The sequence below is a fragment of the Marinoscillum sp. genome, from assembly GCF_965229915.1.
Lineage (GTDB): Bacteria > Bacteroidota > Bacteroidia > Cytophagales > Cyclobacteriaceae > Marinoscillum.
Map to the genome: position 1 here is coordinate 3,314,703 of NZ_CBDDJZ010000001.1, position 57,671 is coordinate 3,372,373.

The 57,671-nt window shown below is 45.9% G+C and carries 23 protein-coding genes (2 of these 23 cut by a window edge); 17 read left to right on the top strand and 6 right to left on the bottom strand.

The genetic code is table 11. From position 1 onward, the window contains the following. The 5 genes in view from ACO067_RS14290 to ACO067_RS14310 are tightly spaced (at most 55 nt apart) and all read left to right on the top strand, a layout consistent with a single transcriptional unit that may run on beyond the window. Positions 1-1,085, top strand: the 3' portion of a protein-coding gene (locus ACO067_RS14290; protein WP_421875103.1) for a PQQ-binding-like beta-propeller repeat protein. It extends 778 nt beyond the left edge of the window; only the last 1,085 of its 1,863 coding nucleotides appear in the window; the start codon falls outside the window, past its left edge; it ends in the stop codon at positions 1,083-1,085. 55 nt (positions 1,086-1,140) lie between these two features. Next, complete coding sequence (locus ACO067_RS14295; protein ID WP_421875105.1) at positions 1,141-6,243, top strand: hypothetical protein; 5,103 nt, start codon at positions 1,141-1,143, stop codon at positions 6,241-6,243. 2 nt (positions 6,244-6,245) lie between these two features. Beyond that, complete coding sequence (locus ACO067_RS14300; RefSeq protein WP_421875107.1) at positions 6,246-7,178, top strand: hypothetical protein; 933 nt, start codon at positions 6,246-6,248, stop codon at positions 7,176-7,178. Between the two features lie 5 nt (positions 7,179-7,183). After that, entirely contained in the window at positions 7,184-10,846 is a 3,663-nt protein-coding gene (locus tag ACO067_RS14305; protein ID WP_421875109.1) for an AHH domain-containing protein, read from the top strand. Between the two features lie 6 nt (positions 10,847-10,852). Further along, positions 10,853-11,485 carry an imm11 family protein gene (locus tag ACO067_RS14310; protein WP_421875111.1) on the top strand — a complete coding sequence of 211 codons (633 nt, stop codon included), beginning with the start codon at positions 10,853-10,855 and terminating at the stop codon, positions 11,483-11,485. 2 nt (positions 11,486-11,487) lie between these two features. Here ACO067_RS14310 and ACO067_RS14315 read toward each other — a convergent pair whose 3' ends face one another. From ACO067_RS14315 to ACO067_RS14325, 3 genes are all read right to left on the bottom strand, one after another. Then, on the bottom strand, positions 11,488-12,009 hold the full coding sequence (locus ACO067_RS14315; protein WP_421875113.1) for a hypothetical protein: 522 nt from the start codon (positions 12,007-12,009) through the stop codon (positions 11,488-11,490). Further along, positions 12,006-12,269 (bottom strand): helix-turn-helix domain-containing protein, encoded by a 264-nt coding sequence (locus ACO067_RS14320; protein WP_421878312.1) that lies wholly within the window; start codon positions 12,267-12,269, stop codon positions 12,006-12,008. The genes ACO067_RS14315 and ACO067_RS14320 overlap by 4 nt, the downstream gene beginning before the upstream one ends. A 349-nt stretch (positions 12,270-12,618) precedes the next feature. Next, positions 12,619-13,107, bottom strand: a complete 489-nt coding sequence (locus tag ACO067_RS14325) for an RDD family protein (protein WP_421875115.1) — start codon at positions 13,105-13,107, stop codon at positions 12,619-12,621. A 438-nt stretch (positions 13,108-13,545) separates the two neighbouring features. Here ACO067_RS14325 and ACO067_RS14330 point away from each other — a divergent pair, with 438 nt between their 5' ends. From ACO067_RS14330 to ACO067_RS14385, 12 genes are all read left to right on the top strand, one after another. Then, positions 13,546-15,246: a sodium:solute symporter gene (locus ACO067_RS14330; RefSeq protein ID WP_421875117.1), complete on the top strand. Its 1,701-nt coding sequence runs from the start codon at positions 13,546-13,548 to the stop codon at positions 15,244-15,246. 19 nt (positions 15,247-15,265) lie between these two features. Further along, positions 15,266-16,747: a glycerol kinase GlpK gene (glpK, locus tag ACO067_RS14335; protein WP_421875119.1), complete on the top strand. Its 1,482-nt coding sequence runs from the start codon at positions 15,266-15,268 to the stop codon at positions 16,745-16,747. Then, on the top strand, positions 16,744-18,390 hold the full coding sequence (locus tag ACO067_RS14340; protein WP_421875121.1) for a glycerol-3-phosphate dehydrogenase/oxidase: 1,647 nt from the start codon (positions 16,744-16,746) through the stop codon (positions 18,388-18,390). The genes glpK and ACO067_RS14340 overlap by 4 nt, the downstream gene beginning before the upstream one ends. Further along, complete coding sequence (locus ACO067_RS14345; protein WP_421875123.1) at positions 18,387-20,357, top strand: amylosucrase; 1,971 nt, start codon at positions 18,387-18,389, stop codon at positions 20,355-20,357. Before ACO067_RS14340 ends, ACO067_RS14345 begins: the two co-directional genes overlap by 4 nt. A 3-nt stretch (positions 20,358-20,360) precedes the next feature. Then, on the top strand, positions 20,361-22,025 hold the full coding sequence (locus ACO067_RS14350; RefSeq protein ID WP_421875125.1) for a glycoside hydrolase family 13 protein: 1,665 nt from the start codon (positions 20,361-20,363) through the stop codon (positions 22,023-22,025). 73 nt (positions 22,026-22,098) lie between these two features. Further along, on the top strand, positions 22,099-23,166 hold the full coding sequence (locus ACO067_RS14355; RefSeq protein WP_421875127.1) for a metallophosphoesterase: 1,068 nt from the start codon (positions 22,099-22,101) through the stop codon (positions 23,164-23,166). 65 nt (positions 23,167-23,231) lie between these two features. Further along, positions 23,232-23,441, top strand: a complete 210-nt coding sequence (locus tag ACO067_RS14360) for a hypothetical protein (protein ID WP_421875129.1) — start codon at positions 23,232-23,234, stop codon at positions 23,439-23,441. 46 nt (positions 23,442-23,487) lie between these two features. Beyond that, the gene (locus ACO067_RS14365; protein ID WP_421875131.1) at positions 23,488-24,591 is read left to right on the top strand and encodes a 6-bladed beta-propeller; all 1,104 of its coding nucleotides are present in this window, start codon (positions 23,488-23,490) and stop codon (positions 24,589-24,591) included. A gap of 3 nt (positions 24,592-24,594) precedes the next feature. Then, positions 24,595-25,086, top strand: coding sequence for a hypothetical protein (locus ACO067_RS14370; RefSeq protein WP_421875133.1), 492 nt, complete (start codon positions 24,595-24,597; stop codon positions 25,084-25,086). A 109-nt stretch (positions 25,087-25,195) separates the two neighbouring features. Next, positions 25,196-26,068, top strand: a complete 873-nt coding sequence (locus ACO067_RS14375; protein WP_421875135.1) for a glycerophosphodiester phosphodiesterase family protein — start codon at positions 25,196-25,198, stop codon at positions 26,066-26,068. A 119-nt stretch (positions 26,069-26,187) separates the two neighbouring features. Next, positions 26,188-29,175, top strand: coding sequence for a CHAT domain-containing protein (locus ACO067_RS14380; protein WP_421875137.1), 2,988 nt, complete (start codon positions 26,188-26,190; stop codon positions 29,173-29,175). 2 nt (positions 29,176-29,177) lie between these two features. Continuing rightward, a complete protein-coding gene (locus ACO067_RS14385) occupies positions 29,178-33,371 on the top strand; it encodes a LysM peptidoglycan-binding domain-containing protein (RefSeq protein WP_421875139.1) in 4,194 nt (1,397 codons plus the stop codon). Between the two features lie 6 nt (positions 33,372-33,377). Here ACO067_RS14385 and ACO067_RS14390 read toward each other — a convergent pair whose 3' ends face one another. The 3 genes in view from ACO067_RS14390 to ACO067_RS14400 are tightly spaced (at most 2 nt apart) and all read right to left on the bottom strand, a layout consistent with a single transcriptional unit that may run on beyond the window. Beyond that, positions 33,378-34,415 carry a PorP/SprF family type IX secretion system membrane protein gene (locus ACO067_RS14390; protein ID WP_421875141.1) on the bottom strand — a complete coding sequence of 346 codons (1,038 nt, stop codon included), beginning with the start codon at positions 34,413-34,415 and terminating at the stop codon, positions 33,378-33,380. A gap of 2 nt (positions 34,416-34,417) precedes the next feature. Continuing rightward, entirely contained in the window at positions 34,418-35,713 is a 1,296-nt protein-coding gene (locus ACO067_RS14395; protein WP_421875143.1) for a gliding motility-associated C-terminal domain-containing protein, read from the bottom strand. After that, positions 35,713-57,671, bottom strand: partial view of a hypothetical protein gene (locus ACO067_RS14400; RefSeq protein WP_421875145.1) — the 3' portion only. Its footprint extends 2,560 nt past the window's final position; 21,959 of the gene's 24,519 nt are visible here — the last part of the coding sequence; the start codon falls outside the window, past its right edge; its stop codon occupies positions 35,713-35,715. Before ACO067_RS14400 ends, ACO067_RS14395 begins: the two co-directional genes overlap by 1 nt.

Below are 57,671 nucleotides of genomic sequence, written 5' to 3' on the forward strand. Positions count from 1 at the left end.
GTCAGGAATGGAAAAAGCCGATCGAATATGCTCGCTCTAAATACAGTGGCGTGGCTTTGGGTCTTGAAGATTTCTTTTTACTGCACACCCTTAGTGCCAATCAGTATAGCTATGACAGCCCTGATCCACTCTGGAAAAAAGAGAAACTAGGTACTGGTGGGGATGCCATCGGTGGCATCTTCGAGTCTGAAGAAGGAATGATCTACTTTAGTCCTGATGGTGCGGGAAGGACCTATGCCTATTTCGTAAATGATGAGGGGGATCAACTTTGGAAGAAGAAAAGTATCATCAATGGAGAGTTAATGGTGCTGGAAGATCTTGGTGATGCCTTTTTCTATATCTCTACAGGAGAGGCCAATATCCTCGATAAAGAAGATGGCCAACAGCTCTGGGAAAAGGACAAGTATCTGTCCTCCAACTATCCGGTTGATTTCATTCAAAAATCGGATAATAGTTACGTGGTGTACATTGGAGGGAAGCTCATCAATGTAGATCTGAATGCACGTGATTGGTCTGAGATTGCTTCTGGTTTTGGTTTTAATGGGGAAGTGCCCTCTGGGCTGCAAATCATAGATGAAGGATATGTGATTACCGGCAATCAGAATGTAATGCTGATCGATCCGAATGGGCAAGAAGTGTATCACAAGTTCTATCCAGAGCCCGAGCAGAGCTTTGCAGCTAAGCTGGCATTAGGATCACTAGGAGTAGCTACTGCTGTTGGCTCTATGGCTTATGGCATGTCCTCAGCTGCTTATGGGCTGTCTGGAGCACTTCAGCAGAATGAAGCATACACCAAAAAAGCACAGCAACAGGCAGCGATCTCTAGCTTTACAGCCGATCTTTCAGGAGGTTTTGGTGCGCTGGTCAATCTACGATTTGGAACTGATGTAGGTACTCAAGATTACAAATTGATTCTGACTAAAAAAGATAAGGCCATAGGTTTTGTGAAAGTTGGCTTGAGTGATGGAAAAGAGAAGAGCACCATTGTGACAGAGGATCGTACGCCAACATTTGTGATCGATCATTGGGACGGTAAACTGTATTTAAAATCGGGTAATACTCGCGTCGCTTCCTACAAACTATGATGCAATCTAACGGGTAATGATGGCCAACTGGAAACATATTATTGACTTAACCGGAATGCTCAGGAAAACCCTGATGCTATTCTTTATATTCCTTAGCACCATTCTGCATGCGCAAGTTGATGTCTATCCAGCTAGCGTAATGCCAATGGTGAGTGAGCCAGCCTCTGTATATCTAAGTGATTATATTGAAACCGGTAGTGAGCGGTTTACTGCCAATGTTTTATTCCATGACTTCAATGAGTCCTCCTGGACATTCAAGCTCAAAATGACCATTCAGAGTCCGGATGTAAGCCTGGTGACCAAACCGACATTTACCCCATCCACCCCGATTACCGTGATGCCCGGAGAGCCAGTTCGTCTTTCTGGAGCAGATTGGATCGAATACTTCACCTTCTCTAATCTCAATATTGGTGGAGATGTGCAGTCGATTGTGAATAGTGGACGATTACCAGAGGGGTACTATTCCTTCTGCCTTCAAGTTCTGGATTATGAAACCGGAGATCCTTTATCAGAAGAGATTTGTGCACGGATCTATATCAAACTCCAGGATCCGCCACTAGTGGTCAACCCAACTTGCAATACCATTATTAATCCAGTTACCCAGGTACAATTTCCCATTACCTGGCAGTTGTTCAACACCATTAATCCGAATGGATCCACTCCGGAGTTTCAGGTAACCATTTGGGAGTTGCTGGAGGCAGATGCTGACCCATTAAGTGCCGTGCAGAATGGACAGGCACTTCAGGTATTTCAGTCTGATATACTGACCAACACCACTCTCAATTATGGTCCTTCTCAGCCGTTACTTGATATTGGAAAAACCTATATCTATCGGATTCAGGCAGTAGACCAAAATGGGCGATCCTATTATAAAAACAATGGCTATAGCCAATACTGTTACTTCCATTATGGTTATCCGGTAGGAGGAAGTATAACCATCCGATATCCTGACTATGACGCTGGATTTAGGCGGGGGATGACTCCACGGGTTTCCTGGTCCAGGCCTAGTAACTGGATCCGAAATTACTCCATTAGCTACGAGCTACTGGTGAAGGAAATGCAGGATGCCCAGCAACCTGAAGATGCCATCATAGTCAATGATACCTGGCATTATCGGAAAACAGGTGAAATCATGTCCTCTGGAGATCAGGGAGCCTATCTGGACTCATTGGACATAGAGCAAAAATATGTCTGGCAGGTAAAAGCTTATGCTAGCGAAGTGGAGGTAGCGGCCAGTGAAGTATCCACATTCTTTGGTCCGGCATTGGTGGAGGAATTTTATGCTGGCAATTCAAAAATCATCGTAGACTACATTTCCAATAAGGATTTGAACTCCTTGTCTGGAGGTGGACGAGTGATGCTGTCTGACAGTCAGCAGGACTGGAACGAAATAGAATTTAAGGACTTGCAGGTGAGTGAACAATCCGGTATGTACTTCCTGGAAAGCGGTACAATCACCGGTAGTATTGAGCAGCGGACTTACAAACTACAAGCGCAACTGGAAGACAATGGACCCGCAGAATTCAAGTATGATCAGTTCAGGCTGGATAAAAATGGCATAGAGATCAACGGGTTCTTCGAATGGGATGTTCCATTTGCTGTAGAAGAAGGCAGCCCCACTACACTGACTAGCCAACCCAAATGGCTATCCTTTAATAAATACCGCGTATTCGGCAATGCCAACATGGACGAGCTTTCCTATGAATTGTTCGATCCAAGTGGCTTTACGCTGGAAATCTCCAATACCAGTAAAGTTTTTATCAACCAGGGAAAATTCGAATTTTCTTTAAACGGAAGTATGGTTGCTCCCGAGGAGGTATTATCAGTAAGTCGAGGTGAGGCAGCGTGGGCATTTAGTGATGCCAATCAATTGGGCCTCATTCAGACCCTTCGTACCCAGCCTATCCTGGCTTTTGCTAATGCCGGTATTGAGATCCATCCCACTGAGAGCATCATTGATTTGTCTGACAATGAATCACCTGGCAAGAAATCTGGCGAACCGCTTTGGAAAGGGATCTATTTAAATGAATTAAAAGTCAAACTGCCAAATGGATTTGATGAGGATGATCAGTTGTCGGTAGACCAAACGATCGAATCAGTAGTAACTCACAATCAATCTCAGACCACCAGGAGCTGGATCGGAGTACAAGGTCTGAATTTTGAAGCGGATATGGATTTATCCGGCTCTGAAGCTTATTTCAATACTTTTCCAGCAGAATACACCAGACTCAACCTGGCCATTACCAATGGTTATGTGAGTGATGCCAGTACACTGGAGGGCAACTTGCTAATTCCTTTTGTGGATGATGCTACACCCTTTGATTTTGAAACACAGATGTATGACCAGGGCTTCCGGCCAGGTACTATTGCCAACCTCACTGGAACCTCTTTTACCCACAATGCTGATGGTGGTGACCTGAAGCTGAATGTATCCATTCTTAAGTCGGAGATTGTTGACAAAGAAAGCATCCGTATGACTATGGATCTGGAGTGGCCGTCTTTGGATATTTCCTTTAAGGCTGTTCCCAATTTCATGGTTTGGGGAAATTATTCTGTTGGTTTTTTCACGCCTGAGGGAATTGTAGCCCTTGCTAATCAGATCACAACCAACTTCCGTGATTATCCGGTAACCATCGATGCACTGAGTGCCGGACGAAACAAGGATCAATACGGCATTGCTATTTCCGGTAAGGTGGTCATGGGTGAAGATGTCAGTGGCGATGAAGGAGCTCCAGCGTTTAATCTGTACAGCCTGGTGCAAAATGGAGCACTTGACACGGATTATGAACCGGCCAAAGTTCAGGGAGCAATTGACCTGGGAGCAGCACAGACCAACCTGGATCAGGTAGAAGAAGAACTTGCAGCATTGGAGGAAGACCTCAATGCCAAGCTGGAACAAGAAAGAGTAGCTTTGGAAAGTAGTACCGCAGATGCTTTGTCAGCAGCTGCATCCAACCTGGGAGGTCAAGCCCATGAAGCCAGCGAACTTTTTGACGATCCTGAGACTGCCGACGAACCTGAGTCTTTTGGAAATATCAAAGAAGAGCTCATTGCTTACTTGTCCACCCTGAAAGAGTTTTTGCCACTCATGATTACTGATGATGCGCAGAAGCTGGCTACGCAAGAGCAACAAGTACAGCGACTGATTGACGAGCTGGGCAAGATGGATGATGACACCAATGACATGCAGGATGTCATTGCCCAGCTTAAAAAGTTTGGGGAGGACTTTGCTGTGGACTATGTAGCCTCTCTTGGAGATGGGTTCCTCAATAAAGTAGACAGCATCACCAATAAAATCAATGGTGACATTACCCGAAAATTTGATGATTTAAATGGGGAGGTAGAGCGCCAGGTGGATAATGTCATCGGCCAGGTCATCGATCGGGCTGCCAATCAGGTGATCAATGCACTTGCTGACAAGGCTCCCAATATGGCTGAGATCGTGGCGCCAATTGCGGCTAGCACCAAACGTGCCATCGTCATGGAGATCACCGGAGCTGTAGCCAATTCCACTTACGACAATGTTGTCTTCCCGGTCACCAGCTTTATTACTACCAGTATTCAGGAAAGAGCTCATCGTCTGGTCAGAGAGACTGCTAAGACCGCCGTGATGGGCGCAATGGGCCAGGAAGGGAATCCTTCACAGGTCATGGACGAGCTGGTAGGAAACCTTGGGGGTGAGCTAAGGTCGCTTGGGGATGAAGTAGTGTCCAAGGTGAATCTGGAAAAGGCTCTGGAAACGATCAGGAGTCTCGGGACAGACGCGATCAATAACATTGAGCCCAAAAGAATCACCGATCGAATCATGGCTGGAGCTCTGGAGGCCATAGCTGGGGCTGTGGCCAATGCTGCGGCGGAAAAACTTGGAGAACTAGCCAATAATGCACTGGGTGATGAGATTGGGATCGAAGTACCGGTGGATTTTGGTGTGGCAGGAATTAAAGCTCTGGCTAAAGGGAATCCAAAAGAATTACTGTTTGATCCGATACCTATCAAAGTGCGGTCACCTGCACTGGATATCAATGGGCTGATCCACTTCATGAAGGATCACCCGATCTATGGTGATGGTTTTGCAGGCGACGTAGTGGCTCTAGTCAAAAAGCCCAATACGTTTGAAATAACACTTACTTACATCAATGGTCGCAAAGAAGGACTGAGTTTCTGGATGGCTGAAGTAGGAGGTGCTGCTGCGTCCACACCTTCTGGTAAAGACGAACCCAAATCTGATGTGTCCAATGTCGGTGGCGAAATGGCAGAAACCAATGCAGAGCCACCAAAAGGGTTGAAAATAGGTCCGTTGGAAATCATGGCCATCCGAGGACGTGTATACCACCACATGTCGGCTGAGGGATTGGGCAAACTCACTCCAGATGCTAACCTCAACTACGGAGCGTACCTACACCTGATCATGTTTGGCCCTAAGCAGGGTACGAAGATGCGCCTTGAAGTGGATGCAGCCATGAGCACATTTGCCACTGGAGATTACACTTGGAATTTTGATGGCAATGCACAATTTGTCAGTACCAATCCGAAGGTGAACGGCATTGACGAAAATGCCGTGGTGAAAGCGGAGCTATCGCTAAGCTACAATTCGGCGGAAAAACACTTTTTTGGATTTGCGTCAGCTGAGGTGAAAAAGACTGGTGCGCTCTGTGCCAGTGGTAGCTTGCTCATAGATGTGAAACCAGGAGCCTGGCGGATTGCCATTGGTAGTAAAGAAGAGAAGATCAGGTTTATCATTGGGTGTGCCGGATTTGGACCGACGGGTTGGCTGGATATCAATCAAAGCACCGCTTTCCTTGGTCTTGGTCTTGAGTTTTCCTTCTACACCAGTATCAACCTTGATGTAGGAATCGCTGCAGTCGGACTGATTATCGATGCAGGAGCTGCCGCTGGTATTCAGGCATTGGTGCAGCACAATCCGGAGTTCATGATCATGGAAGCAGGCGTCTGGCTGGAGCTATGGGCCAACATCATCCTATCCTACAAGACACCAATCAAGAAAGGTACGGTCAACCTGGCGGAGATCTATGTGGCTGCTGATGCGCTGATGCGATTTAACCCGCCACCAACCATTCTCTATGGTCAGGTAAAAGGAAAAGTAAAAGTGTTGTTCCTGAACTTTGGATTTGATAAGAAATTTGAAATGAATATGTAGTTATGAAAAGAACGTTTGCCATACTATTCATCCTTGTGGGATTGTCCTTACAAATTTCGGCTCAATCCTTCGAGCGTGCTTATCTGAAGAACGTGGAGGAATCCCGTGAGCAAGCTGCTGGGAGTGTGAACCTGTCCATTCCCTATGATTTGCTGAGAGCGCAGCGTGACGTTACCAGAGCATTGCAAGTCATCGATCAGACACTATCTGATACTTTGATGCCCATTCGTAAACTGGGCTATCAGTCGTTGGATGTGTTGCATGGAGTGGCTACAGAGACGCTGGAACACCAGCAGATCGCTGGGGTGCAGTTTAAAGGACTGGACGATGCATCTGCCGAGATCCGTACCATCACGTTGGACAACCTTAGTGAGTTAGATCCACAATACTACACCACACCTCAGCGACAAGCCTTAACCAATCGGCTAGGTCAGCAATCAGGAAATGTAGAAGTGTTGCTGGAAGTGGTGGGTAAGCTCCAGGAACCAGCTGCAATCGAATCCATCAGACCCTATGCTCAGGCAGGAAACAGTCCCACGGTGCGGTGGAAGGCCTACCTGGCGATGGCCAGACTAGGTGATCAGGCGGCAGTCGCAACGATACTTGGTAAAATGGAAAACCTGGAGGTCAACACCGATGTGGTATATGACATTGTACCGGGTATTATTTATACGCAGCAGAAAGCACTTTATGACTGGCTCGTCAACGAGCTCAACAGTGAGCAGCGGAATTGCCTGCCTGCAGACCCCGATCAGACCAGACCCATCAACTGTGCGTACCGAATCCTGGAATATATCGCGCCGCAGATTGCCGAGTTTCCACTTGCCGTCAGCGAGAGTGGAGACCTGGAGACCAGAAATTACCGACAGGCCTTACAAACCGCGCGTGACTGGTTTGACGCCAATCCTGATTATGAGATTTCCACTAACCAATGAGCCAAGTGACCAGACTTAAATACGTTCTCTTTCTTGCTTTACTGGCAGTGGCTTCCATAGGATGGACCCAGGAAGACGACACCTATGACGGTGGTACTATGAATGAGGTGGTGATCTCTGAGGATCAAGCTCGCAATCTGATGAGGCAGTTGCTGGATGTGGATGCGCTCCTGCATTCCATTGGTGCCCGAACCATCGCCAACGACGACCGACTGGTGGCTTTTGTGGACGGCTTCATGGAGCGCAATGGCATAGGCGTACTCACCATCAGCTATGTGGACAGTGAAGAACTGTGGCCCAGAATACTGAAGAAAGGAAGCCTGAAGAAGATCGAAAAAGCACCGGACAACACACTGGTAGCGGGTATCCTCTTCTTTCCGGAAAGAGATGCAGCAGGTAAACTCACGGGTTACACCGCCAAACTGGTACTGGAAGGAAAAACCAATGAAGTCTATGAGCTGCTGAATATCTCTTCAGAAGATCTGCAAACAATCGCCGATGAGACCAGTACAGAACAGATAGGCGATGCTAGCTATGCCAAACCCAAAGAAGCGCAAAGCAAGGTAGTAGATGCCATGATCGCTGCCTTGCAAAAGGTAGAACAGCAGGCAGACCCTGAAGCCCAAAAAGGCAGCCTGGTTACCTTCCGTGCGGATAGCCAGCAAGATTATGGCTTTGACTTGCAAACCTATGACCAACTGAAGGCGGATTACCCAACGATAGTAGTAGGTGGTCAGTCGTACCCTACCGCCTGGAAATCACTGAAGACGACCGGTTCTGATCAGGTAATAGCACTTGACAGCTCCGGTCAGGAAGTGAGCTTCGAACTGGACGGCATCCCGGTCACAGGCGCATTGTCTGACGGAAAGTACAGCCTCAGCTTACACAGAAGCACTGAGGGTGAAGGCGAGCTACTGGCCAAAGTAGGTGAAACGACGGTCGGCAAACTCAACACGGTCACTTACAGCATTTCCACCATCGACCTGAAGGTGGTGCCGGTGAATGGAGCAGGTAGCGGCATCACTGCCGTAGACTTGAAGCAAACCCTCAATGCGATTTATGCACCTGCAGTAGCAGAGTGGAATGTAGAAGTACTCCCGAACCAGAACCTGGGCAATGCCTGGGATCCAGAAGGAGATGGTCTGGATGATGGGGAAACGGGCACGTTTACCAACTACACCGATGAGATGAACGACCTGATCAAGGAGTTCAAACGGCAGAACGATCGGGACAAGAATGCCTACTACATCTTTCTGGTGGACAAAGCAGAGAACTCCAGCAAGCTGGGCTACATGCCACGCAAAAAGCAGTGGGGCTTTGTCTTCACCAATGGCCAGAGCACGGAGGCACTGAAAAAGACCATCGCCCACGAACTCGGCCATGGCGTGTACCGACTGGAGCATCCGTTCGCAGAGAAAGGCCTGCCCAAAGGCCAGACAGACAACCTGATGGACTACTCCAGCGGCAGGGAGCTTTACAAGTACCAGTGGGACTATGTCCACGATCCAGCTAGTGTGGTGACCTTGTTTGATGATGAGGAAGAAGGGGCGATGACCTCCCAAACCTTGTTTGTAGACTACCTGGGGCACAAAGACGTATTTGTCCACCCGGATATGTTTACAGGTGATGATGTTGTGTTGCTTTCCCCTGCTGGAAAACCGATCCAATTGCCAAAGACCATTATTCCATCCTTTACTGGTTTGGTTAAAAACAAAGACGGGACTGTGTATGACCTAGGAATTCCTAGAGGTGTATTGCTGGCATTCAAAGATGGAGATAAGACCTATATTTCTAATTTTTCCCAGGTAGATGGCCAGTATGTATTCAATGGTTACAAACTCTACGGGAGCGATCCTGCAAGTTTTAAAGTAACCGATGCGCCAGCTCGAACTGAAAGCATGGTGGTGATTGGGGCAGAAGATGAATACTGTTTTTTGGGTATTCATTCCGGCTATTACACACATGCCAACTACAGTTCTCAGGAAGGGGACTATCAAGCGGCCGGTCCGGTACTAACCAGTAGCTCCATTTCATTGAGAGACCAATCCACCCAGGGCTGGATCCGTATAGATGAAGGCTGTACACGGGATATAGAGCTGGCCACATTAGAGCCAAGTTACATGGACATCCTGAAAAATGGGTTCGTTGTGGTTAATCCGGACGATCCGAATGGGATGATGTTTAGCTACACCAAAGAAGTAGAAGGCTATGAAGCAGGAGACGCAACCGGGTACATCTACAGGACATTAGATGATCAGGGAAATGACATCTATTTTAAGTGGACAGGTCAGGTTTGGGAACGGTTTGAGCTCAGTGAAGATAATCAACTGGATATTCCGCCTAACCTGTTGACCCTGGCAGAGATTTGGGAAGCTGTAAAAAATGACCCGATCCACTCTACTCTGGATCTGGCCGGATTTATTCCTGTAATAGGTATGGGTGCTGATGGGCTTAATGCCGTCATTTATCTGGTGGAAGGAGATCAGATGGCAGCCTTGTTATCATCAGCGGCGATTATTTCCAGTGGACTGGTAGTGGGAGCCAAACTGGGGGTTAGGATCGTTAAGAACACCCGAAGGATAGAGGCCATTTTTGCGATATCCGATGATTATGCGGCCGGTATGGAAGCTTTGTTGAAACGGGTAGAATCTGCTTATGGCATGAGTGAAGACTGGATGCGCTGGCAGTCTAACCTGTTGGAGTTGGCAGAGAAATATGGGGATGATGGCATGGATGTCTTGCTGAGTTTGTCCAGAACGATGGACAATGATGTGGACTTCCTTAAACTTGCCGATGAAATCAATGGTCTTGAAAATGGAGCTGACTTCATTGCAGATCTGTCCAAGAGTGATTTCCTGGAGTTTATAGCCAAAGAAGGGGAAGGTGGACTGAGTGCATGGAACTGTTTTAAAAGTGCTGGGCTAGATGACTTGGCCAGGAGTACAGATGACTTAGAGATAGTTTCAGATTACATGAATCGATCCGGCAAGTCTGCCGATGATGTGGCCAGTGAAATCCCTTCCAGTGCAAGTGATGCCAAAAAGTGGCTTGGGGATCGAAAGATTGAGCCATTTCTTGATGGCAGCCCCAATATCAGTAGTGCATCTGCTCCAGATGGATACCAAATTTATGAGGTAAACGGCAGCAAGTACATTAGGAGAATCGATGGTGATAACCCTTACACTCCAAGATTGATGGTGGATGAAAATGGTGTAATTGTAAAATACACCAAGCCAGCTCGAATGAGTGTATCGGCAAAATTCAGCAAGAACCTTGAAGATATTTACGGGGCATTGCCTACCAACCACCAAAGACATCACCTTGTGCCTGATAATGTTGTTAGAAATAGCCCATTGCATCAGGAAGCTGTGAAAAGAGGGCTATACGATTTGGACAGAGGTGGAAACGGAAGATATTTGGCAGAAACAGCAGAAGACTATGTTCATGATGCCAGTAATCTTTCTAAGAATTACCCTACTCACTTGGGTAGTCATCCGAATTATGATGATGCAATCAATTTGGCCATTGACGATGTTTTCATTAATAATGGTATCAATAAGAATGCAATCTCTGAACTAGATGATGTTACTATTGGGAATTTGATTGATGAGATAGAAGATGCAGCTCTTGATATTTTAGAAGACTGGCAACCTTCCAGATTAAATTAATGAAGAATGGATAAAGTATATAAGTTAAGTCACGATTACAATCACTCAGGAGATCCAGAGAGGGATGCTTTTCATGTGCCATTTGAAGGGGATAATAATATCTCGGCATATATGATTGACACTGAGATGTATGGTTCGGATCTTTTACCAGATCGAATATATTTTCAGGCAAATTTTCAACTTATACCGAGCTATGATTATCCGTTAACTGATTTAAATATTCCTGTCATGCACCGTAGGATGTTGGATGTCTTTTTGTCTTTAGGTGAGATCAAATATGAAGGTATCCCTGTAATTATGATTGACGATACTTATCTGGACAAAAGGTTTGATGACTCAGGTAATTTGGATCCATTGGTACCCAAAAACGAAGATTATCTCGCTGTTCGTTTGACAGATGGATTATATGATTTTTTAGATTTGGATAATTCAGAATATCGACCATCCCGAGTAAATCCAAATATTCCGTCACGAATAAGGAAGGCTGTTTTAAAGAAAGCCGATCAAGGTTTCCCTCCATTGTTTAGAGTGAAATTTACCCCGTCCACATTGTTTATCTCTCAGGCGGCTAAGGAAGCATTAGAAGTCAATAATATTAAGGGCTGCGTCTTTGAGGAAGTAGAGGTGTCCAAAACTTAGTATCACATCCAGAAGATCATTTTGAGTTTAAAATCTTTGTAGGAGTTAATAATGCCTAAGGCTCTGTATTGAGTGATTTTGAAAGCTGCCAGTAGTACGGTAACTGTTGAGAATAGCTGAAATATTTTTGAGAAGTTGTGGGCTGTAAGCATATCCAGTATATGTAATCCGTCTTCATCGGGAATGAGTATAGTGAACGATTTTAATACAGCTACCGTGAATAGCAGCAGTCCCATGAAGAAGAGGAGTCCTTTAAGGAAGACTTTTATGTCTTTGTCCTGACTTAAATGATCAAAGTATTTTTTAGGAGCTTTTTGAAGTTTAGACCAGTGGTATTTTTTTCGTTTATCAGAAAACAGCACCTGAAGACACTTTCCAAAAATGAACATGGGGAGAGCTACTTTTAAGAATGAGCCAAAAGCTATCAATCCTTTGGAAAAACCAAGTCCCAAATTAAAAACCACCCATGCAAACCAATCAGTTACTGGATAGATGACCACTTCCATAATTAGATCACCGATCATACAGCAAACGCCTTTCGTCCCTTAGACTCCCGGATAAAGGTGTCTATCACATCAAAAAGAGTGTGTTTTTTATCCTCATCAAGTAGCTGTATCTCTTCAATACGCTTTAGGGTAAGTTTATCAAACTTGCTGTTTACGCCTTCGCCTACCAGGTAATCCAGGGACACTTCAAGCGCATCCGCTATTTTTTTAGCTACCTCTATAGAGGGGCTGGCATCACCTCTTAAGCCCTTGTTGGTGTTGTCACCAACAAGCGTTATGTCGCTAGCTAATCAGGAAATAAATAGGTTAAATTTTCTCGTGCATCATTTCGGCTAGCTGTATCATATCTGTTGGTGGACAACACCAACAGAGGCGGGGATTAGATTATTTTTACAGGATCATTATCCTGATTTATTGGAGGAACTGAAAGTAAATCTGAAAGATCGAAAATATCAGATATGGCAAAGAAATTCTCTGAATGTTCCTTTATATTCTCAGTCTGTATTTCAGCAGAAACTTGATTATATTCATCAAAATCCGCTTAAGGCTGGTTTGTGTGGATATTGTAAGCTTCCCCAAAAATAGGACTGTTTGAAAGGCGACAGAAATGAAAGACTACCTACCAACCTAAACCTCTCCCACCTCTGCACCAACCACCCGATCGTACAAGCTCAGCCTTCCACCAGACAGCAGCACACTAAGTCCATAAATCAGCACCAGCAATTCGGAAGTGCCCACCACCATCCATACCCACAGTGGAGCATCCATATCCTGATTGGCATAATCATACATCCAGTGCACCCCAAGGTGAGCTAGCTCCCAGGGTAGAAACTTGAGCACATTGCGCATCCAGCTCGCGTTGCTCACCCGGAGTTTCATCAACCTTTTGCCTGGGGTTTGTCCGTTGCGGAGTTCCATCCAGGTGAAGGCCACCACTATCGGGATGGTCAGAGTGAATAAGCCAATCAATTGTCCTTCAATAGGGCCGCGTTGGATAGAAGAAACGCTACCTAGCGATACCAGCCCCATAGTAACTCCAAATAGCACAAGGGCATATAAGAGAATGACTGCATTGTCTATCAGGTAAGCACATAGTCTTTTGAAACTCAAACGCATAGACGGGATTTTTTTAGAAGACTTATTTCTCTAAGGAAAGTTACATAAAAGTGCAATTAGACTGAATGAGGCCTCCTAGTCTAAATGACTTTCTATCACCATCCTTTCCTCCATTTCTATGGCAGACAACATTGTCATATGAAGCCCCAAATTCAGGGAGGGTTGGAAATAAAATCACACTCCTGATGTTATCTATTTAATGTCTTAAAATCAGCGAGCGTTGGGAGTCTAACAGCCCAGGTTTGAGCTTTACGAAAAAGATTTCTCCCTGATTCTCAAACCAGCTAAAAAACACCAACCCAACGCCGTTAAAAAATTATTTTCAATATTCAATCGTTTTCATTTTCATATTACCAAAAGAGACTTGCCTAAACCGGGTTTAATTGTCGATTTCTTACTATTATAGGGATTCGATACAGCAACTAAACCTTAACCTGAATGGAAAGTGTACAGCTCGGTTTTATAGATATCACCATCATCGTGGTGTATATCCTGGGGATCATCTGGTATGGGATCTCCAAAGGAAAACAACAGTCCTCAGAGGAATACTTCCTCGCAGGTCGGGACATGACCTGGCCAGTAGTGGGCATCTCGCTCTTTGCCGCCAACATCGGTAGCAATACCCTCATCGGTCTCACCTCAGATGCCTACCAGACCAACACAGCCGTCTACAACTACGAGTGGATGGCAGCCGTCGTGCTGGTGTTCTTCTCCATCTTCTTCTTACCGTTTTACCTCCGGTCCAAGGTCTATACCATGCCGGAGTTTCTGGAAAGAAGATACGATGTGCGTTCACGCTATTACTTCTCCTTCATTACCATCATCGGTAATGTGATCATCGATACTGCTTCTGGTCTGTACGCCGGTAACCTCATACTGAAAATCATTTTTCCGGAAGTCTCTTCCACCTTTATCATCATCGGTCTGGCACTGGCCGCTGCGGCTTACACCATCCCGGGTGGACTCTCCTCCGTGGTGCATACCGAGGTGATCCAGGCAGTATTGCTTATTCTGGGTTCGGTGATCATCACCTATTTCTGCATTGTGGAAGTGGGCGGCTGGTCAGGAATGATGGCTGGTCTGGACCAACTCAATGGATCAGGCTATTTGGATAAGCCTGCTAAAGATGTATTTGACATGGCTGGGCCCGCCTCCAATGACTCCTACATGCCATGGACGGGTTTGCTCTTTGGTGTACCATTATTAGGGTTTTATTTCTGGGCCAACAATCAGTTCATGGTGCAGCGCGTGCTTTCCGCAAAGGATTTGAACCACGGACGTTGGGGAGCATTATTTGCCGGGCTCATGAAAGTGCCGGTGATCTTCATCATGATTTTGCCAGGTGTGATGGCCATCGTGCTCTTTTCCGATCTGGATATTAGCGGTTTGAATTATGCCATCACCAACGAGGCTGGTCAGTCAGAGATTTGTGAAAATCTGGCCGACTGCCCAAACATGACCTATCCGGTGATGTTGTATCAACTATTGCCAACAGGCATTTTGGGATTGGTGATTGCTGGTTTGCTTGCCGCAATGAGTAGTAGCATCTCCGCTACGCTCAACTCTGCTTCTACCTTGATCACCATGGACTTTGTGACGAAGATCAATCCAAACCTAACGAGCAAACAATTGGTAAGAGCAGGACAAATTGCAACGGTGGTGTTGGTGCTTCTGGCAGCTTTCTGGACACAGTACATCGAGCAGATTTCGGATTCACTTTGGGAATACCTGCAGCTAGTACTTGGCTTCATTGCTCCACCGGTAGTAGCTGTATTCCTGATAGGCCTCTTCTGGAAGCGTGGCAATGGCCATGGCGCTTTCTGGGCACTGATGGCCGGTTTGGGATTCTCGGTTTTTGTGATCCTTGCCGGAATGTACGATTGGGCACCTGGACTCACAGGGCTGCATTACTTGCACAAGGCACCATTGCTCATGGTATTCTGCATGGTGGTTCATGTGATCGTCAGTAGTATGACACCAGCACCGAGTGAAGAAGTAGTGAACTCTCTGACCTGGAACGTTGGTTTGTACAAAGCAGAAACGAAAGAACTAGTCGGCCTGCCGTGGTATCAAAACTATCGGGTACTGGCCGTTATCTTATTGATCATCACGGCGATCGTGGTGGGAATGTTCTGGTAATCAAAAAACACAAAGAATTATGGCTTACATAGTCGCACTAGATCAGGGAACGACGAGCTCGAGAGCCATTCTTTTTAACGAAAAGGGTGAGATTCTTGGAGTACGTCAAAAAGAATTCACCCAGTATTTCCCCAAGTCGGGATGGGTAGAGCATGATGCCGAAGAGATTTGGGCCACACAGTCGGAGGTCATGCGCGCTTTGCTAAATGACCTGTCCGTGAATCCAGAGCAGATCACGGCCATTGGGATTACCAACCAACGGGAAACAACTGTGGTTTGGGACCGCAAAACAGGTGAGCCAGTCCATCGAGCCATTGTCTGGCAGGACAAGCGCACATCAGAGTTTTGTGATGAATTAAAATCAAAAGGACTCGAAGAAAACGTGAAATCGAAAACTGGACTGGTGATCGATTCTTACTTCTCTGGCACCAAAGTCAAATGGATCCTGGATCATGTAGATGGTGCGCGGGAAGATGCTGAAAAAGGTAATTTGTGTTTCGGTACGATCGACTCCTGGCTGGTGTGGAAGCTCACCAAAGGAGCCGTGCACGCCACGGATTATACCAATGCCTCCCGGACCATGCTCTACAACATTGTGGACAACAAATGGGACGAAGAGCTGATGGAAATGTTGGATGTTCCGGCTTCCATGCTTCCTGAAGCCCATCCGTCAGCCTATCATTTTGGGGATTTTGAATACAAAGGCACTAAGATCCCAATTATGGGAATCGCTGGAGATCAGCAGTCCGCATTATTTGGTCAGGCGTGTTTTGCACCTGGTGAAGCGAAGAATACCTACGGCACTGGTTGCTTCATGCTGATGAATACGGGTACCAAATGCCAGCATTCCAAAAATGGACTACTCACCACCATGGCCTGTAGTACTACTGGCGAATTGACTTATGCACTTGAGGGGAGTATTTTCATTGCTGGAGCGGCCATACAGTGGTTGAGAGATGGTTTGCGCGTCATTGATCATGCCTCGGATTCAGAATATTTTGCCAGCAAAGTGGAGACGAATGACGTCTTTTTAGTACCTGCTTTCGCGGGGCTTGGAGCCCCTTATTGGGACCAGTATTCCCGTGGAGCCATTTTTGGGTTGACCCGGGATACGGGAAAGGATCACATCATCAAAGCAGCCCTAGAGTCCATTGCTTACCAAACACGTGATGTGAAGACGGCCATGGAGCAGGATTCAGGAATCAAAATTTCCAGCCTGATGGTGGATGGAGGCGCTACTAACAATAACTACCTGATGCAGTTTCAGGCTGACATTCTTGGAGTGGAGGTAGATCGTCCAGCCATTACGGAATCCACCGCACTCGGGGCAGCATATCTTGCGGGACTGACAGCTGGGGTTTGGACCCTGGAGGAAATCAAAAAAGTGCGGCAAACAGAAAAGAAATTCAAACCTTCGATAGACGAAAGTACCCGCGAGCGGTTGTACAGAGGATGGCAGGAAGCTGTGAAACGAACGTTTAACTGGACGAAGGAGATATGAATGCATTCAATGCCAACGAACGAAACCAATTAATCCAACAACTCAACCAGACCGCCTACGATTTGGTCATTATTGGTGGTGGGATCACCGGTGCGGGTATCGCGCTGGATGCGGCTTCCAGAGGTATAAAAACGGCCCTGGTGGAGAAGAATGACTATGCCTCAGGAACGAGCAGCAAGTCTACTAAACTGATTCATGGTGGGTTGAGATATCTCAAGCAGTTTGAAATAGCGTTGGTCCGTGAAGTAGGACAGGAAAGAGCCGTAGTGCATCACCTGGCACCGCATCTCGTGAAATCCGAAAAAATGCTGTTGCCACTGATCAAGGATGGCACGTATGGAAAGATACTAACGTCCGTTGGCCTGATGGTCTATGATGTACTGGCTGGAGTGGAAAAAGTAGATCAGCGCAAGATGATGACCCAGGAGGAAACCATCGAAAAGGAACCTTTACTTGATCCGGATAAGCTGGAAGGAGGTGGTATCTATGCCGAATACCGCACAGATGATGCTCGTCTGACAGTGGAGATTTTGAAGACAGCCACTCGAATGGGTGCAGACATCATCAACTATGCGGAGGCGACCGATTTCATTTATAAAGATGGTCAGGTCAAAGGGATTACCTGGAGGGATAATCTGTCTGGAAAAGAACATGCACTGAACAGTACCTATACCATCAGTGCAGCAGGACCCTGGGTGGATGAAATTCGTCAGAAGAACCGCTCACTGCAGGGAAAGAAACTACATCCCACCAAGGGAGTCCACATTGTGGTGCCACACGAAAAGTTTCCGGTTAAACAGTCGGTGTATTTCGATGTGCCGGACGGACGCATGATTTTTGCTATCCCACGTGACAGGGTCACTTATATTGGTACCACGGACACGGACTATCATGGTGATATCAACGATGTGCGCACGGAGAAAGTAGACGTGGAGTACCTAATCAAGGGGGTATCGCACATTTTCCCAACCATCAACTTATCGATTGATGATGTAGAATCCAGTTGGGCAGGTCTGAGGCCCTTGATCGAGGAGGAAGGCAAGTCAGCTTCTCAACTTTCCAGAAAGGATGAAATATTCGAATCAGATAGCGGACTCTTGTCCATTGCCGGAGGCAAGCTCACTGGCTACCGCAAAATGGCCGAGCGCATAGTGGATCGGTTGGGTAATCGAATGGAGGATGAGACAGGAAGAAAGATTCCTGCTTGCAATACGGATAAAATTCTGCTTGCTGGAGCGGGTTTCAAGGATGGTCAGGAGGTAAAAAACTATGAAGCGTATATCCGTGGCAGAGTGACCGAGATGGGGCTGGATCCTTATTATGCAGAATACCTGGTGGGTAACTATGGAAAGCAAGTAGAAGACATCTTCAAGATTTATAAGTCCCGAAACGAAAATGATCCGGAAGTACGACTGGCACTTTCTGAGCTGGAGTTTACGGTCAACGAAGAGGCAGTTCATTCCATCATGGATTTCTTTGAGCGACGTACTGGTAGGCTCTATTTCAATATCAACACAATTCCGAAGTTGATCGAGCCCGTCTTTGATTATTTGAGTAAGAATTTTAACTGGTCGGTCGACCGACGTAGACTCGAACAAGCATGGCTGGAAAAGAGCTTGAAGGTAGCTAGCCAGTTTGTTTGATAGGTAATTGTAGTAGTATAGAAGAAGTGAACAACCCTGAGTCAAACAGATTGCTCCAGGACATATTGGATCGTTCTGGCAAGAAAACAAAGCTCGATAAAGCTTTTGCGAATAGGCTTTCCATGCATTTCCCAGACATTTTCAATTACTTCCACACGCTCTATCCGATGAGAGATGATGTATGGGATCATTTGGAGAAGCTGGTCAATGTACTGATTAACCAATACCTGGCGAGGGATGCTGATCTTAAAAAGCTGGATAAGAAGCGTGCCAGTCATCCTAAGTGGTTTTTAAGCGAGCAGCTCATTGGCATGATGCTCTATGTGGACCGTTTTGCTGGTGATCTAAAAGGGCTACAGGATCGGTTGGGTTATTTGGAAGAATTGGGGATCAACCTGGTTCACCTGATGCCGATTTTGAAATGTCCGGAAAAGAACAATGATGGAGGTTATGCCGTCTCTGATTACCGGAGCATTAATCCTGCCATTGGTACCATGGAGCAGGTGCGGGAGCTGGCTAAAGAATTCAAAAAGAAGGAGATAGTGCTTATGATGGATCTGGTATTGAACCATACCTCTAATCAGCACGAATGGGCGCAAAAGGCTCGGTCTGGAGATCCAAAATACCAGAGCTATTACTATTTCTTCAATGACCGAACGGTCCCCGATCAATTTGAGCAGTCTTTGCCACAGGTCTTTCCTGAGTCTGCACCTGGCAACTTTACCCACATTGAAGAGGTTAACAAGTGGGTGATGACGGTGTTCCATGATTACCAGTGGGATCTCAATTATTCTAACCCTGATGTATTCATTGAAATGCTCGATATCATTCTGTACTTGTCCAATCAAGGGATTGATATTTTGCGCCTGGATGCGCTGGCTTTTATGTGGAAAAAAGTAGGCACCACCAGTCAAAATCTTTGGGAGGCGCATTTACTAATTAAGACATTCAAGAGTTGTATTCGCATTGCCGCGCCGGGCACTTTATTTTTGGCTGAAGCGATTGTCTCACCAGATGAAATCATCAAGTACTTTGGAGAAGTGGACACGGTCAGCAATGAATGCGACATGGCTTATAACGCCACCTTGATGACTTTGCTCTGGGATACGGTGGCTACTAAAAACAATCGCCTGCTCTGGACCACCATGCACAATGTACCTGATAAGCCATCTGGAACTACCTGGCTAAACTATGTGCGGTGCCACGATGATATTGGGCTGGGTTATGAAGATCAGCATGCTGACTGGGCGGGCTATTCTCCATGGCATCACCGGCAGTTTTTGATCAACTTCCTGACCGGAAACATCGAATGGTCATTTGCCAGAGGACGCAAGTTCATGGAAGACAAGGTGAAAGGGGATGCGCGAATTTCAGGTAGTTTGGCTTCTTTGGCCGGACTGGAACGAGCCTTGGTTGAGAAAGATAGAGCCGCTCGGGAGCTAGCCATTCAGCGAATCATGATGCTCCACAGTGTCATTATGACTTACGGAGGTATACCTTTGATCTATGCTGGAGATGAGTTGGCCCGACTCAATGATTATTCTTTTGAGAACGATCCGCATTTCAGTTATGACAATCGGTGGATGCATCGGCCTGTGATGGATTGGAAGCAAGCTGAAAAGCGGAAGAAGAAAACTACAATAGAAGGAAAAGTTTTTGGCCAACTGCAGAAACTCATTTCCATCCGCAAGGATCAACCAGCCCTGGCAGATGATCAGGTTCGTCACCTGGTGGACTGCCACAATCAGCATCTGCTGGCTTACGTAAGAGGTGAAGGTAAGAGACGAGTTTTTGTAGTCCACAACCTAAACGACCATCCCGAAGAACTCATGATGGACATGATGTTTTACATGGGATTTGATATGAAGAAGGGAGTGAAAGACCTGCTGACTGGCACTAAGCTGGATTTCAGCGGATATAAATTGACATTACAGCCACACGAATTTGTGTGGATAGCACAACGATAGCTTATGAATAAAATCTGGTGGAAGGAAGCCGTGGTGTATCAGATTTACCCGCGCAGCTACAAGGACAGTAACGGTGATGGCATAGGTGATTTGAGGGGAATCATTGAGAAGCTGGACTACATCAAAAGTCTTGGGATTGATGTAATCTGGCTGTGTCCTGTGTACAAATCACCTAATGATGATAATGGGTATGACATCAGTGACTACTATGGCATCATGGATGAGTTTGGCACCATGGCTGATTATGATGAACTACTGAAAGGGGCGCATGCAAGAGGCATGAAACTCATCATGGATCTGGTGGTCAATCACACCTCTGATGAGCATGCCTGGTTCATCGAATCCAGATCATCCAAAGAGAGTCCTAAGCGTGACTACTATATTTGGAAACCGGGTAAAAATGGCGGTCCTCCGAATAATTGGCAATCCTTTTTCGGTGGAGATGCCTGGCTCTACGATGAGCTAACCGATGAGTATTTCCTGCACTTATTCACCAAAAAACAACCCGATCTCAACTGGGAAAATCCACAAGTACGCACTGAGGTGTACAACCTAATGAAGTTTTGGCTGGATAAAGGTGTGGACGGATTCAGAATGGATGTGATTTCACTGCTGTCCAAACGGCACTATGAAGACACTCCCTATCGGGAGTTTCGTGAGACGATCCAAAAACTCTATGCCAATGGCCCAAGAATTCACGAGTTCCTACAGGAAATGAATCGGGAGGTGATGAACAAGTATGATGTGATGACCGTAGGAGAGGGCCCTGGAATAGACATGGAAAACGGCATCAAATACGTGGCGGAGGATCGCAAGGAGCTAAATATGATCTTCCATTTTGATCACATGTTTATCGACTGGGGTGAGGAAGGCAAATTCACTCCGGTGCCTTACAGCCTGGTCACCTTCAAAAAAATCTTTGCTGACTGGGACCGAAAACTAGCCAATGTCGGCTGGGGCAGTATTTTTCTGGGCAATCATGACTTTCCCAGAATCACCTCCAGGTATGCCAATGATCAGGAATACCGGGTGGAAGCGGCCAAGCTACTCTGCCTGATGATGATGTCGATGCGAGGGACACCTTATGTTTATCAGGGTGAAGAAATAGGTATGACAAATGTCGCTTTCGATAGCATCGATGATTATGATGATATTGAGACTAAAAATGTCTACCACGAATGGAAAGAAAAAGGTCGGGATTTGGAGCAGTTGATGAAGGCAATTCATGAGCAAGGCCGTGACAATGCCCGAACACCCGTACAGTGGAGCGATCAGTCACAGGCCGGGTTTACCTCAGGTACACCATGGATTAGGGTCAATCCAAATTACAAGGAGATCAATGTGCTTTCGCAAGAGGGTGATCCTGACTCAGTGCTTCATTTCTATCGAAAAATGATCCAGGTGAGAAAACAAAATCCATCATTGGTATATGGCGAGTTTGAAGATATGGACCCTCAAAGTGAGCAGGTGTATGTTTTTAAACGCTGGGATGATGATGTGGAATTTCTCGTGGTACTCAACTTCTCGTCAGAGCAACTCACATATAACCTCGATTGTGATGGATATAAACGACTCATTGGCAATTACAACCATGAATTGCGGTATCGAAACGGTCAGTTGACTTTGGACCCCTGGGAAGCCGTTTTGTTAAGGAAAAATCAGGCTTAATAATTCGTTAAACTACATGCGATAAACCAAGTGGAATCTTCTCCTTTATTTAGTGTTTTGCTAACTTGATATTGTGAAGATTACCAACAAGGTTGTTTACCAGAATCTGGATAAACTTTTTGAAGCCTCTCCCAAGCTGGAACTCAAGGATGAGGATAAGTGGGTCATATTTAGTGACCTGCACATGGGCGATGGTGGGTCCACTGATGACTTCAAAACCAATTCAGACCTGTTTAAAACCGCACTCGATCAGTACTATCTCAAGCACCAGTATAGTATGGTGCTGAATGGTGATGTGGAAGAAATGCAGCGCTTTCGGCTCAAGAAGATCGTGAAGCAATGGGAGAGTGTTTACAAGCTCTTTGATCGGTTCAAGGCTGAGACACGCTTGATCAAAACCATCGGAAACCATGACCTGGAGCTGGATCTTTTGCAAGAGTTACCCTTCAACTATGAGATGCTCGAGAGTTTCATATTTGATTACAAAGGAGACCATTTGTTTCTTTTTCATGGGCATCAGGCCTCCAAGAAATTTCAGAAACACAACGAACTAATCGGGTTTACGCTGAAGTATTTTGCCAATCCATTGGGGATCAAGAATTACTCCGTAGCCCACAGTAGCAAAAAGCAGTACACCATAGAAAAGCGGGCCTATCACTACTCAGCATATCGAAAAGTGGTCTCCATCATAGGCCATACGCACCGACCGCTGTTTGAGTCGCTGCATAAAGTAGAACGGCTGAAGTTCAAAATAGAGCAGCTTATCCGAGAATATGCTACTGATTTGAAGAGCCGAACGGACGAGGTGATTTCCTCCATCAAGTCATTGAAAAAAGACCTGAAAAAGTATTACAAGCAAAATCAGGATACCAATTACCAGAACTATGTCTACAACACGATTTTTCACATTCCGTGCCTATTCAACTCTGGTTGTGTGATTGGGAAGCGAGGAATCACCTGCCTGGAGATAGAAGACGGAAAGATCCGGTTGGTACATTGGTTTGATGCCAGCATCAATAAAAAGTACCTGCATAAAAGTGGCTATAAACCGGAAAAACTGGAAGGGACCGAATATCACCGCATGGTACTCAATGAGGAGACCCTCGATTATATTTTTACAAGGATCAAGTTTTTGGCATAGATAATTTGGTAAATAACGATATATATATATATATTGGCGTTATGTTTAATTAAAACCAATTTAATATGAAAAAGACTCTTAGATTACTCTGTCTTGGAATGATTCTATCCATGTTTTCTATTGCTGGTAATAGTCAAGTAATAGGTGGGCCTGGTTCCGACTGTAAGCAGGAATTAGCCTATTGCTCATGGAATTCAGGAATCACCTGGAAATGTAGTCCCGATGCATATTCTGCTGGAGGTGCATGTAGAAGATATGCCTGTACAGATTGTTGAGAAGTAAGTTTAGGTCATGTTTTGTTGGCATGACCTATTTATTGTTATGAAGAAACTACTTTTTTTATTCCTGTTAACTACTGCCGTTTTCTTAAGGTGTTCTCCAGATAAAGATCTCGAAGTTCAGGTTCAGCTCTACGAGTCTTTGCGTAATAATGAACTCAGTTTAATCCCAAAGAATTTGACCAACGTTTCTCTTCCAGATTCCATAGACTTATCAGGGCAAATTATAATAAAGCATTTTGATTCAACAATTTACGTTTTTGATTTAGATCAGCAATTTCTTGTTCGTTTAAAGCCGACTGGTGAATTTCTAAATATTATTGGCAAAGCTGGAGAAGGTCCTCAAGAGCTTACAAGGGTAAGAGATTTCTACGTTTTCCGAGAAAGAATATCGTTTCTTCGTCCTTCAGGTGATGTGTCTATTCTGAAAACATACAGTACAAATGGAGATTTCATTGAAGCTCAAAATATTCCAGTGGGTACTTCCTCCTTTCTACAGCTAGGAGAAGATGATTTTATTTTTTTTACAGGATTTAATAATAAAGAATTTGAATATCAGACTTACAGGTATCAACCTAATCGTGACAACTTAACGGGAGTTTATAAGCATACTACCGACCAACCTAAAATGCCTCTGGAAGATTATCCCTTGATTCCCTATTTAGATGGCTTTTGTTACTGGCCAACATATAGTTCTTCTATCCATTTTTATGATGATTCTTTGAATATTGACCAATTCATTTCTATGGATTATGGCCCTTTACAACTAAAAGAGGAATTCATGGAGAAAGCTCCTATGGAAGCAGCAAATTATGCATTCGACAATGGGTTTTACGAATCTAGGTTTTATTTGATGAATCAATCCAAGCTTTTATTTTCGGGTACATGGGTAAAATCAATGAATGAGCAATACCCTACACTCACAGTTGTTGATTTAGAAAATAAAAGATGTTCCACATTACTTATGAAACCTGGGACAAAAGATGAAGCTTATGCACATTTCTATCAAATAGATGAGCGTTATGTTTATTCATTTGTTGATGGTTATGCTCTCACTGATAATTTGAAGGAAAGTTTATTAGGTTCCAGCGATGATTTAGAATCAAAGTCCAGCTACTATCTTGTTAAATCCGAATACTCACTTTAAAAAATGTATATCAAAATTGGTTTATCCATATTGGTCGTCGCTTTAGTCTGGTACTTTTTTTGGAGGATGGGACATCAATCAGAGGTAAAGGTGGTTACTGGTCTTCCTATTTTGCATCTTCAGGATAGTTTACCAGATAGTGTCATTGATTACGAAGCAGACTGCAAAGTTATTGCTTATTTAAAGGAAAGGCCATCAGGTAATTACTTTACATTGCAGAACTGGACAAAGTACTACTCGGAATTCCAAGAAGTATCATTTCTTTTTTATTTTCATGGCAGAGACACTACTTTGTTACGAGCAGCCATGGATAATTATAACTTTCATCATCCAATAATATGGGATCCCGAAGGTGAGTTTGTCAAAGCAAACCCAAATTGTTGTGATGATATTACCTTCATCTCTGGTGTGCTGGATAGTAATGGCAATATCCAGTTGTCAAATCCAACTTTAGGTAATCTCACCCGATTGTTGAGTAACTGTTCCAATGATTAACCTCTAGTATTGTCTGGAATGAGTAGAGGCTTAAATTAATCAATATCAATTCAAAAGTCTATCATGTTAGAATGTAGTTGGGTCTCAATTAATTAGTAGATTTATTTCTATGAGACTCTTTCTTGTTTTAGTTACATGTTCGGTGATGTTGCAGTGTAGAGAAGCTTCCAATCATAGTAAATTTGACCTTCAAGGCCACAGAGGCTGTCGTGGTTTGTATCCTGAAAACACCATCCCCGCTTTTCTGAAGGCAGTAGACCTGGGGGTCAATACCCTGGAGATGGACCTGGCGGTAACAGCCGATAGTCAATTGTTGGTGTCACACGAGCCCTACATGTCAGCCGAGATTTGTTTGGATTCAACTGGTACCGAGATAGCCGATAGTGCACAGTACCAGTACAACATTTACCAGATGACGTATGAGGAAATCGAACAATTCGATTGTGGCTCTAAACCTCATCCAAGGTTTCCAGATCAGGTAAAAATGACGGTAAGCAAACCCTTATTTCTAAGTGTGATAGATGTAATTCAAACCCAACGACCAGATGCTAGAGTCAACTACAACATTGAAATCAAGAGCCGGCCTGATGGAGATGAAGTGTATCACCCATCGCCACAAGCTTTCGGTGATCTGGTCTATCAGACCATAGAGGGTGTGATCGATTGGAAATACGTCACCATCCAATCCTTTGATTTTCGAGTACTTCAGTATTTCCATGAGACCTATCCTGATGTCCGTCTGGCGCTTCTGATTGAGAACGAATTGCCGATTCAAACTAATCTGGATTCGCTTGGCTTTAAGCCCAACATCTACAGCTGCTGGTACAAACTATTGGATGAAAAGGCTATTGGTGAGCTGCAGGCTCAGGATATAGCCGTGATTCCCTGGACGGTTAATGAGCCAGAAGATATGAAGCAATTGGTTGATTGGGGAGTGGATGGTTTGATCACGGATTATCCAGATAGATTTAACGTCTATTAAATTGTATTATACCAATATTTACCAGCGTTGGTCGATAGAAATGAGCTAATCATATATAAAAATTTTGACTTTGTATGCTGTGTGCTTAACTTCTGCTAACAAATCAACCAAGTTAGGCGATGCTAAGAATTTCCGCCATAATATTCTTCATAATAGCATCCTTCTTTTCGGCAGCACAATCCATTGATCAGATTCAAGATCAGATTGAGGAGCAAATGTCCAATGAAGAGTGGGAGGCAGCAGCAGAGAGGATTGAATACTGTCTGAGCCATTTCGATTTGGATGGGACCACGCGCGCAGCTCTCACACACAATCTTGGTTATTGTTTGTTAGAATCTCAGGATTTTATCGGTGCTAAATACTACCTGCAAAATGCCCTTCAGCTAAAGTTCAGTTTCTATAAGGAAAAGAACGCTGACTATGCGTTGACAGCTAAGCTGCTTGGTGATCTATCCTTGCAGATCGGTGAGTTTGATAAAGCAGAGCGGTATTTTTTAGAGTCACAATTCCTATTTGTCAATGATCTCGGGTTATATACCGATGAAAATGTGGAGGCATTGGTCGCACTGGGACAGTATGCTGAGGTTGTCGGAGATTTTGAAGGAGCTCACTTATACTTTGATTCTGCATTAACACTGAGTAGTCAGATTCACCCGGGAAACAGTCCAGAGTTTGCCAACGTCAACAATCACATAGGTCGTGTTTTTGTGAAAAACGGCGATCTGCAAAATGCAGAGACTTTCTTGCTTCGGGCCAATACCATCTATCATGATCTGGGAGACGATTATTCCATCGAGTTTATTGAGTCACTGGAGAACCTGGCCATCCTCTATCAGCACAAGGGGGATTTTAGTCAATCGGAAAAACTGCTATTGCGAATAGAAGGAGAAAAAAGACAGCTATCTAACATCTCTGAAGAGCTACTTTTAGAAACCCTCAATGATCTGGGCATTCTTTACCATGAGCTCAAGGATTTTGTGAAGTCCAAGCGATACTTCGAAGAAGTCTATAAAATCAGCAAAAAACAACTTGGTAAGGATCATCGATATTATGCCACCGCCATTAATAACCTGGCAGCTATAGCCAAAGAAGAAGGTGAGTATGCAGCAGCCGAACGTCTCCTGCTGGAAGCTACTGACATTTTTGAGAAAATCTATGGGATGGATCACCCTAAATACGCCAACGCACTGAACAACCTGGCCAGTGTAGAGCGAGTGATGGGTGCATATCTTGCAGCAGAAAGTCACTACCAGGAGGTACTGAAAATAGATAAGATCATCTATGGTGAGAATCACCCCGAGTATGCCACAGCATTGACTAACCTGGGCATCCTCTACTCTGCCATGGAGCGCAATTCCACCGCGGGTGTCTGTTACACGCAGGCATTGGAAATCCGACGTAAAACACTGGGTATTAATCATCCCTCTTACGGAAAGTCTTTAGAAAATCTGGGCATGTACTATTATGCCCTTAATCAGCTCCCTAAAGCCGAACGTTACCTCCGAGAAGCCATTGACATTCAATTAGATCAGCTGAAGTCCATTTTCCCAAGCTTCACACAGCAGGAACGTGCACGATTTTATGGAAATATGAAAGCCGACATGGAACGCTACACTTTTGTGGCGAGCCGGATGCTTGGCGAGCGACCGGATTTGATCCAGAATATTTTGAACTATCAGATCATCACTAAGGGCATCCTATTCTCGTCCTCTGAGAAGGTGCATAATATGATACTTAATAGCACTAATCAGGAACTGATCCGGGACTATAATCGCTGGACAGATGCCACCTTGCGATTGGCAGGATTGTACCAACTGGGTGAAGATCGACTCAGAAGATACGGTATTGACCTGAAGGAAGAGGAGGCCAAAGTGGAACAAATGGAAAAATCACTGATGTTCCAATCCAGAGAGTTTGCGAGTCTTTTTGTGCCAGAACAGGTGGACTGGCGGGCTATCCGGAGGTCGCTAAAGGAAGGTCAAACACTTGTAGAAATAGTCCGCTTTAGAGAGTTTGCCAGTCAGCAAACGGATGAATCGGAGATATTCGGATTCACTGATAAGATTCATTACCTCTACATCGTGCTGAAGCCAGATACGTTTGTCAATCCTGAGTACGTGATAGTGGACAATGGAGCTGCACTAGAGGTAAAAGGCTTTTCACTGTATAGCAATTCGGTGCAGTATGAATATGAGCTGCGATCTTCCTATATGAACTACTGGAAAGCAGTAGATGAAATCCTGGGTAAACCGAAAAATGTATTGGTGTCTCCAGATGGTATTTACTTTAAAATGAACCTCAACCTGCTAAAGGTCTCTAAAAAAGAATTTCTCATAGATAAGTACTATGTGTCAAACCTGACCAGCTCCCGAGATTTATATGTAAACCGGAATGACCTGCAGACAGAGGATCACAATGCATTACTCATGGGTAACCCTTCTTATGGTGATGATAAGCGTTCCAGAATGGAACTGCCAAACCTACCAGGTGCTGAAATGGAGGTGCAGGAAATAGGCACTCAGCTAAGTTCTTGTGGATGGAAAGTCAATGTGATTAAAAATGCAGACGCCACAGAATCCAAGCTTAAGGCTACCTTAAACCCATCTATCCTGCACATCGCCACACACGGGTATTTCTCAGATTCAGATCCGGTGCTTTCAAAAGTCACACCGGGAAACAACCCGATGTTCAAGTCAGGTCTGTTTCTTTCTGGAGCGCTTAACTCCTACGCTCATTACCGTCTGGGAGAATTTCAGGACTCCAACAATGATGGGATCTTGTCGGCTTATGAAGCATCCAATCTTCATTTGCAGAAAACACGACTAGTGGTACTGTCAGCATGCGAGACTTCACTGGGGGATTTAGAAACTGGTGAGGGAGTTTATGGATTGCAGAGAGCCATGATGGTGGCCGGTGCCAGAAATCTAATCACCAGTATGACTAAAGTGGAGGATCGGGCCACTCAGTACCTGATGACTGCTTTTTACGAAGAATTTCTCAAAACAGATGATGTAGCCCTATCGCTGGAACGGGCGCAACTCAAATTACGTGAAAAATACCCGGACCCAAGGATCTGGGGAGCATTTTTACTTACAGGAACAGGTTAGTTATGAATATCAGGTCATCCATTATTATACTCATTTTGGGGTTGCCATTATTTGGTCATTCCCAGGATTTAATCAAGTCATTAGTTTTTAAAGAAGGCGACAAGCTCTTTGCAAGCAATCAGTATGTAAAGGCGATGCGCTATTATAAAGATGTCCTGGACCAGGAGCCAGGACACCTGGGGGCCCTCTATCAAATGGGTGAGTGCTACCGACTCACATTTGATTACGAGAGTGCGCTCTATTACTACGAGCGCGTAGCAAAAGAAGCTGACAGCCGGTTTCCATTAGCCAAGTTCTACTATGCTGAGATGCTCAAACATGAAGGTGAGTTTAATCTCGCATTACAGGCTTTTGAGGAGTTTATGGATCATTTGAAGGAAATTAATCTCCATGAGGATGAGCGCTACCGGAGGTATTACAAACAAGGCCGCGTAGAAAAAGAAGGATGCCTGCTAGCACTGAATGACCTAACTAACCCAAAGCCTGATCATGAGTTTCGTCGTTGCAGTGATGACATCAATACAGAATACATGGATTTTGCAGCATCGGTCTATGGTGACAATGACGAGTACCTGTGCTTGACCTCTTCCAGATCTAATGGTCGCGGAAACCTGATCGATTATCGATTTGGGGAGTCATTTGCAGATATCTACCGATATAAGAAGACGGCTGACGGGTGGGAATCCTATTCTGGATCAGATAAACTTGAAAAAGTAGTGAACACCAAGTGGGGAGATGGTTCAGGGTCCTTCAGTAGGGACGGTAGTAAGTTCTATTACACCAATTGCAAAGACGATCTGGGCTCCATATGTCACATCTATGTCACTACCAAAGAAGGCGGCTCCTGGAGTGAGCCGGTTCCTCTGGGTGAGTCGATTAATATGCCTGGTTATGACTCCAGACACCCCAATGTCAGTCCTTCTGGAGATACTTTGTTTTTTGCTTCCAATCGGCCGGGAGGCTATGGCGAGTATGATATCTGGATGTCGCTCAATGCCGGCGGAAACAACTGGAGCACCCCTGAAAATTTGGGAAACCAGGTGAACACACCATTTTTCGAGATCTCACCGTTTTACGATTCCAACCAAAAGGCACTATTCTTTTCGTCTGATGGTCATCGCGGGTATGGTGGTTTTGATGTCTTTATGGCCAAAGGAATATCCTTTCTCGATCCAGAGATTTTCAATCCAGGATCGCCATTCAATACCAACCGTGATGAAGTGTTTATGTTTCTGAGCAAAGACAAAGGATATCTCTCTTCCAATAGGGAAGGGGGAGCCGGAAGGTTAGATATCTACGAGTTTGATATCAGAAATGAAAACGAAATCATCACAGAGATCTCTAGTGATGAGGGCATAGCCGGACGAGGGTCTTTGTTTTCCGATGATTATGATTTTGACTCGGATAGAGAAGCCGATATCAGAGAGATTATCTCTAATATGCTCGCCGCTAAAATCATCGATGTGAACTTGATGATGACCGACGAGTTGGCTGAGTTATACAAAAGTCTTAGCCTTGATGACAAGGAGCGGATCAACCGAATCATTTATGCACGTGTAAGAAAACTCAATGAGAATGACATCCGAGCGCTGAGGATAGAGGATGAGTTTTACTATCAAGACCTGGCTAGCTCAGATAAACACCACATGGACAACCTGGTGATGCGGTATATCGAAGAGGATGAGTTGGCACTTAGCGTTGGTCTTGATGGTGACGAGCGAAGGTTCTATGATGGGTTGACTATTGAGAAGCGAGAAAGAGTGGATCATTTACTTGCCACGCGTGTAAAGCAAGCTTCGTCCATCCAGTTTGAACCACGCACGTATCAGGGACTGGCTACTGCCGATCAGAAGAGAGTAGACCAGCTAGCCTACAGTTATTTTGAGAACAAAGCTGAAATTGATCAACTGGCCTTGAGTCCGACTATGGCTTATTATCTGCGCGAGATTGATGATGATAAAAAGTCCAGTATCTATCAGTCCGTAAAAGAGAAGGTGATGATACTTGCCAATGATTCGAAGTATCAATTACGAGAAGATGATCGCATTTTTTATCAAAACATGTCCACAGAACATCTCGAAGCTCTTCGGAGAATTGCTTCTGCATTCATCGTATCTCAGGTGAATAATATCTCTGTGAACCTCACCAAGAAGGATTTGAGTTTTTATCAGCTCTACAGTTCATCACAAAGGGAACGTCTTAATCGGATACTGGCAAAACTGATCAATAATACCATTAAGGCAGATATGTATTTTGCTGAGCTGAACCTAAGCACTGAGCAAAAACAACAGGTAAAGGAAATTAGTGCTGATGAGGTGTCTACTTTCATCAGCAAAGGGGGAACCATAAATGACGAAGCTGATCAGTTGAGGATCAAACGATTTGTGACTGTGTCAGCACCTGTATGGACTCCAAGTAATCCGAAATACACCTCTCCAGACATTACAAGCCCAGAAGTGGTTGAAGTAATGAACCCAGATCCAGAGCCGAAAGAATCACTAACTAAAGCAGATGATCCGCCTGTGGACAAAGCTGCTGGTGTGGAACTGGACAATTCGACACTGGTAGCAGTGGAGGAACCAATCACTGAAGAGGTGACCTCACAGGCAGAAGACCAGTCTGAAGTTGATTCAGAGGTCACTGTAGCTACGGAGATAGATCCCACGGTGGAGGCGGAGCAGAAAATTAATGTAGTTTCAAATGAGGATGTGCAGTTCTACACAGAACTGGACTCAGCCACCCAAAAGACAGTGGATCGAATTATAGCCATGGAGTATCTCAACGAGCAGTATAAAGATCCAAAGGTTCGTGAAGATGATGATAGCTACTTGAAATCGCTGGGAGCAGCACAAAAAACCTATCTCACACTTTTAACGGCTGCTTTGAGCGGTGGAGTGGTAAGTCCTGAGGAGGCTTCATTGACCAATGAAGCGTTTGCTTTTTATTCTGGTTTGGCACCAACACAGAAAAGTAAGTGGAATCGGTTAGTAGCAAGGGAGACGCTGGTCAAAGACGGGGCCAAGTACAAAATATCCGCTACAGATGCTCGATTCAGAGTGAGTTTGACGGACCAGCAAAGATTATCTCTCGACAAGCTAAAAGCTCAGCGATTTGAGAATCAACGGATCCTCAGTGAAAATGTGCTGGTGGAACGTAACGATGATATGACAAGTGGGGTGAATTTTGCCGTAGCCAAGTTCGAAAACCCGGAATACAACTACATTTCTGCTAATGGAAATTTGATAGACAACACCACAGGTAAACCCAGGTCCAATATTCCTGTAGAAGTAGTGGATGAAGATGGCAAGACTATAGCCAAAACTATCACCAATCAGGAGGGAAAGTTTGCTTTTGAAGATATTCCTAAAGGAGAGTACAAAATCGTATCTGGAGATAGAGAAAACAAGAGCAACTCGAGTGGAATTGGAGCATCTTTTTTTGTGAAAGATTTAGAAGTAAAGGGATATGAGTCAGGAAGATATAAGTATGCGGTGAATACCAATATTTACTTTGATTTTGATTCTTACAAGCTACGTCCGGAAGCATTGATTACACTAAAGGAAATAGCTGATTACTACAAGAGAGACAATGTCTACATCGCCTTGAAATCTCATGCCGATAACGTGGGAGCGGAGGATTACAACCTAAACTTAAGTAAGATGAGAAATGATCAGGCACTGGAGATCCTGAAAGGTCTGGGAGTGAAGGTGGAAGACATGGAGTGGCTGGCAATGGGTCAGTCTAATCCTGTAGCGTCTAATGATACTCCGTTTGGCAGACAGTTTAACCGACGCATCGAGATCCAACTGAAATCAGATCAACCCATCTCATATGTGCCGGTAAAAGTGTACCTGATTCGTCCTGAGGGAACAATGTATAGCATCAGTAAAAACTTCCATGTTCCTATAGAGGTGATTCAAAAACTAAATGGGTTGCCAAATGCTGATTTGGAAGCTTATCGCCCCTTACGTATTCCGAATCCTGATGGAGTGAAACCAAACCTAGACATGCTGGTGGAGCTCAATGAGTCTGTCGCACTATCTGACAATGTCTATGTGGTCAAAGCAGGAGAGAGTGTAATTACCATTGCAGAAAAGTACAATATCCCAGAGGAGCTGATCATGGAGATGAATGGTTTGAAATCTACTGAGCTAAAAACAGGCCAGCGAATACAGCTTTACATTCGGGGTAACTAGTGAATGCTAGAAGAGTGGATTAGAAATTTTTCTAACTCGCGATTCTTTTCTCAGGACGTACTGCAGCGATAGCTCAAAGGTATTTCTGGAATAGTCGACTTCATAGTCGTAAAACAGATTGCTGTTCAGGTCATAGCTAGCCTTGACACTTAGTGAGTTGTAGTTGATTCCGGCCAGGAAGATAAACGAATCTCTCAATCTGTACCACGCACCTCCTACCAGTTTGATGTCTTGTCCCGTACCGAAAGTATTCTCATGAAAGCTATACCAGGTGTAAATTCCTCCATCTGCTGTGAAGTTTTGTGATTGATACTGTACAAGGATGTTGGGAAGGATGTTGAATTTCCGCACCTTAAACTCAAAACCACCGTGATACTTGAATAGCATTGGAGCTTGTGCCTTTCCATCTTTTACAAACGTCTTATCAGGTCTATTGAGGTTGGTAATGGCAAATCCTGAGAACGCACTATAGTTGTACAAAGTGAAGTTGCGCTGACGGTTGTAATAGTACATAATTCCAGCATTCACGATGGGATGATTGGTTTCATCATCAAACTCGCTGGTAGGAGTAGTGATGGAGTCATCGTAACCATAATAGGGATTATAGCTACTTCCCCAGCGCAAGTCACTAAAATTAACTCGATAGTTTTCATATCCAAACTGCACGCCAAGAGCAATTACCTCAGTACTCAATCGTCCGATGGAGAAGTTATGTCCATAATTGAGGAATATGCCTGAGATCTTGAAAATACCTTCATACCCAGATTGGTTGTTATAGGCCATTATCCCAACACCACCTCTGGGGAGATTTTCTGCTTCATTCATAAGCACAGGAAGAGACATGCTGATTTGGCTGGTTTCATTGTAGATGATCCCATTGTCCAGTGGTCGACGATAGTTCACGAATAGCGACGGTTCCACATAAATAGCCGAAAATGCCGGATTCAGATAAAGTGATGACGAAAAGAACTGCGAAAACTGCAGTTCCTGCCCAAAGCTTTGAAGAGCTCCGACTATTGCAATTAGCGATATGATTCTTTTCAACTTCATCTTTTTAATAAAATAGAGCCGGAGTATTCACGAATGATTTCAGGTTCGTATTGATAGGCATATTGCACAAACACGTAAAACACACCTGTTTCTTCTTCCTTGCCAGCTTTATTAATTCCATTCCAGCCTATCTGATTGGCTTCTTCAAACGTGTCAGCTTCATAGACCAGAATACTAAAGCGATTGTAAATCTTAATTTGAAAAGGACTATTGGCAATCAACTCCCCAAACACCCTATAGGATTGGTTCCTCTCGTCAGAAGCGCCTGGCGCGAATACGTTGGGGAAATAAATTTCTCCTTTGGGATCGATAGTCGGAGCAAGGCCTACCCCAAAGTATTTGGATTGACCAGACTCCTGCATGGCAATGGATTCACTACTGGAAATGATACCAAAAGTGATAGAATCAGTATCAAAGATGGATTCGATACCAAGTGAATGATAAACCCCCTGTATGGAATCAGCCACCGCAATCACCGGCGAATCATATTTCCTTCTAATGTTATTCTCATTATTGAACTGTTCCAGATCTTCTGCGGTGAAATCGATTTGCATGATGGCATGGTCTACAGCACCTTGGTTTAGCTGCACCTTCCATCTATTTTGATCAGATACACCTACCAAATCTTCCCCTGGAGCTCCTGTTGCTGGTTCGTGAATCATACTTACTTCCAGCTCGGTAGACCTACCGGTTCCTTGCATTTCCAGAAATGAGAAAGTGCCATAATAGCCACCATCGCCCACAGGAAAAATTCTGTAGCCAGTTCCGCGTGAGACAATTGCTCCATCGAAATAGGATTCGGACCCTGATGCATGGTTTATTTCTGCACTACTTTCTACAATCAATCTCGAGCCGTCGCTTACCGATAGTACTCCTTCCTCAAAATTCAACTCATCTGTTATTTTGATCGAATCAGCTGACAACTGGACATTGCCAAGTTTGCTAATAGTAAGCTTGGAAATGGGTAAGTACGTATTGGCAAATTGCTGAAATTCGCTTCCAGAAAAGATCAATTCCCCTTCTGTAGTGTTGAAGGTCCCTGCGTTCACCCAGTTTTTGAATAATTCGAGCGATCCATTATTGATAAAGAAACCCAGATTAGTGATGTTGCCTAAGGCCACAAAACTCCCCTCACTATTGACGTCCACACGGCCTTCATTATACAGATTGGTTCCCGAAGTGACAATAGCATTTGGCGCAATGGTCATCTCTGCATTGGATTGCAGGTACATATCCTGAGCCATTGCAACAGATGTAGACAAAAGGGACGCTATGACAAGACTCCTTTTCATTAATTGATTGATCTGTTTAGTTCTACCCAGTCACCTAAGGCATTATTCCACATGAGAGTGATTGTCGAGCCTATTTCACCGAATGTCGGAGCCCAATCTCCGTTGAGTCTTGTATTGACATTGTCAGATAAAACCAGACAAGGATCACCTCCTGAATTTTGACCACTCACAAATACGATTATGAGCATCTGTCCATCATTTACTCCATCCGTTAATGTGAAGCCTGTGCTTGACCCAGCATCAGCATCGGTGATATTGATTAAGGTTCTTGAGCCTACGGTCACCGAATTGCTAGCAGCTGTTAGTGACTCGGTATTTGGTGTAATGGTCACAGATGCCATCGTTTTGTTAGAAAGCGTCTGAGTCGCATTGTCCACAACCATCACACCATTGTTACCCGCCAAATCCGGCATTGCAATGGTAGACGATCCATTGGTAGGTGTGCCTGGGTCAAGGACCACTACATCTCCACCCATTCCAGCTGAACCTTCAAAAGTGATACTACCAACTATTTCTCCATTCATGACTATATCATCAGTAGAATCATCTCCAAGGTTAATTGGACCTGTAACGTTCAAGAAATCTGCAACCTCTAAAGTATCAGCCGTGATTATGCGAGCATCAATACTATCTGCATCAAGTGTATTGATGTTATTGATGGAGTTTGCATTTGCATCTTGATCATTTGATAAAATATCAGTTAAGGTCAGTGATTCAAAATCTGTACGGATGGCTGAAGCAGAATCAAGCAGCGCACTTCTCACATTAGCAGTTGAATCATTAATAGCAGAGATCAGATCAGCTCTCACATTGGTAGCTGTATCACCCAAAGAACTACGTATCGCAATGACCGAATCAGCAAGTGACAACCTGACCACATCAGCGGTATCGGAGATGGCATTGTAGAGATCCCCTTCGATGTTACCTAAGTCGGTTCGGATGGCCGAAGCAGAATCTAACAAAGCACTTCTGACATTAGCAGTAGAATCATTGATCGCAGAGATCAGGTCTGTTCTAATGGAAGCTGCTGTATCAAGTACTACCTGATCGTAATGTGTTCTGATGTCAGAAGCGGAATCCACCAAAGCCGAACGAACTGCAATGACCGAATCCGCCAGTGACAACCTGACCACATCAGCGGTATCGGAGATAGCATTGTAGAGATCCCCTTCGATGTTACCTAAGTCGGTACGGATGGCCGAAGCAGAATCGAGCAGCGCATCGCGAACGTTGGCAGTAGAATCATTGATCGCAGAGATCAGGTCTGTTCTAATAGAAGCAGCTGTATCAAGTACTACCTGATCGTAATGAGTTCTGATATCCGAGGCAGTGTCCACCAAAGCCGAACGAACTGCAATGACCGAATCGGCCAGCGACAACCTGACCACATCAGCGGTATCGGAGATGGCATTGTAGAGATCCCCTTCGATGTTACCTAAGTCGGTTCGGATGGCCGAAGCAGAATCTAACAAAGCACTTCTGACATTAGCAGTAGAATCATTGATCGCAGAGATCAGGTCTGTTCTAATGGAAGCTGCTGTATCAAGTACTACCTGATCGTAATGTGTTCTGATGTCAGAAGCGGAATCCACCAAAGCCGAACGAACTGCAATGACCGAATCCGCCAGTGACAACCTGACCACATCAGCGGTATCGGAGATAGCATTGTAAAGATCCCCTTCGATGTTACCTAAGTCGGTACGGATGGCCGAAGCAGAATCGAGCAGCGCATCGCGAACGTTGGCAGTAGAATCATTGATCGCAGAGATCAGGTCTGTTCTAATAGAAGCAGCTGTATCAAGTACTACCTGATCGTAATGAGTTCTGATATCCGAGGCAGTGTCCACCAAAGCCGAACGAACTGCAATGACCGAATCGGCCAGCGACAACCTGACCACATCAGCGGTATCGGAGATGGCATTGTAGAGATCCCCTTCGATGTTACCTAAGTCGGTACGGATGGCCGAAGCAGAATCGAGCAGCGCATCGCGAACGTTGGCAGTAGAATCATTGATCGCAGAGATCAGGTCTGTTCTAATAGAAGCAGCTGTATCAAGTACTACCTGATCGTAATGAGTTCTGATATCCGAGGCAGTGTCCACCAAAGCCGAACGAACTGCAATGACCGAATCGGCCAGCGACAACCTGACCACATCAGCGGTATCGGAGATGGCATTGTAGAGATCCCCTTCGATGTTACCTAAGTCGGTACGGATGGCCGAAGCAGAATCGAGCAGCGCATCGCGAACGTTGGCAGTAGAATCATTGATCGCAGAGATCAGGTCTGTTCTAATAGAAGCAGCTGTATCAAGTACTACCTGATCGTAATGAGTTCTGATATCCGAGGCAGTGTCCACCAAAGCCGAACGAACTGCAATGACCGAATCGGCCAGCGACAACCTGACCACATCAGCGGTATCGGAGATGGCATTGTAGAGATCCCCTTCGATGTTACCTAAGTCGGTACGGATGGCCGAAGCAGAATCGAGCAGCGCATCGCGAACGTTGGCAGTAGAATCATTGATCGCAGAGATCAGGTCTGTTCTAATGGAAGCTGCTGTATCAAGTACTACCTGATCGTAATGTGTTCTGATGTCAGAAGCGGAATCCACCAAAGCCGAACGAACTGCAATGACCGAATCCGCCAGTGACAACCTGACCACATCAGCGGTATCGGAGATAGCATTGTAAAGATCCCCTTCGATGTTACCTAAGTCGGTACGGATGGCCGAAGCAGAATCGAGCAGCGCATCGCGAACGTTGGCAGTAGAATCATTGATCGCAGAGATCAGGTCTGTTCTAATAGAAGCAGCTGTATCAAGTACTACCTGATCGTAATGAGTTCTGATATCCGAGGCAGTGTCCACCAAAGCCGAACGAACTGCAATGACCGAATCGGCCAGCGACAACCTGACCACATCAGCGGTATCGGAGATGGCATTGTAGAGATCCCCTTCGATGTTACCTAAGTCGGTACGGATGGCCGAAGCAGAATCGAGCAGCGCATCGCGAACGTTGGCAGTAGAATCATTGATCGCAGAGATCAGGTCTGTTCTAATAGAAGCAGCTGTATCAAGTACTACCTGATCGTAATGAGTTCTGATATCCGAGGCAGTGTCCACCAAAGCCGAACGAACTGCAATGACCGAATCGGCCAGCGACAACCTGACCACATCAGCGGTATCGGAGATGGCATTGTAGAGATCCCCTTCGATGTTACCTAAGTCGGTACGGATGGCCGAAGCAGAATCGAGCAGCGCATCGCGAACGTTGGCAGTAGAATCATTGATCGCAGAGATCAGGTCTGTTCTAATAGAAGCAGCTGTATCAAGTACTACCTGATCGTAATGAGTTCTGATATCCGAGGCAGTGTCCACCAAAGCCGAACGAACTGCAATGACCGAATCGGCCAGCGACAACCTGACCACATCAGCGGTATCGGAGATGGCATTGTAGAGATCCCATTCGATGTTACCTAAGTCGGTACGGATGGCCGAAGCAGAATCGAGCAGCGCATCGCGAACGTTGGCAGTAGAATCATTGATCGCAGAGATCAGGTCTGTTCTAATGGAAGCTGCTGTATCAAGTACTACCTGATCGTAATGTGTTCTGATGTCAGAAGCGGAATCCACCAAAGCCGAACGAACTGCAATGACCGAATCCGCCAGTGACAACCTGACCACATCAGCGGTATCGGAGATAGCATTGTAAAGATCCCCTTCGATGTTACCTAAGTCGGTACGGATGGCCGAAGCAGAATCGAGCAGCGCATCGCGAACGTTGGCAGTAGAATCATTGATCGCAGAGATCAGGTCTGTTCTAATAGAAGCAGCTGTATCAAGTACTACCTGATCGTAATGAGTTCTGATATCCGAGGCAGTGTCCACCAAAGCCGAACGAACTGCAATGACCGAATCGGCCAGCGACAACCTGACCACATCAGCGGTATCGGAGATGGCATTGTAGAGATCCCCTTCGATGTTACCTAAGTCGGTACGGATGGCCGAAGCAGAATCTAACAAAGCACTTCTGACATTAGCAGTAGAATCATTAATCGCAGAGATCAGATCAGCTCTTACATTGGTAGCTGTATCACCCAAAGAACTACGTATCGCAATCACCGAATCGGCCAGCGACAACCTGACCACATCAGCGGTATCGGAGATAGCGTTGTAGAGATCCCCTTCGATGTTACCTAAGTCGGTACGGATGGCCGAAGCAGAATCAAGCAAGGCATCTCGAACGTTGGCAGTTGAGTCGTTGATCGCAGAGATCAGGTCTGTTCTAATAGAAGCAGCTGTATCAAGTACTACCTGATCGTAATGAGTTCTGATATCCGAGGCAGTGTCCACCAAAGCCGAACGAACTGCAATGACCGAATCAGCCAGTGACAACCTGACCACATCAGCGGTATCGGAGATAGCGTTGTAGAGATTCCCTTCGATGTTACCTAAGTCGGTACGGATGGCCGAAGCAGAGTCTAACAAAGCACTTCTGACATTAGCAGTAGAATCATTGATCGCAGAGATCAGGTCTGTTCTAATGGAAGCTGCTGTATCAAGTACTACCTGATCGTAATGTGTTCTGATGTCAGAAGCGGAATCCACCAAAGCCGAACGAACTGCAATGACCGAATCGGCCAGCGACAACCTGACCACATCAGCGGTATCGGAGATGGCATTGTAGAGATCCCCTTCGATGTTACCTAAGTCGGTACGGATGGCCGAAGCAGAATCAAGCAAGGCATCTCGAACGTTGGCAGTTGAGTCGTTGATCGCAGAAATCAGGTCTGTTCTAATGGAAGCTGCCGTGTCTAGTACTACCTGATCGTAATGTGTTCTGATGTCAGAAGCGGAATCTACCAAAGCCGAACGAACTGCAATCACCGAATCAGCAAGCGACAACCTGACCACATCAGCGGTATCGGAGATGGCATTGTAGAGATCCCCTTCGATGTTACCTAAGTCGGTTCGGATGGCCGAAGCAGAATCTAACAAAGCACTTCTGACATTAGCAGTAGAATCATTAATCGCAGAGATCAGATCAGCTCTTACATTGGTAGCTGTATCACCCAAAGAACTACGTATCGCAATCACCGAATCGGCCAGCGACAACCTGACCACATCAGCGGTATCGGAGATAGCGTTGTAGAGATCCCCTTCGATGTTACCTAAGTCGGTACGGATGGCCGAAGCAGAATCAAGCAAGGCATCTCGAACGTTGGCAGTTGAGTCGTTGATCGCAGAGATCAGGTCTGTTCTAATGGAAGCTGCTGTATCAAGTACTACCTGATCGTAATGTGTTCTGATGTCAGAAGCGGAATCCACCAAAGCCGAACGAACTGCAATGACCGAATCGGCCAGCGACAACCTGACCACATCAGCGGTATCGGAGATGGCATTGTAGAGATCCCCTTCGATGTTACCTAAGTCGGTACGGATGGCCGAAGCAGAATCAAGCAAGGCATCTCGAACGTTGGCAGTTGAGTCGTTGATCGCAGAAATCAGGTCTGTTCTAATGGAAGCTGCCGTGTCTAGTACTACCTGATCGTAATGTGTTCTGATGTCAGAAGCGGAATCTACCAAAGCCGAACGAACTGCAATCACCGAATCAGCAAGCGACAACCTGACCACATCAGCGGTATCGGAGATGGCATTGTAGAGATCCCCTTCGATGTTACCTAAGTCGGTTCGGATGGCCGAAGCAGAATCTAACAAAGCACTTCTGACATTAGCAGTAGAATCATTAATCGCAGAGATCAGATCAGCTCTTACATTGGTAGCTGTATCACCCAAAGAACTACGTATCGCAATCACCGAATCGGCCAGCGACAACCTGACCACATCAGCGGTATCGGAGATAGCGTTGTAGAGATCCCCTTCGATGTTACCTAAGTCGGTACGGATGGCCGAAGCAGAATCAAGCAAGGCATCTCGAACGTTGGCAGTTGAGTCGTTGATCGCAGAGATCAGGTCTGTTCTAATGGAAGCTGCTGTATCGAGTACTACCTGATCGTAATGTGTTCTGATGTCAGAAGCGGAATCTACCAAAGCCGAACGAACTGCAATGACCGAATCAGCCAGTGACAACCTGACCACATCAGCGGTATCGGAGATGGCGTTGTAGAGATCCCCTTCGATGTTACCTAAATCGGTACGGATGGCCGAAGCAGAATCAAGCAGCGCATCGCGAATGTTAGCAGTTGAGTCGTTGATCGCAGAAATCAGGTCTGTTCTAATGGAAGCTGCCGTGTCTAGCACTACCTGATCGTAATGAGTTCTGATATCGGAAGCGGAATCTACTAGAGCACTTCTTACAGCAATGACCGAATCGGCCAGTGACAACCTGACCACATCAGCGGTATCGGAGATAGCGTTGTAGAGATCCCCTTCGATGTTGCCTAAGTCGGTTCGGATGGCCGAAGCAGAATCTAACAAAGCACTTCTGACATTAGCAGTAGAATCATTAATCGCAGAGATCAGATCAGCTCTTACATTGGTAGCTGTATCACCCAAAGAACTACGTATCGCAATCACCGAATCGGCCAGCGACAACCTGACCACATCAGCGGTATCGGAGATGGCATTGTAGAGATCCCCTTCGATGTTACCTAAGTCGGTACGGATGGCCGAAGCAGAGTCGAGCAGTGCATCTCGAACGTTGGCAGTCGAATCGTTGATCGCAGAAATCAGGTCTGTTCTAATGGAAGCTGCCGTGTCTAGTACTACCTGATTGTAATGAGTTCTGATGTCAGAAGCGGAATCTACCAAAGCCGAACGAACTGCAATGACCGAATCGGCCAGCGACAACCTGACCACATCAGCGGTATCGGAGATGGCATTGTAGAGATCCCCTTCGATGTTACCTAAGTCGGTACGGATGGCCGAAGCAGAATCAAGCAAGGCATCTCGAACGTTGGCAGTTGAGTCGTTGATCGCAGAAATCAGGTCTGTTCTAATGGAAGCTGCCGTGTCTAGTACTACCTGATCGTAATGTGTTCTGATGTCAGAAGCGGAATCTACCAAAGCCGAACGAACTGCAATCACCGAATCAGCAAGCGACAACCTGACCACATCAGCGGTATCGGAGATGGCATTGTAGAGATCCCCTTCGATGTTACCTAAGTCGGTTCGGATGGCCGAAGCAGAATCTAACAAAGCACTTCTGACATTAGCAGTAGAATCATTAATCGCAGAGATCAAATCTGTTCTAATGGAAGCTGCCGTGTCTAGCACTACCTGATCGTAATGAGTTCTGATATCGGAAGCGGAATCCACCAAAGCCGAACGAACTGCAATGACCGAATCTCGAAGTGCATTATAGATTGCAGTTGAGTCTTGCGTCGATTCATCTGCTAAGAAATTTGTAATAGCTAAAGCAGTAGCTAGCTGGTTGTCTGTTGGGCTAACTGTTAGATCTGTTGATATTTCATTTACATTAGTCCCTGAACTTAATTGAATTGCACCTCCTACAGACAGATCACCACCGGTAGAGATATCATCAGTTACGATGAGATCCGCACCGATTCGGGTATTGTTGGCTACAACAAGCGAATCTTCGATAGATACTCGTTGCGTGTTGATGGAATCGGAAACGATTGTTTCCTGCGCTGTTAGCACTCTTGTTCCGATCGAGTCAGCAGAGATGTCTTCGAGATCAAGATTACCAGTCAGGTTGATGTCACCACCTACGGTTAGGTCTTCAGTGATGTTGGCTGCCCGAATGTTGATAGAGTCAGCTTGTACATCATCCCCAACATACAGATCGGTTCCAACAGCCAGTCCATTAGCCGTACGAATGGAATCAGCGAGTACATCATCAGTTACGATGAGGTCAGCACCGATTCGGGTATTATTCGCAACGACCAGCGAATCAGTCACGTCAACCCGAGCTACATTCAAGCTATCGGCCACCACATTTTCAGTAGCAGTGATGACACGAGTACCGATCGAGTCAGCAGAGATGTCTTCCAGGTCGAGGTTACCAGTGAGGTTGATGTCACCACCTACGGTCAGATCTTCAGCGATGTTAGCTGCTCTGATGTTGATGGAGTCAGCTTGTACATCATCCCCAACATACAGGTCTGTACCGACAGCAAGACCGTTCAAAGTTCTAAGAGAATCAGCCAGCACATCATCAGTTACGATGAGGTCAGCACCGATTCGGGTGTTGTTGGCTACAACCAGCGAATCTTCGATGGAAACTCGTTGTGCATTGATAGAATCGGAAACGACATTTTCAGTAGCAGTGATGACACGAGTGCCGATCGAGTCAGCAGAGATGTCTTCGAGATCAAGATTACCAGTCAGGTTGATGTTGCCAGCCACAGAAAGATCACCACCGACATTGACATCATTGGTTACTTCAAGAGAATCTCCGATAGCCACTGCACCGGAAATGTTAGCTGCTCTGATGTTGATGGAGTCAGCTTGTACATCATCCCCAACATACAGGTCTGTACCGACAGCAAGACCGTTCAAAGTTCTAAGAGAATCAGCCAGCACATCATCAGTTACGATGAGGTCAGCACCGATTCGGGTATTATTCGCAACGACCAGCGAATCAGTCACGTCAACCCGAGCTACATTCAAGCTATCGGCCACCACATTTTCAGTAGCAGTGATGACACGAGTACCGATCGAGTCAGCAGAGATGTCTTCCAGATCGAGGTTACCAGTGAGGTTGATGTCACCACCAACTGTCAAGTCTTCAGTGATGTTGGCAGCTCTGATGTTGATGGAGTCGGCTTGTAAATCATCCCCAACGTACAGGTCTGTACCAACAGCAAGACCGTTCAAAGTTCTAAGAGAATCAGCCAGCACATCATCAGTTACGATGAGGTCAGCACCGATTCGGGTGTTGTTGGCTACAACCAGCGAATCTTCGATGGAAACTCGTTGTGCATTGATAGAATCGGAAACGACATTTTCAGTAGCAGTGATGACACGAGTGCCGATCGAGTCAGCAGAGATGTCTTCGAGATCAAGATTACCAGTCAGGTTGATGTTGCCAGCCACAGAAAGATCACCACCGACATTGACATCATTGGTTACTTCAAGAGAATCTCCGATAGCCACTGCACCGGAAATGTTAGCTGCTCTGATGTTGATGGAGTCAGCTTGTACATCATCCCCAACATACAGGTCGGTTCCAACAGCTAGTCCATTAGCCGTACGAATGGAATCAGCGAGTACATCATCAGTTACGATGAGGTCAGCACCGATTCGGGTATTGTTGGTAACGACCAGTGAATCAGTCACATCAACCCGAGCTACATTCAAGCTATCGGCCACCACATTTTCAGTAGCTGTAATGACACGAGTGCCGATCGAGTCGGCGGAGATGTCTTCGAGATCAAGATTACCAGTCAGGTTGATGTCACCACCAACTGTCAAGTCTTCAGCGATGTTAGCTGCCCGGATGTTGATGGAGTCAGCTTGTACATCATCGCCAACATACAGGTCTGTTCCTACAGCCAGTCCACTCAAGGTTCTAAGAGAATCAGCGAGTACATTATCAGTTACGATAAGATCCGCACCGATTCGGGTGTTGTTCGCAACGACCAGCGAATCTTCGATAGAGACTCTTTGTGCATTAATAGAATCCGAAACGATTGTTTCCTGCGCTGTTAGCACTCTTGTTCCGATCGAGTCAGCAGAGATGTCTTCGAGATCAAGATTACCAGTCAGGTTGATGTTGCCACCAACTGTCAAGTCTTCAGCGATGTTAGCTGCCCGGATGTTGATGGAGTCAGCTTGTACATCATCGCCAACATACAGGTCTGTACCGATAGCAAGACCGTTCAAAGTTCTAAGAGAATCAGCCAGTACATCATCGGTTACAATCAGATCCGCACCGATTCGGGTGTTATTCGCAACGACCAGCGAATCTTCGATAGAGACTCTTTGTGCATTAATAGAATCCGAAACGATTGTTTCCTGCGCTGTTAGCACTCTTGTTCCGATCGAGTCAGCAGAGATGTCTTCAAGATCCAGGTTTCCAGTGAGGTTGATGTCACCACCTACGGTTAGGTCTTCAGCGATGTTAGCTGCCCGGATGTTGATGGAGTCGGCTTGTACATCATCCCCAACATACAGGTCTGTTCCTACAGCCAGTCCACTCAAGGTTCTAAGTGAATCAGCCAGCACATCATCAGTTACGATGAGGTCAGCACCGATTCGGGTGTTGTTGGCTACAACCAGCGAATCTTCGATGGAAACTCGTTGTGCATTGATAGAATCGGAAACGACATTTTCAGTAGCAGTGATGACACGAGTGCCGATCGAGTCAGCAGAGATGTCTTCGAGATCAAGATTACCAGTCAGGTTGATGTTGCCAGCCACAGAAAGATCACCACCGACATTGACATCATTGGTTACTTCAAGAGAATCTCCGATAGCCACTGCACCGGAAATGTTAGCTGCTCTGATGTTGATGGAGTCAGCTTGTACATCATCCCCAACATACAGGTCTGTACCGACAGCAAGACCGTTCAAAGTTCTAAGAGAATCAGCCAGCACATCATCAGTTACGATGAGGTCAGCACCGATTCGGGTATTATTCGCAACGACCAGCGAATCAGTCACGTCAACCCGAGCTACATTCAAGCTATCGGCCACCACATTTTCAGTAGCAGTGATGACACGAGTACCGATCGAGTCAGCAGAGATGTCTTCCAGGTCGAGGTTACCAGTGAGGTTGATGTTGCCAGCCACAGAAAGATCACCACCGACATTGACATCATTGGTTACTTCAAGAGAATCTCCGATAGCCACTGCACCGGAAATGTTAGCTGCTCTGATGTTGATGGAGTCAGCTTGTACATCATCCCCAACATACAGGTCTGTACCGACAGCAAGACCGTTCAAAGTTCTAAGAGAATCAGCCAGCACATCATCAGTTACGATGAGGTCAGCACCGATTCGGGTGTTGTTGGCTACAACCAGCGAATCTTCGATGGAAACTCGTTGTGCATTGATAGAATCGGAAACGACATTTTCAGTAGCAGTGATGACACGAGTGCCGATCGAGTCAGCGGAAATGTCTTCCAGGTCGAGGTTTCCAGTGAGGTTGATGTCACCACCTACGGTCAGATCTTCAGCGATGTTAGCTGCTCTGATGTTGATGGAGTCAGCTTGTACATCATCCCCAACATACAGGTCTGTACCGACAGCAAGACCGTTCAAAGTTCTAAGAGAATCAGCCAGCACATCATCAGTTACGATGAGGTCAGCACCGATTCGGGTATTGTTGGCTACAACAAGCGAATCAGTCACATCAACCCGAGCTACATTCAAGCTATCGGCCACCACATTTTCAGTAGCTGTGATCACCCGTGTTCCGATGGAGTCAGCGGAAATGTCTTCCAGATCCAGGTTACCAGTTAGGTTGATGTCACCACCTACGGTCAAGTCTTCAGTGATGTTGGCTGCCCGAATGTTGATAGAGTCAGCTTGTACATCATCGCCAACATACAGGTCGGTTCCAACAGCTAGTCCATTAGCCGTACGAATGGAATCAGCGAGTACATCATCAGTTACGATGAGGTCAGCACCGATTCGGGTATTGTTCGCAACGACCAGCGAATCTTCGATGGAAACTCGTTGTGCATTGATAGAATCGGAAACTACATTTTCAGAAGCAGTGATGACACGAGTACCGATTGAGTCGGCTGAAATGTCTTCAAGATCCAGGTTACCAGTTAGGTTGATGTCACCACCTACGGTCAAGTCTTCAGTGATGTTGGCTGCCCGAATGTTGATAGAGTCAGCTTGTACATCATCGCCAACATACAGGTCGGTTCCAACAGCTAGTCCATTAGCCGTACGAATGGAATCAGCGAGTACATCATCAGTTACGATGAGGTCAGCACCGATTCGGGTATTATTCGCAACGACCAGCGAATCAGTCACGTCAACCCGAGCTACATTCAAGCTATCGGCCACCACATTTTCAGTAGCAGTGATGACACGAGTACCGATCGAGTCAGCAGAGATGTCTTCCAGGTCGAGGTTACCAGTGAGGTTGATGTCACCACCTACGGTCAGATCTTCAGCGATGTTAGCTGCCCGGATGTTGATGGAGTCGGCTTGTACATCATCCCCAACATACAGGTCTGTACCGACAGCAAGACCGTTCAAAGTTCTAAGAGAATCCGCCAGTACATCATCAGTTACGATAAGATCCGCACCGATTCGGGTATTGTTGGCTACAACTAAGGAATCTTCGATAGAGACTCTTTGCGCATTGATGGAATCGGCCACCACATTTTCAGTAGCAGTGATGACACGAGTACCGATCGAGTCAGCAGAGATGTCTTCCAGGTCGAGGTTACCAGTTAGGTTGATGTTGCCAGCCACAGAAAGATCACCACCGACATTGACATCATTGGTTACTTCAAGAGAATCTCCGATAGCCACTGCACCGGAAATGTTGGCTGCTCTGATGTTAATGGAGTCAGCTTGTACATCATCGCCAACATACAGGTCGGTTCCAACAGCTAGTCCATTAGCCGTACGAATGGAATCAGCGAGTACATCATCAGTTACGATGAGGTCAGCACCGATTCGGGTATTATTCGCAACGACCAGCGAATCAGTCACGTCAACCCGAGCTACATTCAAGCTATCGGCCACCACATTTTCAGTAGCAGTGATGACACGAGTACCGATCGAGTCAGCAGAGATGTCTTCCAGGTCGAGGTTACCAGTGAGGTTGATGTCACCACCTACGGTCAGATCTTCAGCGATGTTAGCTGCCCGGATGTTGATGGAGTCGGCTTGTACATCATCCCCAACATACAGGTCTGTACCGACAGCAAGACCGTTCAAAGTTCTAAGAGAATCCGCCAGTACATCATCAGTTACGATAAGATCCGCACCGATTCGGGTATTGTTGGCTACAACTAAGGAATCTTCGATAGAGACTCTTTGCGCATTGATGGAATCGGCCACCACATTTTCAGTAGCAGTGATGACACGAGTACCGATCGAGTCAGCAGAGATGTCTTCCAGGTCGAGGTTACCAGTTAGGTTGATGTTGCCAGCCACAGAAAGATCACCACCGACATTGACATCATTGGTTACTTCAAGAGAATCTCCGATAGCCACTGCACCGGAAATGTTGGCTGCTCTGATGTTAATGGAGTCAGCTTGTACATCATCCCCAACATACAGGTCTGTACCGACAGCAAGACCGTTCAAAGTTCTAAGAGAATCAGCCAGCACATCATCAGTTACGATAAGATCCGCACCGATTCGGGTATTATTCGCAACGACCAGCGAATCAGTCACGTCAACCCGAGCTACATTCAAGCTATCGGCCACCACATTTTCAGTAGCAGTGATGACACGAGTACCGATCGAGTCAGCAGAGATGTCTTCCAGGTCGAGGTTACCAGTTAGGTTGATGTTGCCAGCCACAGAAAGATCACCACCGACATTGACATCATTGGTTACTTCAAGAGAATCTCCGATAGCCACTGCACCGGAAATGTTAGCTGCCCGGATGTTAATGGAGTCGGCTTGCACATCATCCCCAACATACAGGTCGGTTCCTACAGCCAGACCACTCAAAGTTCTAAGAGAATCAGCGAGTACATCATCAGTTACGATGAGGTCAGCACCGATTCGGGTATTGTTCGCAACGACAAGCGAATCTTCGATGGAAACTCGTTGTGCATTGATAGAATCGGAAACTACATTTTCAGAAGCAGTGATGACACGAGTACCGATTGAGTCGGCTGAAATGTCTTCAAGATCCAGGTTACCAGTTAGGTTGATGTCACCACCTACGGTCAAGTCTTCAGTGATGTTGGCTGCCCGAATGTTGATAGAGTCAGCTTGTACATCATCGCCAACATACAGGTCGGTTCCAACAGCTAGTCCATTAGCCGTACGAATGGAATCAGCGAGTACATCATCAGTTACGATGAGGTCAGCACCGATTCGGGTATTGTTCGCAACGACCAGCGAATCAGTCACGTCAACCCGAGCTACATTCAAGCTATCGGCCACCACATTTTCAGTAGCAGTGATCACCCGTGTTCCGATCGAGTCAGCGGAAATATCTTCGAGATCCAGGTTTCCAGTGAGGTTGATGTCACCACCAACTGTCAAGTCTTCAGCGATGTTGGCTGCTCTAATGTTAATGGAGTCGGCTTGCACATCATCCCCAACATACAGGTCGGTTCCTACAGCCAGACCACTCAAAGTTCTAAGAGAATCAGCCAGCACATCATCAGTTACGATAAGATCCGCACCGATTCGGGTATTATTCGCAACGACCAGCGAATCAGTCACGTCAACCCGAGCTACATTCAAGCTATCAGCCACCACATTTTCAGTAGCAGTGATCACCCGTGTTCCAATCGAGTCGGCGGAAATATCTTCGAGATCCAGGTTACCAGTGAGGTTGATGTCACCACCTACGGTCAGATCTTCAGCGATGTTAGCTGCTCTGATGTTGATGGAGTCAGCTTGTACATCATCCCCAACATACAGGTCTGTACCGACAGCAAGACCGTTCAAAGTTCTAAGAGAATCAGCCAGCACATCATCAGTTACGATGAGGTCAGCACCGATTCGGGTGTTGTTGGCTACAACCAGCGAATCTTCGATGGAAACTCGTTGTGCATTGATAGAATCGGAAACGACATTTTCAGTAGCAGTGATGACACGAGTGCCGATCGAGTCAGCAGAGATGTCTTCGAGATCAAGATTACCAGTCAGGTTGATGTTGCCAGCCACAGAAAGATCACCACCGACATTGACATCATTGGTTACTTCAAGAGAATCTCCGATAGCCACTGCACCGGAAATGTTAGCTGCTCTGATGTTGATGGAGTCAGCTTGTACATCATCCCCAACATACAGGTCTGTACCGACAGCAAGACCGTTCAAAGTTCTAAGAGAATCAGCCAGCACATCATCAGTTACGATGAGATCCGCACCGATTCGGGTATTGTTGGCTACAACAAGCGAATCTTCGATAGATACTCGTTGCGTGTTGATGGAATCGGAAACGATTGTTTCCTGCGCTGTTAGCACTCTTGTTCCGATCGAGTCAGCAGAGATGTCTTCGAGATCAAGATTACCAGTCAGGTTGATGTCACCACCTACGGTTAGGTCTTCAGTGATGTTGGCTGCCCGAATGTTGATAGAGTCAGCTTGTACATCATCCCCAACATACAGATCGGTTCCAACAGCCAGTCCATTAGCCGTACGAATGGAATCAGCGAGTACATCATCAGTTACGATGAGGTCAGCACCGATTCGGGTATTATTCGCAACGACCAGCGAATCAGTCACGTCAACCCGAGCTACATTCAAGCTATCGGCCACCACATTTTCAGTAGCAGTGATGACACGAGTACCGATCGAGTCAGCAGAGATGTCTTCCAGGTCGAGGTTACCAGTGAGGTTGATGTCACCACCTACGGTCAGATCTTCAGCGATGTTAGCTGCTCTGATGTTGATGGAGTCAGCTTGTACATCATCCCCAACATACAGGTCTGTACCGACAGCAAGACCGTTCAAAGTTCTAAGAGAATCAGCCAGCACATCATCAGTTACGATGAGGTCAGCACCGATTCGGGTGTTGTTGGCTACAACCAGCGAATCTTCGATGGAAACTCGTTGTGCATTGATAGAATCGGAAACGACATTTTCAGTAGCAGTGATGACACGAGTGCCGATCGAGTCAGCAGAGATGTCTTCGAGATCAAGATTACCAGTCAGGTTGATGTTGCCAGCCACAGAAAGATCACCACCGACATTGACATCATTGGTTACTTCAAGAGAATCTCCGATAGCCACTGCACCGGAAATGTTAGCTGCTCTGATGTTGATGGAGTCAGCTTGTACATCATCCCCAACATACAGGTCTGTACCGACAGCAAGACCGTTCAAAGTTCTAAGAGAATCAGCCAGCACATCATCAGTTACGATGAGGTCAGCACCGATTCGGGTATTATTCGCAACGACCAGCGAATCAGTCACGTCAACCCGAGCTACATTCAAGCTATCGGCCACCACATTTTCAGTAGCAGTGATGACACGAGTACCGATCGAGTCAGCAGAGATGTCTTCCAGGTCGAGGTTACCAGTGAGGTTGATGTCACCACCTACGGTCAGATCTTCAGCGATGTTAGCTGCTCTGATGTTGATGGAGTCAGCTTGTACATCATCCCCAACATACAGGTCTGTACCGACAGCAAGACCGTTCAAAGTTCTAAGAGAATCAGCCAGCACATCATCAGTTACGATGAGGTCAGCACCGATTCGGGTGTTGTTGGCTACAACCAGCGAATCTTCGATGGAAACTCGTTGTGCATTGATAGAATCGGAAACGACATTTTCAGTAGCAGTGATGACACGAGTGCCGATCGAGTCAGCAGAGATGTCTTCGAGATCAAGATTACCAGTCAGGTTGATGTTGCCAGCCACAGAAAGATCACCACCGACATTGACATCATTGGTTACTTCAAGAGAATCTCCGATAGCCACTGCACCGGAAATGTTAGCTGCTCTGATGTTGATGGAGTCAGCTTGTACATCATCCCCAACATACAGGTCTGTACCGACAGCAAGACCGTTCAAAGTTCTAAGAGAATCAGCCAGCACATCATCAGTTACGATGAGGTCAGCACCGATTCGGGTATTATTCGCAACGACCAGCGAATCAGTCACGTCAACCCGAGCTACATTCAAGCTATCGGCCACCACATTTTCAGTAGCAGTGATGACACGAGTACCGATCGAGTCAGCAGAGATGTCTTCCAGGTCGAGGTTACCAGTGAGGTTGATGTCACCACCTACGGTCAGATCTTCAGCGATGTTAGCTGCTCTGATGTTGATGGAGTCAGCTTGTACATCATCCCCAACATACAGGTCTGTACCGACAGCAAGACCGTTCAAAGTTCTAAGAGAATCAGCCAGCACATCATCAGTTACGATGAGGTCAGCACCGATTCGGGTGTTGTTGGCTACAACCAGCGAATCTTCGATGGAAACTCGTTGTGCATTGATAGAATCGGAAACGACATTTTCAGTAGCAGTGATGACACGAGTGCCGATCGAGTCAGCAGAGATGTCTTCGAGATCAAGATTACCAGTCAGGTTGATGTTGCCAGCCACAGAAAGATCACCACCGACATTGACATCATTGGTTACTTCAAGAGAATCTCCGATAGCCACTGCACCGGAAATGTTAGCTGCTCTGATGTTGATGGAGTCAGCTTGTACATCATCCCCAACATACAGGTCTGTACCGACAGCAAGACCGTTCAAAGTTCTAAGAGAATCAGCCAGCACATCATCAGTTACGATGAGGTCAGCACCGATTCGGGTGTTGTTGGCTACAACCAGCGAATCTTCGATGGAAACTCGTTGTGCATTGATAGAATCGGAAACGACATTTTCAGTAGCAGTGATGACACGAGTGCCGATCGAGTCAGCGGAAATGTCTTCCAGGTCGAGGTTTCCAGTGAGGTTGATGTCACCACCTACGGTCAGATCTTCAGCGATGTTAGCTGCTCTGATGTTGATGGAGTCAGCTTGTACATCATCCCCAACATACAGGTCTGTACCGACAGCAAGACCGTTCAAAGTTCTAAGAGAATCAGCCAGCACATCATCAGTTACGATGAGGTCAGCACCGATTCGGGTATTGTTGGCTACAACAAGCGAATCAGTCACATCAACCCGAGCTACATTCAAGCTATCGGCCACCACATTTTCAGTAGCTGTGATCACCCGTGTTCCGATGGAGTCAGCGGAAATGTCTTCCAGATCCAGGTTACCAGTTAGGTTGATGTCACCACCTACGGTCAAGTCTTCAGTGATGTTGGCTGCCCGAATGTTGATAGAGTCAGCTTGTACATCATCGCCAACATACAGGTCGGTTCCAACAGCTAGTCCATTAGCCGTACGAATGGAATCAGCGAGTACATCATCAGTTACGATGAGGTCAGCACCGATTCGGGTATTGTTCGCAACGACCAGCGAATCTTCGATGGAAACTCGTTGTGCATTGATAGAATCGGAAACTACATTTTCAGAAGCAGTGATGACACGAGTACCGATTGAGTCGGCTGAAATGTCTTCAAGATCCAGGTTACCAGTTAGGTTGATGTCACCACCTACGGTCAAGTCTTCAGTGATGTTGGCTGCCCGAATGTTGATAGAGTCAGCTTGTACATCATCGCCAACATACAGGTCGGTTCCAACAGCTAGTCCATTAGCCGTACGAATGGAATCAGCGAGTACATCATCAGTTACGATGAGGTCAGCACCGATTCGGGTATTATTCGCAACGACCAGCGAATCAGTCACGTCAACCCGAGCTACATTCAAGCTATCGGCCACCACATTTTCAGTAGCAGTGATGACACGAGTACCGATCGAGTCAGCAGAGATGTCTTCCAGGTCGAGGTTACCAGTGAGGTTGATGTCACCACCTACGGTCAGATCTTCAGCGATGTTAGCTGCCCGGATGTTGATGGAGTCGGCTTGTACATCATCCCCAACATACAGGTCTGTACCGACAGCAAGACCGTTCAAAGTTCTAAGAGAATCCGCCAGTACATCATCAGTTACGATAAGATCCGCACCGATTCGGGTATTGTTGGCTACAACTAAGGAATCTTCGATAGAGACTCTTTGCGCATTGATGGAATCGGCCACCACATTTTCAGTAGCAGTGATGACACGAGTACCGATCGAGTCAGCAGAGATGTCTTCCAGGTCGAGGTTACCAGTTAGGTTGATGTTGCCAGCCACAGAAAGATCACCACCGACATTGACATCATTGGTTACTTCAAGAGAATCTCCGATAGCCACTGCACCGGAAATGTTGGCTGCTCTGATGTTAATGGAGTCAGCTTGTACATCATCGCCAACATACAGGTCGGTTCCAACAGCTAGTCCATTAGCCGTACGAATGGAATCAGCGAGTACATCATCAGTTACGATGAGGTCAGCACCGATTCGGGTATTATTCGCAACGACCAGCGAATCAGTCACGTCAACCCGAGCTACATTCAAGCTATCGGCCACCACATTTTCAGTAGCAGTGATGACACGAGTACCGATCGAGTCAGCAGAGATGTCTTCCAGGTCGAGGTTACCAGTGAGGTTGATGTCACCACCTACGGTCAGATCTTCAGCGATGTTAGCTGCCCGGATGTTGATGGAGTCGGCTTGTACATCATCCCCAACATACAGGTCTGTACCGACAGCAAGACCGTTCAAAGTTCTAAGAGAATCCGCCAGTACATCATCAGTTACGATAAGATCCGCACCGATTCGGGTATTGTTGGCTACAACTAAGGAATCTTCGATAGAGACTCTTTGCGCATTGATGGAATCGGCCACCACATTTTCAGTAGCAGTGATGACACGAGTACCGATCGAGTCAGCAGAGATGTCTTCCAGGTCGAGGTTACCAGTTAGGTTGATGTTGCCAGCCACAGAAAGATCACCACCGACATTGACATCATTGGTTACTTCAAGAGAATCTCCGATAGCCACTGCACCGGAAATGTTGGCTGCTCTGATGTTAATGGAGTCAGCTTGTACATCATCCCCAACATACAGGTCTGTACCGACAGCAAGACCGTTCAAAGTTCTAAGAGAATCAGCCAGCACATCATCAGTTACGATAAGATCCGCACCGATTCGGGTATTATTCGCAACGACCAGCGAATCAGTCACGTCAACCCGAGCTACATTCAAGCTATCGGCCACCACATTTTCAGTAGCAGTGATGACACGAGTACCGATCGAGTCAGCAGAGATGTCTTCCAGGTCGAGGTTACCAGTTAGGTTGATGTTGCCAGCCACAGAAAGATCACCACCGACATTGACATCATTGGTTACTTCAAGAGAATCTCCGATAGCCACTGCACCGGAAATGTTAGCTGCCCGGATGTTAATGGAGTCGGCTTGCACATCATCCCCAACATACAGGTCGGTTCCTACAGCCAGACCACTCAAAGTTCTAAGAGAATCAGCGAGTACATCATCAGTTACGATGAGGTCAGCACCGATTCGGGTATTGTTCGCAACGACAAGCGAATCTTCGATGGAAACTCGTTGTGCATTGATAGAATCGGAAACTACATTTTCAGAAGCAGTGATGACACGAGTACCGATTGAGTCGGCTGAAATGTCTTCAAGATCCAGGTTACCAGTTAGGTTGATGTCACCACCTACGGTCAAGTCTTCAGTGATGTTGGCTGCCCGAATGTTGATAGAGTCAGCTTGTACATCATCGCCAACATACAGGTCGGTTCCAACAGCTAGTCCATTAGCCGTACGAATGGAATCAGCGAGTACATCATCAGTTACGATGAGGTCAGCACCGATTCGGGTATTGTTCGCAACGACCAGCGAATCAGTCACGTCAACCCGAGCTACATTCAAGCTATCGGCCACCACATTTTCAGTAGCAGTGATCACCCGTGTTCCGATCGAGTCAGCGGAAATATCTTCGAGATCCAGGTTTCCAGTGAGGTTGATGTCACCACCAACTGTCAAGTCTTCAGCGATGTTGGCTGCTCTAATGTTAATGGAGTCGGCTTGCACATCATCCCCAACATACAGGTCGGTTCCTACAGCCAGACCACTCAAAGTTCTAAGAGAATCAGCCAGCACATCATCAGTTACGATAAGATCCGCACCGATTCGGGTATTATTCGCAACGACCAGCGAATCAGTCACGTCAACCCGAGCTACATTCAAGCTATCAGCCACCACATTTTCAGTAGCAGTGATCACCCGTGTTCCAATCGAGTCGGCGGAAATATCTTCGAGATCCAGGTTACCAGTGAGGTTGATGTCACCACCTACGGTCAGATCTTCAGCGATGTTAGCTGCTCTGATGTTGATGGAGTCAGCTTGTACATCATCCCCAACATACAGGTCTGTACCAACAGCAAGACCGTTCAAAGTTCTAAGAGAATCAGCGAGTACATCATCAGTTACGATGAGATCCGCACCGATTCGGGTGTTGTTGGCTACAACAAGCGAATCTTCGATAGATACTCTTTGCGCATTGATGGAATCGGAAACGACATTTTCAGTAGCAGTGATGACACGAGTGCCGATCGAGTCAGCAGAGATGTCTTCCAGATCCAGGTTACCAGTGAGGTTGATGTCACCACCTACGGTCAAGTCTTCAGAAATGTTAGCAGCTCTGATGTTGATAGAGTCAGCTTGTACATCATCGCCAACATACAGGTCTGTACCGACAGTCAGACCATTCAAAGTTCTAAGAGAATCCGCCAGTACATCATCAGTTACGATGAGGTCCGCACCGATTCGGGTATTATTCGCAACGACCAGCGAATCAGTCACATCAACCCGAGCTACATTCAAGCTATCAGCCACCACATTTTCAGTAGCAGTGATCACCCGTGTTCCAATCGAGTCGGCGGAAATATCTTCGAGATCCAGGTTACCAGTGAGGTTGATGTCACCACCTACGGTCAGATCTTCAGTGATGTTGGCTGCTCTCATGTTAATGGAGTCAGCTTGTACATCATCCCCAACATACAGGTCTTGACCAATTCTTGTGTTGGTGTCAACAACCAAACTATCATCGACATTTAGTACACCTCCAATATTGGCATTAGTACCTACAACCAGACTGTCAACTACCTCTAAATCTTCCAGAATTTTAACATCAGTTTGGAATTCTGCGTATTCATCTACCGTAAGAATTCCTCTTATTCTGGTTTCAAGTGTAGAAGCCGAGAGAGAAACAGGACCGCTCACAAAGAGACCACCATCGTTGATAAAACGTATTTGTTCAGTTCCACTTACTTCAAAATCAGCATCATCCACATTGATATTGGAACCTTCAACAGCATCATCCTGAATAATTGCTTCACCATCATTCATGATCCACAGGTCCCCATTGATGAATTGGGTAGTGATACTACCTGAGGTAGATGATC

Bases quoted from the DNA above. Each gene is read 5' to 3' on its own strand.
- ACO067_RS14295 (WP_421875105.1), top strand. From the start codon at position 1,141: ATGCTCAGGAAAACCCTGATGCTATTCTTTATATTCCTTAGCACCATT.
- ACO067_RS14300 (WP_421875107.1), top strand. From the start codon at position 6,246: ATGAAAAGAACGTTTGCCATACTATTCATCCTTGTGGGATTGTCCTTA.
- ACO067_RS14310 (WP_421875111.1), top strand. From the start codon at position 10,853: ATGGATAAAGTATATAAGTTAAGTCACGATTACAATCACTCAGGAGAT.
- ACO067_RS14315 (WP_421875113.1), bottom strand. From the start codon at position 12,009: ATGATCGGTGATCTAATTATGGAAGTGGTCATCTATCCAGTAACTGAT.
- ACO067_RS14325 (WP_421875115.1), bottom strand. From the start codon at position 13,107: ATGCGTTTGAGTTTCAAAAGACTATGTGCTTACCTGATAGACAATGCA.
- ACO067_RS14330 (WP_421875117.1), top strand. From the start codon at position 13,546: ATGGAAAGTGTACAGCTCGGTTTTATAGATATCACCATCATCGTGGTG.
- glpK (WP_421875119.1), top strand. From the start codon at position 15,266: ATGGCTTACATAGTCGCACTAGATCAGGGAACGACGAGCTCGAGAGCC.
- ACO067_RS14340 (WP_421875121.1), top strand. From the start codon at position 16,744: ATGAATGCATTCAATGCCAACGAACGAAACCAATTAATCCAACAACTC.
- ACO067_RS14350 (WP_421875125.1), top strand. From the start codon at position 20,361: ATGAATAAAATCTGGTGGAAGGAAGCCGTGGTGTATCAGATTTACCCG.
- ACO067_RS14360 (WP_421875129.1), top strand. From the start codon at position 23,232: ATGAAAAAGACTCTTAGATTACTCTGTCTTGGAATGATTCTATCCATG.
- ACO067_RS14365 (WP_421875131.1), top strand. From the start codon at position 23,488: ATGAAGAAACTACTTTTTTTATTCCTGTTAACTACTGCCGTTTTCTTA.
- ACO067_RS14370 (WP_421875133.1), top strand. From the start codon at position 24,595: ATGTATATCAAAATTGGTTTATCCATATTGGTCGTCGCTTTAGTCTGG.
- ACO067_RS14375 (WP_421875135.1), top strand. From the start codon at position 25,196: ATGAGACTCTTTCTTGTTTTAGTTACATGTTCGGTGATGTTGCAGTGT.
- ACO067_RS14380 (WP_421875137.1), top strand. From the start codon at position 26,188: ATGCTAAGAATTTCCGCCATAATATTCTTCATAATAGCATCCTTCTTT.
- ACO067_RS14385 (WP_421875139.1), top strand. From the start codon at position 29,178: ATGAATATCAGGTCATCCATTATTATACTCATTTTGGGGTTGCCATTA.
- ACO067_RS14395 (WP_421875143.1), bottom strand. From the start codon at position 35,713: ATGAAAAGGAGTCTTGTCATAGCGTCCCTTTTGTCTACATCTGTTGCA.